The organism is Paraburkholderia sp. CNPSo 3272 (genome assembly GCF_024206495.1).
Taxonomy (GTDB): Bacteria; Pseudomonadota; Gammaproteobacteria; order Burkholderiales; family Burkholderiaceae; genus Paraburkholderia.
Window position 1 is genome coordinate 228,584 of record NZ_JAMBPQ010000005.1, and the last position, 56,850, is coordinate 285,433.

51 protein-coding genes (2 of these 51 only partly in view) are annotated in these 56,850 nt (G+C 64.9%); 22 read left to right on the top strand and 29 right to left on the bottom strand.

The features are described from left to right. The 6 genes from hutI to M3I53_RS08940 form a co-directional block, all read right to left on the bottom strand. On the bottom strand, positions 1 to 377 hold the 5' end (the start) of the coding sequence (hutI, locus tag M3I53_RS08915; protein ID WP_254315578.1) for an imidazolonepropionase. Its footprint begins 856 nt before the window's first position; 377 of the gene's 1,233 nt are visible here — the first part of the coding sequence; its start codon is at positions 375 to 377; the stop codon falls past the left edge of the window. Continuing rightward, positions 377 to 1,066: a HutD family protein gene (locus tag M3I53_RS08920; RefSeq protein ID WP_254315579.1), complete on the bottom strand. Its 690-nt coding sequence runs from the start codon at positions 1,064 to 1,066 to the stop codon at positions 377 to 379. Before M3I53_RS08920 ends, hutI begins: the two co-directional genes overlap by 1 nt. Next, positions 1,063 to 2,751, bottom strand: coding sequence for a urocanate hydratase (gene hutU, locus M3I53_RS08925; protein WP_254315580.1), 1,689 nt, complete (start codon positions 2,749 to 2,751; stop codon positions 1,063 to 1,065). Before hutU ends, M3I53_RS08920 begins: the two co-directional genes overlap by 4 nt. Before the next feature lie 415 nt (positions 2,752 to 3,166). After that, complete coding sequence (hutC, locus tag M3I53_RS08930) at positions 3,167 to 3,880, bottom strand: histidine utilization repressor (RefSeq protein ID WP_254315581.1); 714 nt, start codon at positions 3,878 to 3,880, stop codon at positions 3,167 to 3,169. A gap of 107 nt (positions 3,881 to 3,987) precedes the next feature. Beyond that, positions 3,988 to 5,397, bottom strand: a complete 1,410-nt coding sequence (locus M3I53_RS08935; protein ID WP_254315582.1) for a sensor histidine kinase — start codon at positions 5,395 to 5,397, stop codon at positions 3,988 to 3,990. An 18-nt stretch (positions 5,398 to 5,415) separates the two neighbouring features. After that, on the bottom strand, positions 5,416 to 6,093 hold the full coding sequence (locus M3I53_RS08940) for a response regulator (RefSeq protein ID WP_254315583.1): 678 nt from the start codon (positions 6,091 to 6,093) through the stop codon (positions 5,416 to 5,418). Positions 6,094 to 6,289: 196 nt separating this feature from the next. On the opposite strand from M3I53_RS08940, the gene M3I53_RS08945 reads away from it, so the two are divergent. The 3 genes from M3I53_RS08945 to M3I53_RS08955 are packed head-to-tail and all read left to right on the top strand — an operon-like array spanning position 6,290 to position 9,022. Further along, positions 6,290 to 7,309, top strand: coding sequence for an ABC transporter substrate-binding protein (locus M3I53_RS08945; protein ID WP_254315584.1), 1,020 nt, complete (start codon positions 6,290 to 6,292; stop codon positions 7,307 to 7,309). 37 nt (positions 7,310 to 7,346) lie between these two features. After that, positions 7,347 to 8,141 (top strand): ABC transporter ATP-binding protein, encoded by a 795-nt coding sequence (locus M3I53_RS08950; protein ID WP_254315585.1) that lies wholly within the window; start codon positions 7,347 to 7,349, stop codon positions 8,139 to 8,141. Positions 8,142 to 8,158: 17 nt separating this feature from the next. Further along, complete coding sequence (locus M3I53_RS08955) at positions 8,159 to 9,022, top strand: ABC transporter permease (RefSeq protein ID WP_254315586.1); 864 nt, start codon at positions 8,159 to 8,161, stop codon at positions 9,020 to 9,022. A 112-nt stretch (positions 9,023 to 9,134) separates the two neighbouring features. Here M3I53_RS08955 and M3I53_RS08960 read toward each other — a convergent pair whose 3' ends face one another. After that, complete coding sequence (locus M3I53_RS08960) at positions 9,135 to 9,791, bottom strand: peroxiredoxin (RefSeq protein WP_254315587.1); 657 nt, start codon at positions 9,789 to 9,791, stop codon at positions 9,135 to 9,137. A gap of 497 nt (positions 9,792 to 10,288) precedes the next feature. Between M3I53_RS08960 and M3I53_RS08965 the strand changes: the two genes are divergently transcribed. The 4 genes from M3I53_RS08965 to M3I53_RS08980 all read left to right on the top strand — a co-directional run bounded on the left by M3I53_RS08965 (position 10,289) and on the right by M3I53_RS08980 (position 13,442). Next, positions 10,289 to 11,680, top strand: coding sequence for a short-chain fatty acid transporter (locus M3I53_RS08965; RefSeq protein ID WP_254315588.1), 1,392 nt, complete (start codon positions 10,289 to 10,291; stop codon positions 11,678 to 11,680). A gap of 191 nt (positions 11,681 to 11,871) precedes the next feature. Beyond that, complete coding sequence (locus tag M3I53_RS08970) at positions 11,872 to 12,447, top strand: ankyrin repeat domain-containing protein (protein ID WP_254315589.1); 576 nt, start codon at positions 11,872 to 11,874, stop codon at positions 12,445 to 12,447. A gap of 254 nt (positions 12,448 to 12,701) precedes the next feature. Then, positions 12,702 to 13,067, top strand: coding sequence for a hypothetical protein (locus M3I53_RS08975; protein WP_028205078.1), 366 nt, complete (start codon positions 12,702 to 12,704; stop codon positions 13,065 to 13,067). A gap of 150 nt (positions 13,068 to 13,217) precedes the next feature. After that, positions 13,218 to 13,442 (top strand): hypothetical protein, encoded by a 225-nt coding sequence (locus tag M3I53_RS08980; RefSeq protein ID WP_254315590.1) that lies wholly within the window; start codon positions 13,218 to 13,220, stop codon positions 13,440 to 13,442. A 67-nt stretch (positions 13,443 to 13,509) separates the two neighbouring features. Here the strand turns inward: M3I53_RS08980 and M3I53_RS08985 are convergent, their stop codons facing one another. From M3I53_RS08985 to M3I53_RS09015, 6 genes are all read right to left on the bottom strand, one after another. Then, complete coding sequence (locus M3I53_RS08985; protein WP_254315591.1) at positions 13,510 to 14,961, bottom strand: efflux transporter outer membrane subunit; 1,452 nt, start codon at positions 14,959 to 14,961, stop codon at positions 13,510 to 13,512. 3 nt (positions 14,962 to 14,964) lie between these two features. Further along, on the bottom strand, positions 14,965 to 18,129 hold the full coding sequence (locus tag M3I53_RS08990) for an efflux RND transporter permease subunit (protein WP_254315592.1): 3,165 nt from the start codon (positions 18,127 to 18,129) through the stop codon (positions 14,965 to 14,967). A gap of 3 nt (positions 18,130 to 18,132) precedes the next feature. Then, positions 18,133 to 19,671, bottom strand: a complete 1,539-nt coding sequence (locus M3I53_RS38420) for an efflux RND transporter periplasmic adaptor subunit (RefSeq protein ID WP_309249493.1) — start codon at positions 19,669 to 19,671, stop codon at positions 18,133 to 18,135. 522 nt (positions 19,672 to 20,193) lie between these two features. Further along, complete coding sequence (locus M3I53_RS09005; protein ID WP_254315593.1) at positions 20,194 to 20,418, bottom strand: sugar ABC transporter permease; 225 nt, start codon at positions 20,416 to 20,418, stop codon at positions 20,194 to 20,196. A 273-nt stretch (positions 20,419 to 20,691) separates the two neighbouring features. Next, positions 20,692 to 22,017, bottom strand: coding sequence for an MFS transporter (locus tag M3I53_RS09010; RefSeq protein ID WP_254315594.1), 1,326 nt, complete (start codon positions 22,015 to 22,017; stop codon positions 20,692 to 20,694). A gap of 63 nt (positions 22,018 to 22,080) precedes the next feature. Next, positions 22,081 to 23,256 (bottom strand): M20 aminoacylase family protein, encoded by a 1,176-nt coding sequence (locus M3I53_RS09015; protein WP_254315595.1) that lies wholly within the window; start codon positions 23,254 to 23,256, stop codon positions 22,081 to 22,083. 121 nt (positions 23,257 to 23,377) lie between these two features. Between M3I53_RS09015 and M3I53_RS09020 the strand changes: the two genes are divergently transcribed. Continuing rightward, a complete protein-coding gene (locus M3I53_RS09020; protein ID WP_254315596.1) occupies positions 23,378 to 24,328 on the top strand; it encodes a LysR substrate-binding domain-containing protein in 951 nt (316 codons plus the stop codon). A gap of 139 nt (positions 24,329 to 24,467) precedes the next feature. Here M3I53_RS09020 and bamA read toward each other — a convergent pair whose 3' ends face one another. From bamA to M3I53_RS09035, 3 genes are all read right to left on the bottom strand, one after another. Further along, positions 24,468 to 26,783 (bottom strand): outer membrane protein assembly factor BamA, encoded by a 2,316-nt coding sequence (gene bamA / locus M3I53_RS09025; RefSeq protein WP_254315597.1) that lies wholly within the window; start codon positions 26,781 to 26,783, stop codon positions 24,468 to 24,470. A gap of 136 nt (positions 26,784 to 26,919) precedes the next feature. Beyond that, entirely contained in the window at positions 26,920 to 27,318 is a 399-nt protein-coding gene (locus tag M3I53_RS09030; protein WP_254315598.1) for a hypothetical protein, read from the bottom strand. 175 nt (positions 27,319 to 27,493) lie between these two features. After that, complete coding sequence (locus M3I53_RS09035; RefSeq protein ID WP_254315599.1) at positions 27,494 to 28,294, bottom strand: hypothetical protein; 801 nt, start codon at positions 28,292 to 28,294, stop codon at positions 27,494 to 27,496. A gap of 71 nt (positions 28,295 to 28,365) precedes the next feature. Here M3I53_RS09035 and M3I53_RS09040 point away from each other — a divergent pair, with 71 nt between their 5' ends. Continuing rightward, entirely contained in the window at positions 28,366 to 29,421 is a 1,056-nt protein-coding gene (locus tag M3I53_RS09040) for a phytoene/squalene synthase family protein (protein ID WP_254315600.1), read from the top strand. Positions 29,422 to 29,482: 61 nt separating this feature from the next. On the opposite strand, the gene mmsB is transcribed toward M3I53_RS09040, so the two are convergent. Together mmsB and M3I53_RS09050 are read right to left on the bottom strand one after the other, a co-directional pair. Then, complete coding sequence (gene mmsB, locus M3I53_RS09045; RefSeq protein WP_254315601.1) at positions 29,483 to 30,373, bottom strand: 3-hydroxyisobutyrate dehydrogenase; 891 nt, start codon at positions 30,371 to 30,373, stop codon at positions 29,483 to 29,485. A 52-nt stretch (positions 30,374 to 30,425) separates the two neighbouring features. Next, the gene (locus M3I53_RS09050) at positions 30,426 to 31,952 is read right to left on the bottom strand and encodes a CoA-acylating methylmalonate-semialdehyde dehydrogenase (RefSeq protein WP_254315602.1); all 1,527 of its coding nucleotides are present in this window, start codon (positions 31,950 to 31,952) and stop codon (positions 30,426 to 30,428) included. 343 nt (positions 31,953 to 32,295) lie between these two features. Between M3I53_RS09050 and M3I53_RS09055 the strand changes: the two genes are divergently transcribed. Then, positions 32,296 to 33,249, top strand: coding sequence for a LysR family transcriptional regulator (locus M3I53_RS09055; protein ID WP_254315603.1), 954 nt, complete (start codon positions 32,296 to 32,298; stop codon positions 33,247 to 33,249). Between the two features lie 176 nt (positions 33,250 to 33,425). On the opposite strand, the gene M3I53_RS09060 is transcribed toward M3I53_RS09055, so the two are convergent. Further along, a complete protein-coding gene (locus M3I53_RS09060; RefSeq protein WP_254315604.1) occupies positions 33,426 to 33,824 on the bottom strand; it encodes a BON domain-containing protein in 399 nt (132 codons plus the stop codon). Here M3I53_RS09060 and M3I53_RS09065 point away from each other — a divergent pair. Then, positions 33,823 to 34,119, top strand: coding sequence for a hypothetical protein (locus M3I53_RS09065; protein ID WP_254315605.1), 297 nt, complete (start codon positions 33,823 to 33,825; stop codon positions 34,117 to 34,119). The two genes, M3I53_RS09060 and M3I53_RS09065, sit on opposite strands and share 2 nt — an antisense overlap. 192 nt (positions 34,120 to 34,311) lie before the next feature. Here M3I53_RS09065 and M3I53_RS09070 read toward each other — a convergent pair whose 3' ends face one another. After that, positions 34,312 to 35,193, bottom strand: a complete 882-nt coding sequence (locus M3I53_RS09070; RefSeq protein WP_254315606.1) for a LysR substrate-binding domain-containing protein — start codon at positions 35,191 to 35,193, stop codon at positions 34,312 to 34,314. A 106-nt stretch (positions 35,194 to 35,299) separates the two neighbouring features. Between M3I53_RS09070 and M3I53_RS09075 the strand changes: the two genes are divergently transcribed. From M3I53_RS09075 to M3I53_RS09105, 7 genes are all read left to right on the top strand, one after another. After that, entirely contained in the window at positions 35,300 to 36,547 is a 1,248-nt protein-coding gene (locus tag M3I53_RS09075; RefSeq protein WP_254315607.1) for an MFS transporter, read from the top strand. Between the two features lie 287 nt (positions 36,548 to 36,834). Beyond that, positions 36,835 to 37,911: an ABC transporter substrate-binding protein gene (locus tag M3I53_RS09080; protein ID WP_254315608.1), complete on the top strand. Its 1,077-nt coding sequence runs from the start codon at positions 36,835 to 36,837 to the stop codon at positions 37,909 to 37,911. A gap of 21 nt (positions 37,912 to 37,932) precedes the next feature. Next, the gene (locus M3I53_RS09085) at positions 37,933 to 38,796 is read left to right on the top strand and encodes an ABC transporter permease (RefSeq protein ID WP_254315609.1); all 864 of its coding nucleotides are present in this window, start codon (positions 37,933 to 37,935) and stop codon (positions 38,794 to 38,796) included. A 53-nt stretch (positions 38,797 to 38,849) separates the two neighbouring features. Continuing rightward, positions 38,850 to 39,683, top strand: coding sequence for an ABC transporter permease (locus M3I53_RS09090; RefSeq protein ID WP_254315610.1), 834 nt, complete (start codon positions 38,850 to 38,852; stop codon positions 39,681 to 39,683). 38 nt (positions 39,684 to 39,721) lie between these two features. Next, positions 39,722 to 40,555, top strand: a complete 834-nt coding sequence (locus M3I53_RS09095; protein ID WP_254315611.1) for an ABC transporter ATP-binding protein — start codon at positions 39,722 to 39,724, stop codon at positions 40,553 to 40,555. Positions 40,556 to 40,892: 337 nt separating this feature from the next. Then, on the top strand, positions 40,893 to 41,594 hold the full coding sequence (locus M3I53_RS09100; RefSeq protein ID WP_254315612.1) for a carbonic anhydrase: 702 nt from the start codon (positions 40,893 to 40,895) through the stop codon (positions 41,592 to 41,594). Positions 41,595 to 42,159: 565 nt separating this feature from the next. Next, positions 42,160 to 42,336, top strand: coding sequence for a hypothetical protein (locus M3I53_RS09105; protein ID WP_154677984.1), 177 nt, complete (start codon positions 42,160 to 42,162; stop codon positions 42,334 to 42,336). A 27-nt stretch (positions 42,337 to 42,363) separates the two neighbouring features. Here M3I53_RS09105 and M3I53_RS09110 read toward each other — a convergent pair whose 3' ends face one another. Next, on the bottom strand, positions 42,364 to 43,389 hold the full coding sequence (locus M3I53_RS09110) for an aldo/keto reductase (protein WP_254315613.1): 1,026 nt from the start codon (positions 43,387 to 43,389) through the stop codon (positions 42,364 to 42,366). Positions 43,390 to 43,676: 287 nt separating this feature from the next. Here M3I53_RS09110 and M3I53_RS09115 point away from each other — a divergent pair, with 287 nt between their 5' ends. Continuing rightward, positions 43,677 to 45,104, top strand: a complete 1,428-nt coding sequence (locus M3I53_RS09115) for a DHA2 family efflux MFS transporter permease subunit (protein WP_254315614.1) — start codon at positions 43,677 to 43,679, stop codon at positions 45,102 to 45,104. Positions 45,105 to 45,147: 43 nt separating this feature from the next. On the opposite strand, the gene M3I53_RS09120 is transcribed toward M3I53_RS09115, so the two are convergent. Continuing rightward, on the bottom strand, positions 45,148 to 46,170 hold the full coding sequence (locus M3I53_RS09120; protein ID WP_254315615.1) for a VTT domain-containing protein: 1,023 nt from the start codon (positions 46,168 to 46,170) through the stop codon (positions 45,148 to 45,150). A gap of 230 nt (positions 46,171 to 46,400) precedes the next feature. Between M3I53_RS09120 and M3I53_RS09125 the strand changes: the two genes are divergently transcribed. The 3 genes from M3I53_RS09125 (at position 46,401) to M3I53_RS09135 (ending at position 49,318) form a co-directional block, all read left to right on the top strand. Next, complete coding sequence (locus M3I53_RS09125) at positions 46,401 to 47,219, top strand: helix-turn-helix transcriptional regulator (protein WP_254315616.1); 819 nt, start codon at positions 46,401 to 46,403, stop codon at positions 47,217 to 47,219. 169 nt (positions 47,220 to 47,388) lie between these two features. Continuing rightward, the gene (locus tag M3I53_RS09130; RefSeq protein WP_254315617.1) at positions 47,389 to 49,092 is read left to right on the top strand and encodes an FAD-dependent oxidoreductase; all 1,704 of its coding nucleotides are present in this window, start codon (positions 47,389 to 47,391) and stop codon (positions 49,090 to 49,092) included. A 34-nt stretch (positions 49,093 to 49,126) separates the two neighbouring features. Further along, positions 49,127 to 49,318, top strand: coding sequence for a hypothetical protein (locus M3I53_RS09135; protein WP_254315618.1), 192 nt, complete (start codon positions 49,127 to 49,129; stop codon positions 49,316 to 49,318). An 18-nt stretch (positions 49,319 to 49,336) separates the two neighbouring features. On the opposite strand, the gene M3I53_RS38160 is transcribed toward M3I53_RS09135, so the two are convergent. From M3I53_RS38160 to M3I53_RS09170, 7 genes are all read right to left on the bottom strand, one after another. Then, positions 49,337 to 49,879 carry a LuxR C-terminal-related transcriptional regulator gene (locus M3I53_RS38160; protein WP_302057615.1) on the bottom strand — a complete coding sequence of 181 codons (543 nt, stop codon included), beginning with the start codon at positions 49,877 to 49,879 and terminating at the stop codon, positions 49,337 to 49,339. A 344-nt stretch (positions 49,880 to 50,223) separates the two neighbouring features. Next, positions 50,224 to 51,954 (bottom strand): gamma-glutamyltransferase, encoded by a 1,731-nt coding sequence (gene ggt, locus M3I53_RS09145; RefSeq protein WP_254315619.1) that lies wholly within the window; start codon positions 51,952 to 51,954, stop codon positions 50,224 to 50,226. A gap of 134 nt (positions 51,955 to 52,088) precedes the next feature. After that, positions 52,089 to 53,492, bottom strand: coding sequence for an MFS transporter (locus M3I53_RS09150; RefSeq protein WP_254315620.1), 1,404 nt, complete (start codon positions 53,490 to 53,492; stop codon positions 52,089 to 52,091). Between the two features lie 229 nt (positions 53,493 to 53,721). Beyond that, positions 53,722 to 54,501 carry an NTP transferase domain-containing protein gene (locus tag M3I53_RS09155; RefSeq protein WP_254315621.1) on the bottom strand — a complete coding sequence of 260 codons (780 nt, stop codon included), beginning with the start codon at positions 54,499 to 54,501 and terminating at the stop codon, positions 53,722 to 53,724. Between the two features lie 28 nt (positions 54,502 to 54,529). After that, a complete protein-coding gene (locus tag M3I53_RS09160; protein WP_254315622.1) occupies positions 54,530 to 55,540 on the bottom strand; it encodes a flippase-like domain-containing protein in 1,011 nt (336 codons plus the stop codon). Beyond that, positions 55,537 to 56,346 (bottom strand): 2OG-Fe(II) oxygenase, encoded by an 810-nt coding sequence (locus tag M3I53_RS09165; protein WP_254315623.1) that lies wholly within the window; start codon positions 56,344 to 56,346, stop codon positions 55,537 to 55,539. Before M3I53_RS09165 ends, M3I53_RS09160 begins: the two co-directional genes overlap by 4 nt. Further along, positions 56,343 to 56,850 carry the 3' portion of a CDP-alcohol phosphatidyltransferase family protein gene (locus M3I53_RS09170; RefSeq protein ID WP_254315687.1) on the bottom strand. Its footprint extends 194 nt past the window's final position, so only the last 508 of its 702 coding nucleotides appear in the window; its start codon lies beyond the right edge, outside the window; it ends in the stop codon at positions 56,343 to 56,345. Before M3I53_RS09170 ends, M3I53_RS09165 begins: the two co-directional genes overlap by 4 nt.

A 56,850-nucleotide genomic window follows, 5' to 3' on the forward strand; every position in this document is an offset into this window, starting at 1 on the left:
AGCAACGCTTCGAGGCGCGTTGCCGACTGCGCGAACAGCGCGGCTTCGTCCGCCGCGCGCGTGGCGCGCACCGTCGAGACGATGCCGCCACCCTGCCGCGCGATTTCTTCATAGCTCACGCCCGCAAGACGCTGAGCGAATTCATCGGCGCGCTGTCCGCCGTAGACGAGGTGCGTATGGCAATCGACGAGACCGGGCGTAACCCAAGCGCCGCCCAGATCGTCGCACGGCCACTCGGTGAACGGCGCGGGCAATTCCGCAGCGGCGCCGAGCCACGCGATCTTGCCGTCTTCCACGGCAATCGCCGCGTTCTCGACGACCTGGACCGGATCGCCATGCGGGCACAGGTTGAGGTTCTTCCAGAGAGTGCGTTTCATCAGGTATGCAAAGCATCGCGCGATGCCGTTTCCGTAGTGTCTTGCCGCGGCGCGTCCAGCACATCGAGCGCCACCGCGAGCAAGGCGCCCGCGCCGCGCGTGTCGATGTGCAAGGGGCGTTGCGCGTCGAGCGTATCGATGCGCAGCGTGTCGCCTGCTTCGAGGCGCACGTGCCGTTCGTTATCCACGTGCACGTCGTGCCGGCCTTGCGCACAGTAGAGCAACACCGTTTGCGCATGCATGCTGCGCGGCTCGTTTGCGCGCCACACTTCGAGCGTGCCGCGCGCCGCATCGCGGCGCACCATCAGGTTGAAGTCGCGCGTGGCGCCGTTCACGAGGCGCGCATCGATCGCGGCTTCGCCCGCGAAATGCGCAACGTCGAGAGGCTGCGTGAGCACATGCGTGTGACCCGCGTCGTCGAGCAGCATGCCCGCGCCTTCGAGCAGCACGAGCGTCCGGTCGACGCCCTCGAAACGCGAGAATGGCCCCGCCTGCGCGACATCGGCCACGCTCACGCGCCAGGCAAACGCGTCCTGTGACGCGCCAGCCCGCGATGCAGCGTGCGCCACCGCGATTTCGCGCGTGACGCCGCCGCCGTTCTTCCACGGCGACGCCACGAGCGCCGCGCCACGCAGCAGCGTGAGCCTGGCGGCCTGCACCGCGCCGCCTACCGGTTCGGCGCCGCTCATCGGCCGAGCATCGGCAGCTTGAGACCCGCCTCGCGTGCGGTTTGCTGTGCGAGTTCGTAGCCGGCATCCGCGTGACGCATCACGCCCGTGGCCGGATCGTTGTGCAGCACGCGGCCCAGACGCTCGTGCGCCGCCTGGGTGCCGTCCGCCACGATCACCACCCCCGAGTGCTGCGAGAAGCCCATGCCCACGCCGCCGCCGTGATGCAGCGAGACCCACGACGCGCCGCCCGCCGTGTTCAGCAGCGCATTGAGCAGCGGCCAGTCGCTCACCGCGTCCGAGCCGTCCTTCATCGATTCCGTTTCACGGTTCGGGCTCGCCACCGAGCCGGTGTCGAGGTGGTCGCGGCCGATCACGACCGGCGCCTTCAGCTCGCCGTTCTTGACCATTTCGTTGAACGCCTGGCCGAGACGATAGCGATCCTTCACGCCCACCCAGCAGATACGCGCGGGCAAGCCCTGGAACGCAATGCGCTCGCGCGCCATGTCGAGCCAGTTGTGCAGGTGCGGATCGTCCGGGATCAGTTCCTTGACCTTGGCATCCGTCTTGTAGATGTCCTCAGGATCGCCCGAGAGCGCCACCCAGCGGAACGGGCCCTTGCCCTCGCAGAACAGCGGGCGGATATACGCCGGCACGAAGCCCGGGAAATCGAAGGCGTTTTCCACGCCCATTTCGAGCGCCATCTGGCGGATGTTGTTGCCGTAGTCGAGCGTGGCCGCGCCGCGCTCCTGCAGCGTGAGCATCGCGCGCACCTGGTGGGCCATCGATTCCTTCGCCACCTTCACGATGCTTTCCGGCGCGACCTTCTGCGCCTCGCGCCACTGCTCCACGGTCCAGCCCTGCGGCAGGTAACCGTTGATCGGGTCGTGCGCGCTCGTCTGGTCCGTCACGCAGTCGGGCGTGATGCCGCGCTTCACGAATTCGGCGAACACGTCGGCGGCGTTGCCGAGCAGGCCCACCGAAACCGGCTTGCCCGTTTTCTTCGCGTCCTCGACGATGGCCAGCGCCTCGTCGATGGTCTTGGCCTTGCGGTCCACGTAGCGCGTCTTCAGGCGGAAGTCGATGCGCGTCTCGTCGCATTCCACCGCGATCATCGAGAAGCCCGCCATCGTCGCCGCGAGCGGCTGTGCGCCGCCCATGCCGCCGAGGCCGCCCGTGAGGATCCAGCGGCCCTTCGGGTCGCCGTTGAAGTGCTGGTTCGCGACCGAATAGAACGTCTCGTAGGTGCCCTGCACGATGCCCTGCGAGCCGATATAGATCCAGCTGCCCGCCGTCATCTGGCCGTACATCATGAGGCCCTTGCGGTCCAGTTCGTGGAAATGTTCCCACGTGGCCCAGTGCGGCACGAGGTTCGAGTTCGCGAGCAGCACGCGCGGGGCGTCGGCATGGGTGCGGAACACGCCCACGGGCTTGCCCGACTGGATCAGCAGCGTCTCGTCCTCGTTCAGGTCCTTGAGCGACGCGAGGATCTGGTCGAAGCACTCCCAGTTGCGCGCGGCGCGGCCGATGCCGCCGTACACCACGAGCGCATGCGGATGCTCGGCGACTTCGGGGTCCAGATTATTCTGGATCATCCGGTAGGCGGCTTCCGCCAGCCAGGTCTTGCAGACCTTCTCGCTGCCGCGCGGCGCGCGGATCGTGCGGGTCGGGTCGAGGCGCGGGTCGGTGAAGTTCGGTTGGTTCATTTGTTCGGGTCCGTCGAGTCTGGATAGCAAGCTGGAGGGCCGCGCCTGCGGATGTGCAATGAGCGCTGCAACGTGGGCTAAGTCTACCGCCGCAAAGTTGTATATACAACTCGTTTCAAAAAAACGTGGGTTAGTAGTTACCCTGGCGTAAACGCCGGGCGTCGGCAACGGTAGCGAAGACCGCACGGAAGATCCTGGTGAGATCTTTGTCTAGACAAGACGTCTGCAAACAGACTGGCACGATGAATGGCGTGCGGAGGCGGCCAGACCGCTCGCGCAAGCCAAAAATGCGGGAAGCAGGTAGGGGTCAGGGGGACGGAGCGCTGGGAATCAGGCGGCAAGGCGCGCTTGAGCGTTCTGTGGAGCGCGGTTCAGAAAGACAACAGCGGGAAACGAGCGGGCTCGCAGCCCCTGCTCAAACGGTGCCCGCCAGATGAAACCGCGAAGCGGGATGCCACAGGCGCACGGAAGTCGCCACGTGACGCCCCACCCATGTGCGCCGCAGCAACAGCAGGCAAGGCTCGCCGACTTCCATCTCGAGATACTGCCTCACGCGCGCATCGGGCTTCTGCGCGTAGATGCGAAACTCGGCGCGCTGGATCGGCGCGAGGCGCACCATGTAATGATTCGGCGTTTCGACGGTGAAGTCCTGGGCGAGGTAGTCGGGGAACACCTCGGGGTTCACGTAGCGGTCCTCGTACTGGATCGGCTCGCCCTCCTCGCTGTGCACGATGCGCGAGTGGAACACCGGCCCGGCGTCGAGTTCGAGCGCGGCGATCGCATTCGGATCGTCGCTCGACTCCAGCCCCAGCACGCGCGCTGCATGCCGATGACCGCGCGCCGCAATTTCGTCGGCGATATTGCGGATCTGCAGCACTGTCGATTCGTACTGGCGCGGCGCCACGTACGTGCCCGAGCCGCGCACGCGGTTCAGAACGCCCTCGGCCATCAGCTCGCGCAGCGCGCGCGACACCGTCATGCGCGCCACACCAAACTCTTTCACCAGTTCCGTTTCGGAAGGCACCACGTCGCCGGGCCCCAAGGCGCCGCTTTCGATCTGCGCGAGCACATGGCGCTTGATCTGCTCATAGGCGGGCAACGGGGCACTGCGGACCGTCTTTTTTTGCATGGTCTCGATCTTCGAATGAACGGGTGGTCGCCGCAGCGATGGCCGCCAGGCGCGGCGCCGGCTTGCAGCCTCAGGCGGCCACATTGTACCGCCCCTTAAAGCGGCTCCTACGCCGGCTCGGCGAGGAGCGCGGGCTGCCAGCGCGCGAGCAACACGCAGGCGCGCACGCCCCGCCCGTCCGCGCCCGGACTCAGGCTCACCGCGCCGCGATGCGACTGCGCGATCTCGCGCACGATCGCAAGACCCAGGCCGGTGCCTTCCGTCCCGACGGCGGCGCGGAAGAAAGGCTCGAAAACGCGCGCACGCGCTTCCGCGGGAATGCCCCGGCCGTCGTCGAGCACTTCGAGCGCGACCGTCTCGCCGCTTGCCCGCACCGACACCGTGACGTGCCCGCCAGCCGGCGTATAGCGCAGCGCGTTATCCACGAGATTGCTGACCATCGCGCGCAACAGTTCTCGATGCCCCTGCACCACCGCCTCGCCCGTCTCGCGCGGCAGCTCCGCGCCCAGATCGATGCCGCGCGTCTGCGCGAGCAGCGCGAGCGCCTCGACCACTTCGCGCGCGAGCTGCGCCATGTCGACGGGCGCGGCCGGCAATTGCGCGGGGTCGAGCGCCTCGGCCTGCGCGAGCAGGAGCAACTGGTTCGTGAGCGCGACCATGGAGCGGTTGCTCACGTGCATGGCCGCCAGCACTTCATCGAGCGCGGGATCGACCGCTTTTTGCTGGCGCGCGTATTGCAACTGCGTGCCGAGCAGCGTGAGCGGCGTGCGCAGCTGGTGCGCGGCATCGGCGATGAAGCGGCGCTGCGCCGCCGTCTGCGCCGAAAGGCGCGCAATGCATTGATTGATGGCATCCACGACGGGCCGCAGTTCGGCATGCAGCCCTTCGGCGCGAATGGGTTCGAGATGCGAAGGATCGCGGTCCGCCACATCGTTCTTGAGCTTCATGAGCGGACGCAGCTCGAACGTGAGACCGATGCAGGCGAGCGCCACGGCCAGCATCACCATGCCGATCTGGCGATAGAGCTGGGGACGCCACAGCGCCTCCACCATCGCGTCGCGCGAGCGCTCGGTCTTGCCGACCGAGATGCGCACGCGCCAGATGTGGCCGTTGTCGTACATGGAGCGCACCACGCTCACGGCGCGCACAGCCTGGCCGCGTAGATCCGCGTCGTACGCCACGGGCGAATCGACGGCCGGCGACGAGGCCGCATGCGGAAAGTCGGGCATGCCCGCGAGCAGCGAGCCGCCCTCCACGTGGACGTTGTAGAACACCTGATCCTGCTGCGGCGAGGCGAAGAGTTCGAGCGCGGCGGGCGGCACGTCGGCGCGCAGCGCGCCGTCGGCCCATTGCACGGAACCCGCGATCATGCGCGCGGACGACAGCAGCCTGCCGTCCTGCACGAGATCTGCAGTATTGCGCGCAGCGCGATACTCGGAGGTCGCCGTGAAACTCACGTAGAGCGCGAGCGGCACGAGCATCCACCACAGCAGGCGAACGCGCAGGCTACCCGTCATGTCGGCACGCGCAAGTCGTCATAGTGTTTCATCCTTCCTGCGCAGCAAATAGCCGAGACCGCGCAGTGTCACGATCACGGCCGAGCTGCCTTCGAGCTTCTTGCGCAGCCGTGAGACGTAGATTTCGATGGCGTCCTCGCTGGGTTCGTCGGCGAGCGTGAAGATCGCATCGACGAGCGCGGCCTTCGAAACGGTCTGCCCGAGGCGCAGCGCCAGCGTTTCGAGCACCGTGCGCTCGCGCGGCGTGACGTTCAGCGGCGCGCCCTTCAGCGTGAACTGGCGTGTGTTGAGATCGAACACGAGATCGCCGCAGGCGATTTCGTTCGCGCGCGCGGGCGTTTGCCGGCGAATCAGCACCTTGATGCGCGCCACCAGTTCGCGCACCTCGAACGGCTTGACGAGATAGTCGTCGGCGCCGGCGCCGAGCAGCTCCACCTTTTCGTCGATCGAGCCGCTTGCCGTAAGCACCATCACGGGCGTCGCGTCGCCACGCTGGCGCAGACGCCGCAGCACGTTCTTGCCCGAGAGCTTCGGCAAATTGAGGTCGAGCAGCACCACATCGTAGTGATTGGACCGCAGCAACTGGTCGGCGGCTTCGCCGTCCTGCACGGCGTCGAAGGCGAACGCCTGCTCCTCCAGCGTCTTGACGAGCCAGTGCGCAAGCGTCGGATTGTCTTCGATCAGCAGCAACTTCATGGGCGGGTACGGGCAAAGGCGAAGGCCGTTTCGGGGGAATCGATTGTGCCGTTGACGGCGCGCCGCCGCCCTGCGGGTTAACACGGACGGTTTTGCACGGCGCCCGAAGGCTGGCAGAAGGCTTACGGTTTTTATAATCGGCTCCATCCGCCAAAAAGCGCCGCATGCACGGCGCACACCTTCAGGAGACTCCACGATGCCCACCTTGCGCCAGATCGCCGCCGTATCGAGTGTCGCGCTTGCCCTCGCCGCCGGCTCCACGGCTGCTCACGCGGAAAAGATCACGATCATGGTTGGCGGCGCAACCAAGATCATCTATCTGCCCGCCAAACTGACCGAGCAGCTCGGCTACTTCAAGGACGAAGGCCTCGACGTCGAACTGCAGTCGCAGCCGGCCGGCGTGGACGCCGAGAACGAACTGCTCGCGGGGGCGGTGCAAGGCGTGGTGGGCTTCTACGATCACACCATCGACCTGCAGAGCAAGGGCAAGGAAGTACAGACGCTCGTGGTGTTCGGCCAGGTGCCGGGCGAAGTGGAAATGGTGTCGAACGCGGCGGCCGGCACGGTCAAGAGCATGGCCGACGTGAAGGGCAAGACGCTCGGCGTGACGGGCCTTGGCTCCTCCACGAGCTTCCTCACGCAGTACCTCGCGCAGCGCTCGGGCGTGCCCTCCAACCAGTACACGCTGCTGCCGGTGGGCGCGGACAACACCTTCGTCGCCGCGATCAAGCAGAACCGCATCGACGCGGGCATGACCACGGAGCCCACGGTCTCGCGCCTGCTGCAAACCGGCGACGCCAAGGTGCTCGTCGACATGCGCACGCTCGAAGGCACGCGCGCGGCGCTCGGCGGCACCTACCCCGCTTCGAGCTTCTACGTGCAGCGCGCCTGGGCGCAGTCGCACAAGGACGATGCGACGAAGCTCGCGCACGCGTTCTCGCGCACGCTCAACTTCATCGCCACGCATAGCGCCGACGAAATCGCCGCGAAGATGCCGAAGGACTACTACGGCAACAACAAGGATCTCTACGTGGCCGCGCTGAAGTCCTCGCTGCCGATGTTCACCAAGGACGGACGCATGCCCGCGGACGGCCCCGATACGGTGCTCAAGGTGCTCTCGGCGTTCAATCCTTCGGTGAAGGGCAAGCACATCGACCTCGCGAAGACTTACTCGAACGACTATCTGCCGGCTACGACCGCCACGGCGTCGAAGTGAACAACGCAATCGGCCCCACGTTCAGCCCACTGAAATAATGACTTCCTCCCATTCCCAAGGCACGCCGGCCATCGAGCTGAGCCACGTTTCGTGCCGCTTCATTTCACCGGACGGCAAGGCGACCGTCGCCCTGCGCGACTTCAGCATGTCGGTCGCGCGCGGCGAGTTCGTCGCGATCGTCGGGCCCACGGGCTGCGGCAAGTCCACCACGCTCAGCATGATCACGGGCCTGCTCAAACCCACCACGGGCGAAGTGCGCGTGATGGGCGCGCCGGTGAACGGCATCGATCCGCGCATCGGCTTCGTGTTCCAGGCCGACGCCGTGTTCCCGTGGCGCTCGGTGCTCGACAACGTGGCGGCCGGTCCGATTTATCGCGGCCGCTCGAAATCGGCGGCTTACGACGAAGCCAACGAATGGCTGCGCCGCGTGGGCCTCGCCAACTTCGGCAAGCACTATCCGCATCAGCTTTCGGGCGGCATGCGCAAGCGCGTGGCGCTTGCGCAGACGTTCATCAACAAGCCCGAAATCCTGCTGATGGACGAGCCGTTCTCGGCACTCGACATGCAAACCCGCACGCTCATGCAGGACGAACTGCTGCAACTGTGGGGCGGCACGGGCTCGGTGGTGTTCGTCACGCACGATCTCGAAGAAGCCATTGCGCTCGCCGACCGCGTGTTCGTGCTTACCGCGCGCCCGGCCACGCTCAAGAAGGTCTACGAGATCGACCTGCCCCGCCCGCGCGTGACATCCGAAATCCGCTACGCGCCGCACTTCGTCGAACTGTCGCGCCAGATCTGGCACGACCTGCGCGAAGAAGTGCAGATCGCTTAACACCGGAGCCGTTCACTATGTCCACCCCGCAACAAACCCTGCAGCAAGGCCTCGATACCGCCTCGCTCGACGCCGTCGAGCGCGCCGCGCAAAAGCGCATTCGTCAGCGCAATCTGCTAGTCATTTCCCTGCGTATTCTCGTGCTCGTCGTCGTGCTCGGCGGCTGGGAACTCGCCGCGCGCCTCAAATGGATCGACCCGTTCTTCTTCTCGATGCCCACGGCCATCTTCGACCAGATCATCGACTGGTTCGTGAACGGCACCTCGCAGGGGCCGCTGCTCACGCAGGTCTGGGTCACGCTGGAGGAAACGGGCCTCGGCTTTATCATCGGCTCGGTGGCCGGCGTGTTCTGCGGCATTGTGCTTGGCCGCAACAAGCTGCTCTCCGATGTGTTCAGCCTCTACATCAAGATCGCCAACTCGATCCCGCGTGTGGTGCTCGGCTCGGTGTTCGTCATCGCGCTGGGGCTCGGCATGGCGTCGAAAGTGGCGCTCGCCGTGGTGATGGTGTTCTTCGTCGTGTTCGCCAATGCATTCCAGGGCGTGCGTGAGGCGGACCGCTACATGATCGCCAATGCGCAGATTCTCGGCGCGTCGCGCCGCCAGGTGACGACCTCGGTCGTGATTCCCTCGGCGCTTTCGTGGATTCTCGCGAGCCTGCACGTGAGCTTCGGCTTCGCGCTGGTCGGCGCCGTGGTGGGCGAGTTCCTCGGCTCGAAGCAAGGCATCGGTTTGCTGATCTCGACGGCGCAGGGCGCGTTCAACGCAAGCGGCGTGTTCGCCGCGATGATCGTGCTCGCCGTGGTCGCGCTGGCCGCCGACTATGTGCTTACCGCGCTCGAGCATCGTTTGCTCAAGTGGCGGCCCACGCCTTCGAACTGATTCAAACCGGTTCCCCTGTCCGGGCCGTGTGAGGCGCAAGTCTCCTCGCCCGTGGTCCGCGGCGCACTGCCAGGTGCGCCGCGTTTTTTTATGGGCGTCGTGACGCGCAGCGTTACTTAGGCTGCGCAACCGTACGCAGATACGGCTTGAGCGTCTTGAAGCCCTGCGGATATTTCTGCTTCGCTGCATCGTCGGAAACCGAAGTCGGGATGATGACGTCGTCGCCCGGCTTCCAGTTCACCGGCGTCGCCACCGAATGCTTCGCGGTGAGCTGCAGCGAATCGAGCAGGCGCAGCACCTCGTCGAAATTGCGGCCCGAACTCATCGGGTAGACGAACATCGCCTTCACTTTCTTGTCCGGCCCGATGAGAAACACTGCGCGTATCGTGGCGTTGTCGGCCGCCGTGCGCGGGCTGACGCCGCTCGCGTTCGGGTGGATCATGTCGTAGAGCTTCGCGACGTGCAGATCCGGGTCGCCGATCATCGGATAATTGACGGCGCTCCCCTGCGTTTCCTCGATGTCCTTCGCCCACTTCGCATGGTCGCCCACCGGGTCGATGCTCAGACCGATGATCTTCGTATTGCGCTTGTCGAACTCCGGCTTGAGCTTCGCCATATAGCCGAGTTCCGTCGTGCAAACGGGCGTGAAGTCTTTCGGATGCGAAAACAGAATGGCCCATTGGTCGCCGATCCATTCGTGGAAATGGATCGTTCCTTCGGTGGTCTCCGCGGTGAAATCGGGTGCATCTTCTCCAAGACGAATCGTCATCTTCTGTCTCCTGAATGCAGTGATTTACAGCTCGTGAGGGTCTGTGCGCGCGCGAAAGTGATTCCCGCTTCTGCATTTTAGGTAGTCCGCGTGACGCTTATGAAAATCTTTATGATTTCATTGTTATTACAATACCCATACATTTAGCCATCTTTTAGCGTCAAAAACCTGCATCGGCACGCTAGCGCAGCCTTGACATCCACTCGGCATCAAGCGAATAATGCGTCGTTCGATAATCGAAACCATGTTCGAATCTCGAACATCGAGAATAACAATAACGGGCTGGCCGTCTTGCCGTGCAAATGCGCGCGTGCAAGGCGTGATATGAACCCGCTGCGCCGGGGCGGCATCGCCTCTCGCTGATGGAGGAGCCGCACCTGCCTCCCCGCCCACCGTGCGCCTGGCCCGCCAGCCGCACGGTGCCGGGACCGCCTGCAAGTCACGCCGATCCTGTCCGCTCCGGCCAGCCAGTAGCTACACGCTATAGCGCAAAGAGCATGAAAAGAGACCTCCAGACTGAAACGCGCGATTCCCGCCAGGGTGTCGTCGCCGCCCTCGTGTATGTTTTCGAGCGGGTCATGCCCGACCCCTTCGTTCTGTCCATCTGCCTCACCTTCTTCGTTGCGGTGCTGGCGCTCGTCATCGCGCCGCACGGCGATCTCCCCACGCTGCTCAGCTCCTGGTACGAAGGCACGTTCGGCATTCTCGGCTTCGCGCTGCAGATGATCCTGATCCTCGCCACGGGCTACGCCATTGCCGAAGCGCCCGTGATCCAGCGCGTCCTGCGCGCGCTCGCCGCCAAGGCGCAAACGCCGGCGCGCGCCGCGCTGCTGGTGTTTCCGGTGGTCGCCATCGCCGCGTGGCTCAACTGGGGCCTGGGCCTGATCGTGGGCGCGCTGCTCTCGCGTGAAATCGCGAAGCGCGTGAACGTAGACTTCGCGTGGCTCGTGGCCGGCAGCTATTCGGCATGGTCGATCTGCAATAGCGGGCTCTCCAGCTCGATTGCCCTTTCGCAGGCCTCGCACGGCAACGCGCTCAACCTCGTGGAAAAGGCGACGGGCCACGTGATTCCGCTCAGCCAGACCGTCTTCGCGCCGTTCGTCTTCATCCCCACCGTGCTCGTGGTGGTCGTGATGACGTTCATCTTCATCCGCATGCATCCGAAGCCCGAGCACGTGGCGCCGTTCAGCCAGGCGGCCGAAGCCGAGGCGAACGACGCCGGCGCCAGCGACGACCCGCACGCGCGCGTCGGCAACGGCACGCCTTCGTTCGCGTCGCGCCTCGAGCAGTCGATGCTCGGCACGCTGCTGCTGATCATGCTCGGCGCAGGCTATCTGGCGATGGAATGGAGCGAAAAAGGTTTCGATCTCGACATCAACACCACGATCCTGATCTTCCTGCTGATCGGCCTCGCACTGCAGCGCACGCCTATCGCCTACGCAAACGCCATTCGCCGCGCGGCGCGCCAGACCGGCTCCATGCTGCTGCAGTACCCCGTGTACGGCGGCATCATGGGCGTGATGAAGGGCACGGGCCTCGCCTCGATGATCGCCAAGGCCTTCGTCACGATCGCCACGCCGCTCTCGCTGCCGCTCTGGAGCTATCTGAGCTCGCTCATCATCACGCTGCTCGTGCCGAGCGCGGGCGGCCACTGGGCCGTGCAAGGGCCGTTCGTGCTGCCCGCCGCGCTGAGCCTGCACGCCTCGGTGCCGCGTACCGCCATGGGCGTGGCGATGGCCGAGAACGTCTCGAACATGCTGCAGCCGTTCTGGGCCGTGCCGATCGTCGCGATCGCGGGCATCCGCATCCAGCGCGTGATGGGGTATACCGCCGTGACGTTCGCCGTGTCGCTCGTGATCTACGCCGTCGCGCTCTGGCTCGTGCCCTGAGCGTCACGCGGTTGCGCCACGAAGGAAGGCGCTGCGCCGGCTGCTTTTAAGCGGTTCGGGCAGCGCCTTTCTTTATGCGGCGCGCGCGAGCCGCGCTGGCCTCGCGGCTCGCGAAGATCGGCGACAATGGACAAGCCTCGACGGCGGCACGCCGCCCCGAATCGATCTGCGATCCGCACCAGGAGACTGCCATGACCGCCAGCGCGCCGCCCTCCCCGGCCTCATCGTCTTCGTCAGGCTCCGGCGAAGACGGCGGCGAGCTCGATCCGCGTTTCGTCGAGTTCGCGCGCCAGGTGTTCGACACCGCGCGCCGCGGCGAATCCAACACGCTCGCCACGCTCATCGAACAGGGCCTGCCGCCGAATCTGCGCAACGAAAAAGGCGACAGCCTCGTGATGCTCGCGAGCTATCACGGCCACGCCGCCGCCGTCCGCACGCTCGTGCAGCACGGCGCCGACCCCAACCTGCGCAACGACAACGGCCAAACGCCGATCGCGGGCGCGGCCTTCAAGGGCTTTGCCGACGTGATCAGCGCCCTGCTGGAAAACGGCGCCGACGTGGAAGGCGCCTCGCCCGACGGCCGCACGGCGCTGATGATCGCCGCCATGTTCAACCGCTCCGATATCGTCGACCTGCTGCTGGCGCGCGGCGCGAACCCGGCGGCGCACGACGCCGCGGGCAACACCGCGCTCGACGCTGCGAACGCGATGGGCGCCGTGGACACGGCCGCCCGGCTCGCCGGGAGAGGCGGCGGCAAGAGCGCGTGAAAAGAACGTGAATCAAGGGGCGCGATGGGCAGGCACGCGAAACGCTGCAAAGCGCATAACGGCACGCAGCGCCCTGGTGTCACTCCTGGTTTGCATACAACGCGCCGCCAGGCGACGCTATCCATGTAACACCCGTGCGTGCAGCGCCAGTGCGGGGCAGGCGATTTTCCACGAGCCGTGATATCGTTTTGTCATCGGATTCGAAGTCTGCACGCACCCGTCAATCGAACTCTGTTACTTTCGCGAGCGTCGCCATGAGTGATGTACGCCACCATCTGAGTCCGCGCGATCGCGTGGAGCTGCTCTGCTGGCTCACCTGCGGGAGCCTCGGGGCCTACTATCTCAACGAATCCTGGCCCAATGCGGCCTTTCATGTCCAGGCGGCGCACAAGTGGCTCGACCGTCACGCGCGCGAGGCCGACTGGCTCGCGATTGCCCGCCTCGCCGCCATGGCGCAGGACATCGCGCAGCAGCACGCGTGGTTCGTGGATGCGGTCTGGGCGCGCGACGCCGTCGAGGAAATTCTCGACACCGACGACCTGAACTACCAGGCCAAGCTCGTCCTGCAAGTGCTCAAGGACTGCGAACGAGCGCTGGCCGACCGCCGCCCCGCCGACTAGGCCGGAACCCGATAAGCGGGGTTCCGCACACAGGCCCCGCGTTTCTCCATCAATTGATGGACGCGTGGCGGTTATCCTCAGAACATACTTCCGCTTGCAGCGCCGGCCCTTTTCCCTTTGCCGGCTGCTTGCCCACGCGGGAGAACCCAGATGACTCGCCCCCTCGCCCTGACGGTCGCCGCCGCGCTACTCGCGTTGGCGTCGGCGAGCCCCGCGGCGCTCGCGCAAACCGGCGGCCATGCAACCGCCCTCAACGCCGCCCGGCCCATCCAGCTGCAAAAAGTCGCGAAGCCGGCCCCCAAAGCCCAGCAGACCGCGAAAGCCCCCAAGGCTGCTCCGCAATCGCTGCGCTGGCTGATGTCGGAATCTCCATGAAACGAATCGGCGCGCCCGCGCCAGGTTCGCCCTTCGCCACCCCGCCTCGAAGCGCGGCCGTCGCGGCTCAGGACTGCGACGGCTTCGCGCTGTCTGCCGCCGGGGGCGGCGCTGCCGGCGTCCAGCCATAACCGAGCGCCTTGTACAGACTCACGATCTGCGCGAGCTCCTGATCCTGCAGCGACGACTGCTGCAACTGCGCATTGAAGAGACTGCGTTCGGCGTCGAGCACCTCCAGATAGCTCGTATAGCCTCCTTCGTACAGATCGCGCGCGACTGACGTGTATTCCGTGAGCGCAGCCACCTGGCGCGTCGTCGAATCCAGCTGATCGCGCGTGCGCGCCACGCCCACGAGTGCATTCTCGACATCGGCGAACGCCTGCTGGATCGTCTGCTCGTACGTGAAGAGCGCCTCCTGCTGCACGGCTTCGGCCTGATGCACGCCACCCGCGATCGCGCCGCCCTCGAAAATCGGCTGCGTGACCGCGCCCGCGAACGACCATACGCGCGCGGGGCCGGTCCAGAGCCCCGAGAGCGCCGTGCTCGCCGCGCCGAACAATCCCGTGAGCGAAATCTGCGGGAAATACAGCGCGCGCGCTGCGCCGATCGACGCATTCGCGGAAATGAGCGTTTGTTCGGCCTGCAAAATATCGGGCCGGCGCTCGAGCAGCGTCGACGGCAGGCCGGCGGGAACGGCGGGCGCGGCGAGCTCGGTGATCGACTTGCCGCGCGGAATCGGCCCCGGATTCTGGCCCAGCAGCAGCGAAATGGCGTCTTCCTGCGTCGCGATCTGCTGCTGGATCGAGTACACGGAGGTTTGTGCGGATTGGTACTCCGACTGCGCCTGGCTCACCTGCAACCTCGAAACGACACCGCCCGCATAGCGCTCGTTGAAGAGATCGAGCGCGCCCTTGCGGCTTTCGAGCGTGTCCTGCGCGATGACGAGCTGGTTGTCGAAGTCGCGCAACTGCAGATACGACGTGGCCACGTTCGCGATGATGGCGATGCGCGTGGCCTGCTGCGCGGATTGCGTGCTCAGATAATCGGCGCGCGCGGCTTCGGTGAGCCTGCGCAAGTGGCCGAACAAGTCGAGCTCCCAGGACACCGCGCCGTTCAGTTCCACCTGGTTGCCCACTACGGGCGGGAAGCCGGGTGCCGGCACGCCACGGCTGCGCGACCCACCGAAGTTCGCCGAAACCTGCGGAAACAGGCCCGCGCGCGTCACGACGTAGCGTCCGTAGAATTCCTCGACGCGTGCCGCCGCAATCAGCAGATCCTTGTTCTGGGTAAGCGCCCTCGCGACGAGGTCGTTGAGCACAGGGTCGTTGAACTGCGTCCACCAGTCGAGCGTGGTATCGACGGCTTCCGCCTGCGGCGACGCGTATCGAAACGTCGAGGGCGTCTCGACCGCCGGACGATGATAGTCGGGCCCGACCGCGCAGGCGCCAAGGCAAACCGTCGCGACGGCCAGCCCGAGCGGACGCAGCGCGCGATTCGTCAGATTCGAACGTGTCTTCATCGCTCAGCCCTCCTGCGAAGGCGGCGCCACGGGGGGCGTGCCGGCATGCGGCGTGGCATTCGCTTTCTTGCGCGACGATAGCGTTTCCAGTCCCCAGAAGAACATCGGAATGAAGAACAGCGCGATCACCGTGGCGCCGAGCATACCCGCGATCACGCCGGTGCCGAGCGAGCGCCGGCTCGCGGCCGATGCGCCGCTGGCGATGGCGAGCGGCACGCAGCCCAGGATGAAGGCGAGCGAGGTCATGATGATCGGCCGCAGACGCAGCTTGGCGGCGTGCAGCGCGGCCTCGTACGGCGACATGTTTTCCTTCTCGCGCATCTCGACGGCGAACTCGAAGATCAGAATGGCGTTCTTCGCCGCGAGCGCGATCAGCACGGTCAAGCCGATCTGGAAGTACACGTCGTTTTCCATGCCGCGCAGCAAGATGCCCACCAGCGCCCCAAAAATCGCGAACGGCACGGCCAGCAGCACGCCAACCGGCAGCGACCACTTCTCGTACTGCGCCGCGAGAATGAGGAACACCATCAGCAGTGCGAAGCCGAACACGAGCGCCGCCGTCGACCCGGCCTTCTTCTCTTCGTACGCCTGGCCGCTCCATTCGTAGCTGTAGCCGTCGCCCAGCACTTCGTTGGCGATCTGCTCCATCGCCGCGATCGCCTCGCCCGAGCTGCGGCCCGGCGCCGCGTCGCCGGTGATCTTCGCCGCCGGGAAGTTGTTGAAGCGGTTGACGATGTCAGGTCCAGGCACGAAACGCGAAGTCGTCACGGCCTTGATCGGCACCATGTCGTTGTTGCGGTTGCGCACATAGAGCTGCTGGATATCGTCCGGGCTCAAGCGGTACTGCGGCTCGGCCTGGATGATGACCTGGAACAGACGGCTGCCCTTCGGGAACTGGCTCACGTACAAGGAACCGAACATCGTCTGGAGTGCAGAATAGATGTCCTGAACCGGGACGCCGAGCGTTTCCGCCCGCTCGCGGTCCACTTCCACGAGCAACTGGCGAGAATTCGTGTTGATGGTCGAATTCACGCCTCGCAGAGCCGGGTTCTGGCGCGCCTTCGCAATCACCTGGCGCACCTTTTCTTCGAGCTGCTGATAGCTGCCGTCGCCGGTGCTCTGCAGCCAGAACTCGAAGCCGCCCGTTGTACCGAGGCCCGGAATCGACGGTGGATTGAGCGGCACGACCACGCCATCCTTGAACGTTGAGAAGGCCTTGGTGGCGTCGCGGATCAAGTCCTGCGCCGCGCCGTTTTCGCCGCGATCCTTGAAGCCCTTGAGCGTCACGAACAGCGTGCCAGCGTTCGACTTGTACTGCGAGTCGATCAGGCTGTAGCCGATCGGCGCCGCCACCGAACTTACGGCGGGCTGTTTCGCGAACCAGTCCTCCGCTTTCTTCGAAAGGTCGCCGGTGCGGTCCAGACTCGCCGCGTCGGGCATCACGACCGCGCCGAACAGATACCCCTGATCCTCCACGGGCAGGAACGACGATGGAATATGCCTGAACAGGCCGACGGTTGCGATCAGCATCACGACGATCAGGCCGATGGAGAGGATCACGCGGCGTATCGCGGTCTGCACCCAGCTGCCATAGCCCTCGGTCAGGCGCTCGAACTTCTCGTTGAACCAGCGGAAAAAGCGGTTCTTCTTGTGCTCGCCCGGCTTGAGCAGAATGGCTGCGAGCGCGGGCGAAAGCGTGAGCGCGACGATACCCGAAAGCACAACCGAGACCGCGATCGTCACCGCGAACTGCTTGTAGAGCTGTCCCGTGATGCCCGACAGAAACGCCACCGGTATGAACACCGCGAGCAGCACCAGCACGATCGCCACCACCGGGCCGCTCACTTCGTCCATCGCGCGCTTTGCTGCTTCCTTTGGAGGCAGCTTGAACTCGCTCATGTTGCGCTCGACGTTTTCGATCACCACGATCGCGTCGTCCACCACGATACCGATGGCCAGCACCATGCCGAACAACGTGAGCATGTTGATCGAGAAGCCGAACGCCTCCATGCCGATGAACGCGCCGATGATCGACACGGGCACCGCGAGCAGCGGCACGAGCGTCGCCCGGAAACTCTGCAGGAAGATGTACACCACGATGATCACGAGAATCACCGCATCGCGCAGCGTATGGACCACTTCGTTGATCGACTCGTGCACGAACTCGGTCGTATCGAGCGCGATTTCATACTTGAGGCCGGGCGGAAAGCTCTTGTTCAACTGCTCGAGTGTCTGACGCACCTGCTTGGCCACCTGCAGTGCATTCGCGCCCGGCTGCTGATACACGGCCAGCAGGGTGGCCGTTTTACCGTTGTAGCGGCCGCGCAGCGAATAGTCCTTGGCGCCCAGATCTGCGTGGCCGATGTCCTTGAGGCGCACGATCGCCGCATCGCCTGACGCCGCGCGCAGGATGATGTTGTCGAAGTCGGCGGGCTCCGTGAGGCGGCCCTTCGTCGTCACCGGGAAGGTCTGATTCACCGGTTTGGTGGTCGGCGCCTGGCCGAGTCGTCCCGCGGAGAACTGCTGATTCTGCTGCGCAATCGCGTTCTGCACGTCGGCCACGGTAATGCCGAGCTTGGCCATGCGGTCGGGCTTGAGCCACACGCGCATCGCATAGTCAGCAGAACCGAAGATCGACGCCTGGTTCGCGCCCGGAATACGCTTGAGCGCGTCGAGCACGTAGACGTTCGCGTAATTCGCCACATAGGCCGCATCGTAGGCGTTATCGGGCGAATAGATTGCAATCACCATCATGAACGCCGACGAGCGCTTCTGCACCGACACGCCCTGGGCCGTCACCGAGTCGGGCAGGAAAGGCAGCGCGAGATTCACGCGGTTTTGCACGTCCACCTGGGCGAGCGACGGATCGGTGCCGATATTGAAGTACACCGTGAGCGTCATGTTGCCCGTCGAGGAACTCGACGAGTTCATGTACATCATGTTGTCCGCGCCGTTCACCTGCTGTTCGATCGGCGCGGCCACGTTCTGCGCGACGATGTCGGCGCTCGCGCCAGGATACGTGGCGCTCACCGTAATGGTAGGCGGCGCGATGTCCGGAAACTGCGCGATCGGCAGGTTGAACATCGACACCAAACCGGCGACGACGAGCACGATCGAGAGGACCGACGCGAAAATTGGCCGGTCAATAAAGAAGTGAGAGAACTTCATCGTTCAGCCTCCCGCGGCGGGCGAGAACGTGACGTCCACGCGGCGGGATTTGTCGGGCGGATCGTTGGCGACGATCCGCGCCGGTTTGCGCATCTCGATGCGCTCGGTTTTCACGCCGGCCACGACCAGCGCGGCGCGCACCGTGCCTGCGCGGGCGGCCGCGAGACGCTGGTTCGCGGCTTGCGAGCCGCTCGAATCGGTATAGCCGGAAATCACCACGCGCATACCGGGCTCGGCCACCAGCCGGCGCGCCACGGCCGCAAGCGCGTCGGCCGACTGGGCGTCGAGGCTCGAACTGCCCGAAGCGAAATAAAGCGCGGTGCGTTCGCCCAGCACATCGGCAGCGCCGGATGCAGCGGTCGGTTGAGCGGCGCTCGTGCCCGCGTTGGCCTGAGCGTTGGCGTTGGCGTTGGCGTTGGCGTTGGCGTTGGCGTTAGCAGCCGCCGGGCCGGAAGCCCCGGCCGCACCCGCCTGCGCCCCGCCGCCTGCGCCGGCGTCGGGGCCGCCAATATTGACGGTTGCGGGCGGCGTGGCCACGAGATTCGCCTTGACCGGCGTACCTGGCATGAGCCGCAGCGTGTTGTCGATGACGACTTGATCGCCCGGACGCAAACCCGACTTGATCACCCAGTCGTTGCCGTTCCATTCACCCGTTTCCACCACGCGCTGCTGCGCCTTGCCGTCCTTGTCGACGGTCCACACATATGCGCCGCGCGGCCCTTGCTGCACCGCCGCCTGCGGCACGGCCACCGCGGAAGTCCGCAGCGCGCCCAGCAGCTTGATGCGCACGAACTGACCGGGCCGCAGCGACCCCGTGGGGTTAGGCATGGCGGCGCGAATCAGGTAGGTGCCGGTTTCCGAGCTGAGCGAGGCGTCGGTAAACGCGATGTGGCCGCGTTCCGGATAGATGGCGCCGTCCGCGAGCACGATCACCGCTTCGAGCTTGCCGACGGGCGGCAGCTTGAGCGTGCCGTTCTGCGTTTGCGTGCGCAGATTGAGCATCTCGTTCTCGGAGAGCGAGAAGTTGATCCACATGGGATCGAGCTTCGCCACGTAGGTGAGCAGGCTGTTGGTCGCATCGATATACGAACCGTCCTGCTTCTTCGCGAAGCTCGAAAGACCGGTAACGGGCGCGACGATCTTCGTATAGCCGAGGTTGAGCGTCGCGCTAGTGACATTCGCCCGCGCGCCTTCGACCGCGGCGGCCGCTGCCTGCTCCTGGCCGACCGAGTCGTCGAGATCCTTCTGGCTCAACGCGTTCTTCGCGGCGAGCGGACGCACCCGGTTGAGGTTGGCCTGCGCGGTGACGAGCCGCGCCTTCTGCTGCGCAAGCTCGGCCTGCGCGGCATCGAGTGCGGCCTCGAAGGGTTTGCGGTCCATGACGAACATCACGTCGCCCGCGTGGACCAGCGAGCCTTCGGTATAGACGCGCTTTTCGAGGAAGCCGTTCACGCGCGCGCGAATTTCGACCTGCTGGGAGCTTTCTGTCTGCCCTACATATTCGAAGACCACCGGCACGTCGCGCAGCGCAACGTTGATCACGTCGACGTTTGCGGCAGGTCGTGTTTCAGCAGCAGGTTTGTTGTCATGACATGCAACAACGCTTACCAGCAATCCCAGCGACAGGCACAAGCTGGCCACCCGAAATCCGTGAGTCATGCGGTTCTCCGTTGTTATCGACGATCTGCGCTGGACCGACGAACCCCCAGGCGCGCGCGGGCGATCGATTCGAATCAGATCGCCAAACTGGCTTTGGTGCTCGAGCGAATACTACTGTTTTTCGGGAGAACGCAGAATCAGGACGGCCAAAAAGTCGCACGCGATGACAAGATCAGCACTCACGGAGCAATAGTGATCGGATTCATTTCGAAATGCGAAATGAAGGTAGGCTAATAGTTTGGTAACTTTCGCATGAATGTGCGCAACGCTTGCGTAGGGACAAAGGGAGAGCGCAAAAAAGCGGAGATTGCGGACGCACCGAACGTGCGTCGCGCGAAGGGCGAGCGGCAGAACAGCCAGGCGCGTCGCAGCCGTCGCAGCGGCGGTTGCGACACGCGTTGTGAATCAGGCGGCGCGATCGAGCCGGCGCACCGAGCCGAACTCCGCACACGAAAGCGTGCGCATCAGCAGCGCCATGGCCTCGGCCACGCGGCGGCGATCGAGCTCGACGTGCAGGCAAGCGAGATCGCTGCGGCGATCGATATCGATTGTATGCACGCCGAGCGCGCTGCCAACCAGACCATGCAGCGTGCAACGAGCGAGTTGCGCTTCGCTCGTGGGCACGCGCACGACCAGCTGCACTGTCGGGCGATGGGTTGTCGGATGAACGGGCTTGCGCGAATTGTGCAGCGAGCGAACAGGCCGCGGCGTGGCGGCGGAGCGGGAACCTCGGGAAATCGGGCCCGGCGAGACGATAGACGGCATAGGGGTTGTGCGCACGCCGCCGTTCGGGGCGGCGCGCTTGAGTTGAACACGAACCGATTCTAGGCAGCGCGCCGTAAACGTCGGGTAAATAAGCCCTGCACAGCCGCTAAAAGTGCGTAGCGGCGGAATAGAAAAGCCCTAATCGAGCGGACGGCCCGCCGGCTCGCGAATGAGCGGCAGCGCGAGCAGCGAGACCGCGCCGCAGCCGATCAGATACCACGCGGGCGCGAGCGGATTGTCGAGCAGCTTGATGAGCCAGGTCGCGAAGAACTGCGCGAAGCCGCCGAAGATCGACACGCCCACGCAATAGACCACCGACATGCCCGTCACGCGAATCGACTGAGGAAAGAGTTCGGGCAGCATCACGATATTGGGGACCGCCGTGAACGCGACGATCGCCCCCAGCACGGCCACGACCGCGAGCACGGTTGGGATGGTTGGCACGGCGTGAATGACCATGAAGGCCGGATAGATCACGGCGATCAGCAGCACGCGCGAGACCCCCATCACCCACTTGCGGCCCAGGCGGTCGGAGAGCGAACCGGCGAACGGCGAGCAAATCGCCGTGACGAGCGCCGCAACGAGCGCCGCGCTCATGCCGACCGACATCGGCAGGCCGAGAATCTTGATCGCATAGGTCGACATGTAGAACAGCACGATATAGTTCGCCGCCGTGCCGCCGATGGTTGTGACGACGCCCGCTACGAGCGCCGTGCGATGACGCCCGAAAATCTCGCGCAGCGGCCGCGCCACGTCGGCCATGGGTTCGGCGTCTTCGACTTCGACCGGGTTCGCGAGCGTCTCGTCGAGATGACGGCGGATATACACGCCCACGGGCACGACCAGCATGCCGATCACGAACGGCACGCGCCAGCCCCAGCTTTCGAGCGCCGCCTGCGAGAGCAGGGTGGACAGCGCCACGCCGATGAGCGCGCCGCACACGGTGTTCAGCCCCTGGCTCACGAACTGCCAGCTGCCGTAAAAGCCGCGCGAGCGGTCGTCGGCGTATTCGAGCAGGAGCGACGTCGAGGCGCCCACTTCGCCGCCTACCGCGAAGCCTTGCACGAGACGCGCGAGCAGGATCAGTGCGGGCGCCGCGAGCCCGATCTGCGCATAGGTGGGCGCGAACGCGATCAGCGCGGAGCCGAGCGCCATGAGCCAAAGCGTGAGCGTCATGGCGGCCTTGCGGCCCACGCGGTCGGCAAACGCACCGATCACGATGCCGCCGATCGGACGCACGACGAAACCTACGCCGAAGCTGCCCACGGCGAGCATCAACTGATTCAGCGAGCCATGCACCGGGAAGTACAGTGAGCCGATGATCGAGGCAAAGAAGCTGTAGACCGTGAAGTCGAAGAACTCGAGCCCGTTGCCGAGCGTGATCGCGAAGATGGCCTTCGCGCGCGAGCGGCGCGTGGAAGCCGGGGCGGCAGCGGCCGGCGCCTGAATCGACGTGGCGTTCATCGGGTGTCTCCTCGTATGTCTCGTGTCTCGTATCGTGGTGCGTTTGGCCGCCGGCTTCGGGCTTCAGCCGCGCAGGAAGCGTTCGGCTAGCTGCACCCAGTATGCCGCGCCGGTGGCGAGGCAGTCGTCGTTGAAGTCGTAGCCGGGGTTGTGCACCATGCAGCCGCCCTCCCCGTCGCCGTTGCCGATGATGAGATAGCTGCCCGCGCAGCGCTCGAGCAGGAACGAGAAGTCCTCGCTGCCGGTGAGTGGCGCCATGTCGTGAATGAGCCCTCCTTCGCCGAGCCAGTCGCGCGCCACGTCCTGCGCGAACGCGGTCATCGCCGCGTCGTTCACGAGCACCGGGTAGCGGCGCTGGTAGTCGATGCGCGCCGTCGCGCCGTAGGCGCTCGCGTGCGCGTGCACGAGCGCGGTGATGCGCTCCTGCAGCAGGTCGCGCACTTCGGGGCGCAGCGCGCGCACCGAGAGGCGCATCTGCGCGGTTTGCGGAATCACGTTGGGGGCGTCGCCCGAATGGATCGCGCCCACGGTGACGATCGCCATGTCGAGCGGCGGCACGTTGCGCGACACGATGGTCTGCAGCGCGAGCACGACGTTGGCGCACACCACCACCGGGTCGATCGCCTTATGCGGCACCGCGCCATGACCGCCGCGCCCGTCGATGTCGATGATGACCGTGTCCGACGAAGCCATGAACGGCCCCGCGCGAAAGCCGAGCTTGCCCGTGGGGAAGCCCGGCATGTTGTGCATGGCGAACACGGCGTCGCACGGAAAACGCTCGAAAAGGCCTTCGTCGAGCATACGCTTGGCGCCGCCGAGGCCTTCTTCGGCGGGCTGGAAAATGAGGTGCAGCGTGCCGCTGAAGTTGCGCGACTGCGCGAGATGTTTCGCCGCCGCGAGCAGCATGGCCGTATGGCCGTCGTGGCCGCACGCGTGCATCTTGCCCGGAATGCGGCTCGCGTAGTCGAGGCCGGTGTTTTCGTGGATGGGGAGCGCGTCCATGTCGGCGCGCAGGCCGAGGCGTTGCTTGCCGTCGCCCACCTTGAGCGTGCCCACGACACCGGTGCCGCCCAGCCCCCGATGCACCGCGTAGCCCCACTCAGTCAGGCGCTGCGCAACGAGGTCGCTCGTGACGAACTCTTCGAAGCCCAGTTCGGGATGCGCGTGGATCTCGTGGCGCAGCGCGATCATCTCTTCTTCGATCGCGGCGATTGCGGCCGGGATAGCCATCGTGTTCATACGAATTCTCTCCAGGGCGAGCATGAGTGTGAATTCGCTTGAGAATAATGACGTCTCTTTTTGGCCGACAGCCCTAAAATAGTTGGCCCGCCAACCAGAAGTGCGCACTCGGGTTATCCCTATGAAGTTCCACCAGTTCCGCGCGCTCGTCGCCATGGCCGATACCGGCAGCATTCGTGCGGCCGCGCGCGCGCTTGGCATCTCGCCGGCGGCGGCAACGAAAGCGGTACGCGAGCTCGAAGCCGAGCAGCAAATCGCGCTCGTCACGCGCAATGCGAACGGCATCGCCTTCACGGAAGCGGGCCAGGCGCTGCTCGTTCATGCGCGGCTGGTCGTGCATCAGATGTCCCGCGCTCAGGACGAACTCGATGCGCGGCGCGGGCGCGGCGGCGGCAAGCTCGCGATCGGCGTGACGCCGTGGCTCGCCCTCTCCTTTCTGCCGGACGCCGTCACGCTGTTTCGAGAGCGCATGCCCGGCATGCAGCTGGAGTTCTACGAAGGCCTGCTCAATATCGTGATGCCGCGGCTGCGCGACGGCTCGCTCGACTTCTCGCTAGGCAAGCCCGGGCCCGCTTCGCTGCATGCAGAATTCACGCAGACGCCGATCTTCGCCACGGAGTCGGCCGTGGTGGTGCGCAAGGACCATCCGCTCTCGCATGCGCAATCGCTGAAAGAACTTCAGGATTGCGAATGGTTGCTCAACTGGGACCCGGCCAGCAAGGAGATGATCGCCGACGACGTCTTCCTGCGTCACGGCCTGCCGATGCCGAACAATGTGCACCTGGCACACTCGTTCGTGGTGGCGATGGGGCTTATCATGAACACGGATATGGTGAGTATCTTTCCGTGGCCGCTGGTGGAAACGCGGTTTGCGCGCGACAATTTGCGTGCGCTCGCGCTTCAGGAGGAGGTGGATCGCACGGTGGTGAGCGTGGTTGCCCGGCGCGGTGTGCCGCTTTCCGCTGCCGCTGAATGCTTTCTGGAATGCCTCAAGGTCGCGATTCATGCGGGGGAGGCTTCGGCTAATCCTGAGCGCAGGCGGCTTTATCACTCGCTTGAGTTGCTGATTTGATTGGTTGCTTTTTTGTCTTTGTTCTGGGTTTTTTGGCCTTTCCTTGATCTCGCGTCGGTGCGCATGCGTTGCCCCCGCACAGGGGCAACGCATGCATACCGCCACGAAAACACGGAAAGGCCAAAGCCGCAAAAAAAGCTCAAAACGAAGTCCCAATCTGAAACTGAAACTTCTGATACTGATCACCTGCGTGCTTGACGATCGGGAAACCCAGATCAAGCTTGAGCGGCCCGATCGGCGAGATCCATTCAAGCCCGGCGCCATAGCTGTACCGCAAGCCATTCGCCCCAGTGCTGCTGCCCTCCGTGCCCCACACATTACCGCCATCCACGAAAGTGAATACACGCAGCGTGCGGTCATAACCCGTGCCGGGCAACGGGAACGTCAACTCGATATTACCCACCACCATCTTCGAGCCGCCGATAGGATCGTTCGTCGTAGTGTCGCGCGGCCCGAGCGAGCCGGACTCATAGCCGCGCACAGACCCAATACCGCCCGCATAGTAGTTCTTGAAGATCGGATACGGCTTGCCGCCCAAACCATTGCCGTAGCCGCCCTGGAAGTTCAGCCCCAGTACGAAGCCGCGCGCGAATGAGTAGTAATACTGCATTTGCGCATCGCCCTTGTAGTACTGCGTGCCAGCCGGCGTACCGTATTCGGCGTTGGCCTGCGCATAGTAGCCGCGGCTCGGCACCAGCGCGCTGTCGCGGTTGTCGCGCGACCAGCCCACGGTGAGCGGCACCGTGTTCGAGACGCGCCCGAAATCGTTCACGTAGTCCTTATAGGTCTGTGGCGTGTTGGCGTCGACGTCGAGACGGTCCTGCTCGATGCCGAGGCCGAAATACACCATGTCGGTCTCGGAGAACGGAATGCCGAACTTCATGTCCGCGCCATACGAAATGATGCGAAAGCTCGTGTCGTTCGTGCTCGAGTAGTAAAGCGGCTCGGTCGTGCGGTAATAAACGTCGGTAATGCGTTTGATGCCGTCCACCGTGAAATACGGATCGACTTGCGTGACCGAGAGCGTGCGGTACGTCGTGGCAGTATTCACGTTCAGCGAAAGGCTGTTGCCGGACCCGAACACGTTGTCCTGCGAAATGCCGGCCGAAATGATCGGCCCTTCGCCCGAACCGTAGCCGAGGCCCAGCGAAAGCGTGCCGGTGGGCTTCTCGGTCACTTTCACGTTCACGTCCACCTCGTCCGGCGTGCCTTCCACCGGCACCGTGGTCACGTCCACATCGGTGAAGTAGCCAAGACGGTTGATGCGGTCCTTCGAGAGTGCGAGGCGGTTAGAATCGAACCACGAGCTTTCGAGCTGGCGCATTTCGCGGCGCACGACTTCGTCGCGCGTGCGGGTATTGCCAGTGACATTCACGCGGCGCACGTACACGCGTCGGCTCGGATCGACCTGTAGCGTAAGCGCAACCGTGTGGTCCTTCTGGTCGATTTCCGGCAGCGCGTTCACGGTCGCGAATGCGTAGCCGTGTTCGCCGAGCTTGTCGACGATTGCCTTGGTCGTGTCCTTGAGCTTTTGCGCCGAAAAACGCTGCCCCGCCTTGATGCCCACGAGTTTCTTCAACTCCGCCTCGCGGTCAAGCAGATTACCGGCCATCTTCACGCTCGAGATCGTATAGGGCTCGCCCTCGTGAATCCCGATCGTCAGATACATGTCCTTCTTGTCGGGCGACAGCGAAACCTGCGTCGAATCGATATTGAACTCCAGATAGCCGCGGTCGAGATAGTACGAGCGCACGTTGTCGAGGTCGCCAGTGAGCTTTTCCTTCGAGTACAGGTCGTTCTTCGTGTACCACGAGAACCAGTTCGGCGTGGAGAGCTGCATTTCATCGAGCAGCGTGCCCTCGCTGAACGTGCTGTTGCCGATGAAATTGATCTGGCGGATCTTCGCGCTCGGCCCTTCGACCACGGAGAACAGCAGCCCGACGCGGTTGCGGTCGATCGGCGTGACCGTGGTCGTGACTTCTGCCGCGTAGTAGCCGCGCGTGAGGTACTGGCGCTTGAGCTCCTGCTCCGCCTTGTCGACGAGCGCCTTGTCGTAGCTCTGGCCCGGCGAGAGTCCGACCGACTTGAGCGCCTTCGTCAAGTTATCCTTATCGAATTCCTTGATGCCTGCGAAGTCGATCGTGCCGATGGCGGGCCGCTCCTGCAACTGCACGACCACCGTGTGGCCCTGCGTGAAAATCCGCACGTCGCTGAACAGGCTCGTCGCGTAGAGCGCGCGGATGGCGTCGGAGGCCTTGTCGTCGGTAAAGGTCTCGCCCTGCTTGATCGGCAGATAGGCGAACACGGTGCCCGGCTCGATGCGCGTCAGCCCGTCGATGCGGATATCCTGGACCACGAAGGGCTCGGTGGCGTGCGCCGCAGCGGTCACGCCGATGCCGAAGCCGGCGAGAGTCAGTGCGCGTGCATAGCGCGCCGTGGTAGTTGATGCCGTCATGCGGGAGGTCGAATGTGAAGCCAACGAAGGAGCCGTGAAAGTGCCAATGCGCCACAACCGGCGCGAGACGCGCCGGCCGGCATTCACGGATGCGGGGTGTACAACGGGTGCGCCAGGCGAGGCCGGCGCGCCACGCCTATTGCATGCTCGCGCGGCCAGGCAGGCGCATCTTCGCGAGCCCCGTTGCGAGCGAGAGCACCTCGGTCATGTGCACGGCTTGCGCAGGCTGCAGACGGAACGACAGTTCGGCGCCGCCGGGCAGACGAAAACTCACCACCAGATGCTGCACGTCGCCCGGTTCGCGGCCGATCTCCCAGGCCTCGCAAGGCATGGTGAATTTCACGCTCGCGGTCTTGTGGCGAATGCGCTCGGAACGGCCGATCGCATTGGAAAGCGCGGCGAGCAGTTCATGCATCACCGAGCAATGCAGCGCGACGCTATCCGGCTGACTGCCGTTCACCATCAGGTACTGGCCGTCCGCAGTCAGCTCGAAATCGCGCAGGGAATGAATGGCAAGAGCCGGGGACGAGGACATGTGCAGCGCTCCGTTGCAAAAGCATCGGCGGAGTCTAGTGCGCTGGTCGCGCTGTGCGCGTTACCTCTGCATTACAGGGATTACTTTCATCAATATTGTGCGGTGACCGAGTCGGGTCGTTTCGCACGCAGCCATTTCTGCGTAACGCCAATACCCTGCGTGCATGCAGCGGCTTTCAATCTCCTCTCTCTCGCACGCTGTTACAGTTGCCTCGAAAATCTTTGGTAACCGTACCGGTTCGCTTTCTATCGGCAAACACCTCGACGCTCGCCTGTACCGCGAGCGCCTGTAAGGGAAAGCAAGACAAGAGATCGGCGAAGGCACTTGCGCGTTCGATGCGCGCGAGTAGCATCGCGGCTGCGTCGTTGCGCACGCAGCCGTTGCGGCCGAGAAATTGGCCCCAAAGCGAAAGCGCACGCAGGCGGGCGACAGGCTGCGCGCTCGCAATGTAGGCACTGGGAAAGAGCCGCCGATAGGCGGGCACGTTGTAGAGCCAGGAAGTGCCGTGGACGCACACGTCGCTCGACGCATGACCGCTTGCGCGCAATTGCGCGCGCAGTTGGTCAATCAACGTCCGCAACTCGTCTTGCCGCGCGGCAAGCTGCCGGGAATCGAGCGGCGACATGCCGTTATCGGTTCGGGCATTGAAATGCAGGCGCACCCCCCCATGCGGTTCCTGAGCGTAAGAGAAGCAGCCAACCGTAACGGCGACCGCAGGCGCCGACTGGTGCGTTGGGCAGTCCTGCAAGTAACGCCACGTCCACTCACATTGCTCCACGACGCTTGCGTGCTCATCGAGACCATCGACATAGGCGGCCCAGAGCGGGTGCGTGCGATCGAAGTTGCGCCCCGCGCCGAAGCGCACATAAAGATTCGTGCAGTCGAGCAACGCCGCCGCGAGCGGGATGTCAGCGAGGCGCGCCGCCGCGCGCGCAAAGCGCAACTGGAGGTCGTAAAACGCGCGTTCGGGTTTCAACGGACCTTGTCTCCTTCGTCCACGATACAATGCGGCTGCGTCCGATCCGTCCCCCGCTGCCCCTATCCGACATGCAGAATACTACCCGGGCCTTCCTGTTGGGCCCGTTGCTCAAAGGCGTTTCCCGTTCGTTCTATCTCACGATGCGCGTGCTGCCCGCCCGCATGCGCGACCCAGTGGGCGAAGCCTATCTGCTCGCGCGCGCCGCCGACACCATTGCCGACACCGCGCTGATTCCGCCCGAACGGCGGCTCGCCCTGCTGCTCGCGCTGCGCGAGCGCGTGAACGGCGCGACGAATCATGACACCCTGCTCGCCGATCTCGCGGGCGAGGTTGCGGGCCAGCAAACACAATCGGACGAGAAGCTGCTGCTCGAATCGCTGGGCGGCGCGCTCGACGTGCTCGCGCAACTCGACCAAGCCGACCGCAACGCCGTGCGCGGGATCGTCACGACGCTCACCGAAGGCATGGAGTTCGATCTCCGCACGTTCCCCGACGAGCGCTCGGGCCAGGTGGCCGCGCTCAGCACGTGGGACGAACTCGACCGCTACACGTATCTCGTGGCGGGCTGCGTGGGCGAGTTCTGGACGAAGATGACCTACATGCACTTGCCGGGCACGCTCGCGCCCTCGCTGGAACAAACCATGTACACGCGCGGCATCCGCTTCGGCAAGGCTTTGCAGATGGTGAACGTGCTGCGGGACTGCGGCAAGGATCTGCGTATTGGCCGCTGCTATCTGCCCACTTCGATGCTGGCCCAGGCGGGGCTCACCGCGCAGGACCTGCTGCAGCCCGGCGCCTCGGCGCGCGCACGGCCGCTCATGCTCGAACTCGTGCGTATCGCGCTCGATCATTTCCGCGCGGCCATCGACTATGCGTTCGCGCTGCCGCGCCTTTCGGTGCGCCTGCGGCTCGCATGCCTGTGGCCCATTCTCATCGGCCTCGAAACACTCGAACGCCTCGTCGACAACGACGACTGGCTCGATCCCGCGAAGAGCTCGAAAGTCACGCGCAACGATGTCTATCGCATTCTTGCCTGTTCCACCGCGCTCGCGCCGTCGAATGCGTTGCTCGGTGTCTGGTTCAAGCGGCTCTTCGCGCGTGTCGAGGCGCGTATCAAGGCCTAATAAATATGGTTGAAAAAAGCGCGCTTCGCAGCGCGCCTTTCGTGACTCGAAACAACACGCCTCAACTTTTCTCTGCGCGATACAGCTTGATGATCGCCGAGAAGTCGAGCTTGCCGTCGCCGTTGCTGCTCATCGCCTGATAGAGCTGCTGCGCAAGCGCCCCCATGTACGCAGGCTGATGCACGCCCTTGGCCGCGTCAGTGGCGAGGCCCATATCCTTGAGCATGAGGTCCGTGCCGAAGCCGCCCGTGTAGCCGCGCGAAGAAGGCGCCGTCTCGATCACGCCCGGATACGGGTTGTACGTATCCGAACTCCAGCAGCGCCCCGTGGACGTGTTCATGATGCCGCCGAGCACTTTCGGGTCGATGCCGAGCGCCTCGCCCAGCGCCATCGCTTCGGCCACGCCGGCCATCGTGATGCCAAGCACGAGGTTGTTGCAGATCTTCGCCACCTGCCCCGTGCCCGTCTCGCCGCAATGGACGATGTTCTTGCCCATGCCCGAGAGCACCGGCTTCACGCTCTCGTAGTGCGCGGCGCTGCCGCCCACCATGAAGGTGAGCGTGCCCGCCGCCGCGCCGCCCGTGCCGCCCGACACCGGCGCATCGACAAACGCGTTACCCTGCGCCTCGGCCAGCTTCGCGAACTCCTTGACGCTCGCGGGATCGATCGTGCTCGAATCGATGATCGTCACGCCCTTCCCAATGCCCGCCAGCACGCCGTCCTCCGCAGTGAGCACGCTGCGCACGTGCGCCGCGGCGGGCAGCATCGTGATGACCCACTCCGCGCCGCTGGCCGCCGCCTTCGCCGATACGGCCTTCTGCGCGCCGGCTTCGGCGAGCGTTTGCATCGCGCTCGTGCTCAGGTCGAACACCGTCACCGCGTGTCCGGCCTTGAGCAGGTTGAGCGCCATCGGCGCGCCCATGTGGCCCAGCCCGACAAATCCGATTTTCATGAGCCGTTCTCCGTTATTGTTCAGTACTCCATGGTTATGCCGCGGCGGCGCATCAGCGCAGGCTGATCGTCGTGTTTACGCCGTCGCTCACGGTCGCGTCGTCGAACCAGCGCGCGGTGACCGTCTTGGTCTGCGTGTAGAACTGCACGACCTGCTTGCCGTAAGGTCCCAGGTCGCCGAGCTTCGAGCCGCGCGAACCCGTGAAGCTGAAATACGGCACCGGCACCGGAATCGGAATGTTGATGCCGACCTGGCCAATGTCGATCTCGCTCTGGAACTTGCGCGCCGCCGCGCCGCTCTGCGTGAAGAGGCCCACGCCGTTGCCGAACGGATTCGCGTTGACGATGGCGATCGCTTCATCGAGCGTCCTGGCCGTGAGCACCACGAGCACCGGACCGAAGATCTCGTTCGTGTAGATGTCCATATCGGTCTTCACGTTCGTGAACACCGTGGGGCCGACGAAGTTGCCGCTCTCGTAGCCGGGCACCTCCACGTCGCGGCCATCCAGCGCGAGCGTTGCGCCCTGCTTCACGCCCGAGTCGATCAGGCCGAGAATGCGCGCTTTGGCGGTGCGCGAAACGACCGGTCCGACGTCGGTCTTCGCCTCATGGCCCGCATTGACCTTGAGCGTCTTCGCCTTTTCCACCAGCTCGTCTACCCATTGTTGCGCGGCGCCCACGAACACGGCCACCGAAGTCGCCATGCAGCGCTGACCGGCCGCGCCGAACGCCGCGCCGACCAGCGCATTGAGCGCCTGCTCGCGATTCGCATCGGGCAGCACGACAGCGTGATTCTTCGCGCCCATCATCGACTGCACGCGCTTGCCGTGTTCGCTGCCCAGACGGTACACATGCGTGCCCACGGCCGTCGAGCCGACGAACGAAATCGCCTTCACGAGTTCGTGCGTGCAGATCGCATCGACGACTTCCTTGCCGCCGTGCACGACGTTGAGCACGCCTTGCGGAATACCCGCTTCGATGGCGAGCTCGACGAGCTGCATGGTCGAGAGCGGGTCCTGCTCCGAAGGCTTGAGCACGAACGTATTGCCGCAAACGATCGCCATCGGGAACATCCACAGCGGAATCATCGCGGGGAAGTTGAACGGCGTGATGCCGGCGCACACGCCTAGCGGCTGCTGCAGCGTATAGGTGTCCACGCCGCCCGCCACGTTCTCGGCGAAACCGCCTTGCTGCAGCGTGCCGATCGAGCAGGCGTGCTCGACCACTTCGAGGCCGCGGAAAATGTCGCCCTCGGCATCGGGCAGCGTCTTGCCCTGCTCGGCGGTGAGCGTCTGCGCGATGCGCGGCATATGCTCACGAATCAAGGCCTGCAGCTTGAGCATGATGCGCAAGCGCGCGCCGAGCGGCGTGTTCTTCCACGTGGCGAACGCGGCGTGTGCGGCCTTAACGGCCCGATCCACTTCCTCGACGGTCGCGAACGGCACGCGCGCGAGCACTTCCTGCGTGGCCGGATTGACGATGTCGCGCCATTCCTTCGTTTTCGATTCGACGAACTCGCCGTCGATGAGCAGCTTGACGGTCGAAACTTGCGCGTTGGATGCCTGGGTCACTGCGTTCATCGTGAACTCTCCCTGATGGATTCGAACGGGCCGGCCGTGGCCGGATATAGCGAAAGGTGCGGAACCAGCGAATTTTCAATCGCAGCACGCGCGCAAGCACGCAGTGCAAATGCGTGCGGTCATGTCGAGCGTGCCGGGAATGGAGCTGGGCGAGGTAAAGGAGAGTCCTGCTGAACACGGGCGCGCCTGTGTGCATGCCTGAGGCGCCCGCGCGGGGAACACTGCAATTGCATCGTCTGTCTCCATCCTTGTTGTCGGGCGACCGTAGCTGTTTCAGTCGCGTTGTTCAACGAGTATAGTTATTCGAATATCCACGGCATAGAGATGAAAAAGCCCATCCGATATGCAAAAAAACACAACGAGCAGCATGGAGACACTGAACTGGGACGATCTGCGCTACTTCCTGGAAGTCGCGCGCACGCAACGTGCGAGCGGCGCCGCGAAGCGCCTGGGCGTCGACCACACCACGGTTGCACGCCGGGTGCGTGAGCTGGAGGCAGCGCTAGGCACCGTCCTGTTCGATAAATCGCGTTCGGGCGGCTTCGTGCTGACGGCCGAAGGCCAGCGCCTGCTGGCCTACGCGGATGCCGTGGAAACCACGGTGCAATCGGCCAGCGAGCAGTTCGCGATCGGCGCGCAGTCGCTGTCGGGCCATGTGCGCGTGGGTTCGACGGAGGGTTTCGGCTGCTTCTTTCTTGCACCGCAGTTGGCGCGCTTCACGGGCCAGCATCCCGACATGTCGATCGACCTGTTGCCGGTGCCGCATTTCGTGAGTCTTTCAAAGCGCGAGGCCGACCTTGCGATCATGCTGGAGCGCCCCGAGCGCGGACAGTACGTCTACACGAAGCTATGCGACTACCGGCTGCGCCTGTACGGCACGCCGGCGTATCTCGAGCGCCACGCCCGCATACGCACGCCCGCCGACCTGCGCAATCACGCCTTCATCAGCTATGTCGCCGATCTGGCGTTCAGCCACGAGCTGCTCTACCTCGAACGCACGGCCCCGAACGTGACCGCGAATCTGTGCAGCACCAGCGTGATCGCGCAATACCATGCTGCGCTGCAGGGCAGCGCGCTTGCCATCCTGCCTTGCTTCATGGCCGAGCCCGACCCGCGCCTCGTGCCGATCCTGCCCGACGAAGTCGTGGTGACGCGGCGCTTCTGGTTGTGTAGTCGCGACGACCTGCGCAAGCTGCGGCGCATCACGTCGCTCTGGGATTATCTGCGCGCGGCTGCCGACGCGAATCGCCCGCTGCTGATGGGCGAATCGCCGGAAATGCATTACGTCGAACCGTGAGTGCAACGCGCTTTGCAGCATTGAGCTTCACAGTTTGCCAGGCAATAAGAAAGCCGCACATGCAGTCCACGAGTGGGACTGCATGTGCGGCCTTCAGCAAGAACGCGAAAGACAACCGCTCCGGCGTCGCCGCCCGCACCTCGAAGGGCGATGGGCGCGCGCCGGCTAGCCGATGCTCAGGTCCCAACCGGGCGGATGGTCAGCGCGTTGCGCACCGACGTCACGCCTTCGACGCCCTTGGCAACATCGCCAGCGCGCTGGATCTGCGACTGCTCGGGCACGGTGCCCTGCAGAATGACAGCGCCGTCTTTCGCACGCACGGTGATGTTAGAAACGCTGATGTTCCGGTCGCGTGCGAGCGCCGCGCGGACCTTACGGCCGAGCGCACGGTTCGCAGCGCGTGCCTGGCGCAATGCTGCCTTCGATTGATTGACGTTGTGCTGGGCTGAGGCCGTCGGACCGCTGGTAGGGGCTTCTGCGGCTGCCGGTGCCGAAGCGTCCTGCGCGTAGACCTGGAACGAGGCCGCCACGAGTGCCGTGGCCGCGGCAAGCTTGAACATCTGAATAGCCTTCATGCAGTTTCTCCTGTTGTCAGTCTTATTGCTGGCCCAGGAATGGGCCGTTAACTACACCATTGACTACGAAACATTCACGCGCCTAACGGCGATGGGGAGTAACAATACCGCAACTATTTCATTCTTGACACGAAGCGCGCCTAAATCTGTGATTCCGCGCCACACTTCCTGCCGCTTTCCGCAGACGAATACAGTTGATTGTCCAAATAGTGAAGTCATGGTGCAAGAGCGCAATTCAATCGCTTCACGCGCCAGCACTACGGCTCATTTACCGGCGTTTCGCTGCCGTTATTAAACGTTCGGTGCGATGCCTTCAGCCATGATCCGACCTGGTGCATGCGATATGAATACAATGACTAATCGCGTAATCCAGAGCGGGATTGAGCCGCTTTATTCAAACAGCAACGCGCATCACACAAACAGCGTTGACAATACGGACAGCGGTTAACCCGAACACCCATTGCGAAATACGAGAGGCCGGCCGGCATCAATTGGCCAATTGCGCCTTTATCCATCGATAGAACTGCTGGATCGCCGCCTCGCGCGGATGCCCTTCGCGCCACGTGAAGTAATAGTCGAGCGAGGCCGGGATGCGGACCTGTCCCAACTGCACCAGCTCGCCGCGGTCGATGAATCCGCGCGCGAGCTGCAGACGTGCCGTAGCCACTCCTTGCCCGGCCACCGTTGCCTGCAGCAGCAGGCCCGCGTCGTCGAACACCGGTCCGCGCTCCGGTTCGTCGCCGGCCACGCCCGCGGCTTCGAAGAAGTCGCGCCACGAACGGCGCGAAAAACGCAGCAGCGGCATGCTCGCGAGATCTTCCATGCGAAAGTCGGGATGGCGTGCGAGCAAGGCCGGACTGCACACCGCAACGACCTGGTCGTCCAGCAGCTTGCGGATCTGGAAGCCGGGCTCGTCGACCCGCCGATGCCAGATGCCGATGTCGAAGGGATAGGGGTCGGGCGGCGTCACATCGGCGTGCATGCGCAGCGAGAGGTCGACCATGGGATGGCGGTCGTAGAAGTCACCCAGGCGCGGAATCAGCCAGACGGAGGCAAAATCGGACATCACGCTCAGTTCCAGCCGCGTGACGCCGCTCACGCCGGGGCGCGTGGCGTCGAGCGCACCGCGCAGGTCGTCGAGACTGCGGCGCACGCGCTCGGCCAGTTGTGCGCCCGCCGCCGTGGGGATCATGCGGCTGCCCGCGCGGCGGAAAAGCTCGACGCCCAGTTCTGTTTCGAGCGCGCGCAGATGATGACTCACGGCGCTGTGCGTCAAATGCAATTCTTCCGCGGCACGGCTGAAACTGCGCCGCCGCGCAGCGGCTTCAAGGGCGCGCAGCGCCTGCAAAGGAGGGAGAGGTCGGGCCATGACGTCAAATTCTACTCACAATGCCGTCTGAAATCTCTCGCTGGCCTCACACACGGCAATCGCCAATAATCGACAGCCAGGCATTGAATCCGCTTTCACCCCCAACATGACCTCACTCAGACTGCGCGTCCTTGCCGTATTCGCGCTCGGCTACTTCATTTCGTACCTGTTTCGCGGCGTCAATCTCGGCTTCGCGCCGTTTCTCTCGCGTGAAATGGGCTTCACGGCGACCGATCTTGGCACGCTCACGAGCCTTTATTTCCTCGGCTTCGCGGGCGCGCAGATTCCGGGCGGCGTGCTGCTCGACCATTACGGCCCGCGCCGCGTCACCGCCTGCGTCATGCTCGTGGCGGCGGCAGGCGCTTTGATTTTCGGCATCTCGCACAACATGGCCGCGATGATGGTGGGCCGGCTGCTGATCGGCGTGGGCGTGTCGGTGTGCCTCGGCGGCGCGTTCAAGGCCACGGCGCAGCACTTTCCCGTCGCGCAGCTCACGCTCGTGAACGGCCTCGTGATGGCCGTGGGCGGCCTGGGCGGCGTAGCCGTGGGGGCCCCGCTCTCGTGGCTGCTCTCGATCGCACCTTGGCGCGCGGTGAGCCTCGGACTGGCGGCGCTCACCGTACTCGTGGCCGCCATCATCTGGACTGGCGGGCCGCGCACGCGCGACACCCACCATCAGGCGAGCGTGCTCGAACAGTTCAAGGGCACCGCGCACATCCTGTGCAGCCATGCATTCTGGAAGACCGCGACGTTCTCGGGCCTCACCCAGGCCGTGTTCTACGCCATGCAGTCGCTGTGGGTCGGCGCGTTTCTGCGCGACGTCGTACCGGCCGGCACCGCCGATGCCGGTGCGCGCGCGGCCTCGCTCGTTTCCGTGCTGGGCGGCGCATTCATTGTCGGCAACATCGGCTTTGGCGCGCTCGCACGCAGCTTCGAGAGGCGCGGCGTGAGCGTCCAGCTCTTTTCCGGCGTCACGATGCTTGTGTTCGTGCTCGTGCAAGCCTTACTCGCCGCGCGTGTGCCGCTTCCCGCGTCCCTACTCTGGGCGGCTTACGGCTCGTTCGGCGGCACCGGCATCCTCACGTATGCCGTGCTCGCGGAATATTTCCCGCCGCGCCTGATCGGCCGCGTGAATACCACGTTCACGCTCGTCATCTTCATCGGCATCTTCCTTCTGCAGATCGCGATCGGCGCCGCGCTCGCACACTGGCCCGCGCTCGACGGCCACTACCCGGCAGTCGCGCATCAGACCGTGTGGACTGTCCTCGTCGGGCTGCAAGCGCTCTGCGCCGTGTGGTACTTCATGCCGTCACGGCGTGCCGCTGCGCCGCGCCAGGCGGTCGAAACCCATTAAGGCGCGTTTTCGCCCACCGCACCGCGCCGGGCGCGGTGCCGCTTTGCGTTCCTGCTCACATCGATAGCACGATTTCTTCCTTCGGCGCGGGCGCCGCTCCCCTATCATGAACGCGCCGTGCCGTTCATCTTCCCCATAAAACACAGCGCCTTTGTCGAGAAATGCAAATCTCGATTCATTGGTTGTCCTGATCGGCATACCCGGAAAAGAATGACCCAACGGCAACGACGGCGACGCAAGCTCGCCGGTCCGCGCACCCCGTTTCGTCACCTGGATCCGACCTGCCCATGCGTTCACATCGCGTTCTGCAGTACTTGCCGCAGTTTCTGATTTATGCCGCGCTTTCGTTCATCTCGCTGCATGCCGCGGCCGAGAAGCCAGCCGTGATCCGCATCGGCGTCGCGCAGCAGGGCGCGGGCGACCCGCCCACTTTCGGCGGTTCGACCGCTGCCACGGTGCAGGGCCAGCAGTTGCTCGAAAAGGAATTCGCCGCCGACGGCATCAAGGTCGAATGGCTCTTCTTCAAGGGTGCGGGCCCCGCAGTGAACGAGGCTATTGCCAACAATGCACTCGACTTCGCGTATCAAGGCGACCTGCCCTCGGTGCTCGCGCGCGCCAATGGTCTGAAGACCCGCATCCTGCTGGAGTCGGGCGTGCGCTCCGGTGTGAAGGTGGGTGTGCCTGCCGATTCCGACATCAAATCGATCAAGGACCTCAAGGACCGGCGCGTCGCCATTTTTCGCGGCACGAATCTGCAACTCGTGGCCGACAACGCGCTCGCGGAGAACCAGCTCGACGAGCGCGCGCTACGGGTGATCAACCTCGACAACGCAAGTTCTCTCGCGGCGCTCGCATCGAAAGGCATCGACGCCTCGGTGAACGACTATCACCTTTACCGGCTTCGCGATCAGGGGCTCGTTCGCATCGTCTACGAATCGCAGCATGACGGCCCGCAATTGACGCGCCAGGCGCATTTGCTCGTGCTCGACGGCTTCGAGAAGGCGCACCCCGACATCGTGCAACGCGTGGTGAATGTCTTCGTGAAAGCGGCGCAATGGTCGTCCGATGAAGCAAACCGGGACGCGCTCTTCAAACGCTGGGCGAAGAGCGGCGTGAGCTATTCGTCCTGGCAAGCCGAATTCGGCGACCAGCCGCTGAGGTACCGCAATTCGCCGCTGATCGATCCGTTCATCGTGGCGCGCTACAAAGCCGTTGCGCAGGATGCGCTGCGCCTGAAACTGATTCGCCAGCCCGTCGAGGTCGATTCGTGGTTCGAGCCGCGCTATCTCGACAACGCGCTGCGCGAGCAAAAGCTCGAACACTACTGGACCCGCTACGACGCTGCCGGCAAGCCGCTGGGCTGAGCACGCGAGAGGAGCCGCATCATGACGGAAACCGCGATCACGATTGCCTCGGACACGCCGCGTGCAGCAGCACCACGTATCCACACGACAAGCGCGCACGTGCGCTGGCGCAGCGTACTGCGCGCTTGCGCGTGGCAGCTCGCGCCCTGGCTGCTGCCTGCGATGCTTTATTTGCTATGGAGCGTCGGCTGCGCGCGTGGCTGGATCGCGCCGCAAATCCTGCCTGCGCCGCAGCGCGTTTATGAAACCTTCGTCGACCTCGCCCAGAGCGGCGAACTCGCGCGCAATACGCTGATCAGCCTGCAACGCGTGCTGCTGGGCTTCGCAGCCGGCACCGTGCTCGGCTTCGTGATCGGCGGCGCGCTCGGGCTCTCTCGCACGCTCGAAGCGTGGGTGCTGTCCAGCTTCAACGCGATCGTGCAGATTCCCGTGCTCGGCTGGCTGCCGTTCCTGCTGTTGCTCGTCGGCGTCGGCGAGCCGCTCAAGTATTTGCTGATCGCTCATGCTGCGCTCGTGCCCGTTACGCTCAGCACCATGCAGGGCTTTCGGCAAACACCCGCCGAACTCGATGAAGTCGCGCGCGTGTTCGCCTACACCCGCTGGCAACGCATCGTACGCCTCGTGCTGCCCGCGGCGGTTCCGACGCTCGCAACCGGCGTGCGCCTGGCCTTCACTAAGGCGTGGCTCGCGCTTGTCGTCGTCGAACTCGTGGCGTCCTCGGAAGGGCTCGGCTATCTGATCGTGTATGGACGCCAGCTCTTTCAGCTCGATCTCGTGATGGCGTCAGTGATCGTGGTGGGGGCGGTCGGACTCGTCATCAATCGTCTGCTCGATGTGCTCGAGCGACGTTTGCGGCGCGGCACGCCTTCGGCGTTTCGCGGCTGACGCTGACGCTGACGATGCCTGGCTACCGCCATTGAGGACAAGGGAAAATCGCCATGAAGATATCGTTTGCAAGAGCATCCGCGCGTCCCGATTGCGCTTGTGACGCGGCCACCGAAGCGAGGCCGCGCCGCACTATCGATTTGCGGGGCGCTGCCCTGCCGCTCGTCGCTATCGCGCTATGGTGGGCCTTGAGCGCCTCGCATCTAGTGAAAAGCGGCTTGCTCGTAAGTCCCGGCGATGTGATTCGCACCGCTTACGAACAGATCGAAAGCGGCGCGTTGTTCCGCGCGCTTTCGGCCTCGCTTGCCCGCGAGGCCTGCGGCTTTGCCATCGGCGCAACGGCGGGGTTCCTGCTGGGCGGCGCGCTGGGTCTTTCGCGCATCGCCGCACGCGTCGTTGGGCCGAGCTTCGACACCTTCAAGCAGATCTCCCTGTTCGCGTGGATTCCGCTCATTTCCGTATGGTTCGGGCTCGGCGACGCTGCCAAGGTGGTCTTCCTTTCGCTCGCGGCGCTGCTCCCGGTTGCCGCCCATACGTGCGACGGCATTCACGCCGTGCCGCGCCAATACGTCGAACTCGCGCAGGCATTGCGCTATTCGCGCCTGCAGCTTGTCTGCTACGTCCTGTTGCCGGCCGCGATGCCCTCTATTTTTACAGGCCTCTATCTCGCGCTCATCTATTCGTGGCTGGCCACGCTCGGCGCGGAGTATCTGCTCGTTGCTGGCAGCGGCATCGGCAATCTACTGATCGACGGCAGCGAGCAGTTCCGCATGGACCTCGTGCTGTTCGGCATCGTCGTCGTGGGCGCGGTTGGTTGGGCGCTCAATGCGCTCGCACGGCGCGTGGAGCGAACGGTGCTGGCGCGGTTGCACATCAGCGTCCAATGATCCGGACTACCAATCAATACAATCTGGGAGAGAAACCGATGAACGCCACTGAACCCGCCGGACTCGACATTCTGCACGTGAGCAAGCGCTATGGCGCGGGCGAGTCCACGCTCGTCGTGCTCGACGACGTGACGCTGCATGTACATCCCGGCGAATTCGTGAGCGTGCTCGGCGCGAGCGGATGCGGAAAATCCACGCTGCTACGCCTGATCGCCGGGCTCGACGCGGGCTATAGCGGCGCCATCATGATGCGCGGCGAACGTGTCGGCGACACCTCGCTCGAACGCGGCATCGTATTCCAGGATCATCGGCTGTTTCCCTGGCTCACGGCGGAACAGAACATCCTGGCGGCGCTGCGCAACGCTCCACTTTCGGCACGCGAAAAACGCGCAGCGGTGGCCGAGCACATCGCACTCGTGGGCCTGACGGGCTTCGAGCGGGCCTATCCGCATCAGCTCTCGGGCGGCATGGCGCAGCGCGTGGCGATCGCGCGCGGCCTCGTCAATCGCCCGCGCGTGCTGCTGCTCGACGAACCCTTCGGCGCGCTCGACGCCCTCACGCGCAGCCGTCTGCAAAACGAACTGCTGCGCATCTGGGAGCGCGAACGCATCACGATGATCCTCGTCACGCACGATGTCGACGAGGCGATCTACCTGGGCGACCGTGTCGTGACGATGGCGCCGCGCCCCGGCCGCATTCGTCGCATCGTCGACGTGGCATTGCCGCGCCCGCGCGATCGAGCGGATTCGCGCTTCGTGCGGCTGCGCGACGAGATTCTCTCCGACTTCTCCGACGCCACGACACCGCCCGGCGCCACGCTGTTGCCCGACACTCTTGCCCAATCTCCAGGCCAATGGCGCATGGCGTGGTAGGCGCGCCGACCGACTGGCCGGTCACGCCTCACCCCTCCTCATGATCCCGACACCACCGGCGGCCCGGCTGTGCCAATTGCGCCCGGCGTGAGAAAATCTCTTTTCGAACGGAACGCACGCCGCGTCAGCGCCTTTGCAGCAGCCCGCTTTCCCGTAGTTAGCGGTCTTTTCTGCCGGTTTATCGACATATCTCGCCGGTTCGACGATTGAGCACCGGGAAAACGGTTGGCCTGGGCAACGTGACGCGAAGTTTTCCGATCCGCAAGGGGTCGGCTCAGCGTAAACTCCCGCTGTTGCCATTCGATAGTGTCGATTCATGATCAAGAGAGAAACATCCATGCCAGACAACACCCACTCGCACGACGATCACTCCGATTCGTGCGGCTGCGATCTGTTACACCTGCTCGACGGCGTGGACGAATTCACTCATCACGTGTTCCCGGGCAACAAGGAGCTGTTCCACAGCCTCGCCCACAGCCAGGCGCCGCACACGCTCTTCATCACCTGCGCCGACTCGCGCGTCTCGCCGGAAATGATCACCCAGGCCAAGCCCGGTGATCTGTTCGTTTGCCGCAACATCGGCAATATCGTGCCGGCATATGGCGAAATGCTCGGCGGCGTTTCCGCCGTCGTGGAGTTCGCGGTGCTCGCGCTCAACGTCAAGCAGATCGTGCTGTGCGGCCATACCGATTGCGGCGCGATGAAGGGGCTCGCCTCGGGCGCGGAAGCCACGGCCGACATGCCCACCGTGCACGCGTGGCTGCGCAACGCGGAAGCCGCGCGCAGCGTGGTCAAGACCCGCGGTCTGGACGACGACCAGGTCGTTCAGGCGCTCGTGGAAGAAAACGTCCGCCTGCAACTCACGCACCTGCGCACGCACCCCGCAGTGGCGGCGCGCGTCGCCCAGGGCCAGCTCGAACTGCAAGGCTGGGTCTACGACATCGGCCACGGCAAGGTCACCGTGCTGGACGAAGCACACGGCAAGTTCCTGTCGCTCGGCGAAGCGCGTGCGCGCTTGCGCAAGCGCGTCGAGGAATAATGGCCGGGCGCCGACGCGCCCGCGCCTTCACGCTGGCTGCCAGGTTCAGTCCAGCGCCGGGGCGGCGGTTCACGCCGCCCCATCGCTCTCCCCTTATGCATTCCGCATGAACTGAGGTGCGTCCACAGCGCATTTCAGGTCTTGTCGCGCAATTTTCTCAATCTGCGTAATAATTCTTTGCGAATTAGGGGTTTACCCTAGGACAAAACCCGACTACACTCTCGGCCGTACTACCTGCGGCGCCCTGTCGCACAAGAAGAAGAATTCCGGAGGTTGGTCGCTATGCAGCACGTTCCCCCGCCGTCGCATCACCTGTCTCATCCCGGCTTCAACCGCACTACCGGCGCATTGCGCCGTCCCACGCTTCGCTAGTTCAGCGCGCGTGTCCTGCCGTCGCGCACGCGCCGCGGCAGGCGAACTTGAAAGGCCCACTCCGCGTCATCGCCGTTTCACTCCGTCGCTCCCATGGCGGCAAACGGCGCGCGCCCTTGCGCGTATGGACGCCCGGTAATGGGCTTCGCACCCGTCACGGGCCGAGCGCCCGGTTACCGAAGGAGAAGCATCCATGGAGTCTGCGCAGAACCGTCAGTCGAAAGTCGAAGTGAAGTTGTTCCTGCACCCGGAAGATCATTACCGCGCGATGGCCGCCGCGAAGACGCTCAATCTCGCGGAGCGCGAGTTCTTCGCGCTGGCGCTGCATCTGGGCGCGACCCAGATCCTGCGCCAGACGGAAGCGGCTTGATAAGGCCTCACCGGAAGAAGCGCCTCGTCACACCGGTGACGGATTGCGCTCGGCAAAACCCTCCTGGTGCCAGTAGGGGTAGACAGGCCGCACAGCACTCGCGGCGTCGAGCTTCGCCACCTGCTCGGGCGTAAGGTTCCAGCCGACCGCGCCGAGGTTCTGGCGCAACTGTGCCTCGTCGCGCGCGCCGATCAGCACCGTCGCGACCGTCGGCCGCTGCAGCAGCCAGTTCAGCGCGATTTGCGGCACGGTCTTGCCGGTTTCCTGCGCGATCTCGTCGACGGCGTCGAGCACGCGAAAGAGGTACTCGTCCGGCACCGGCGGACCCTGCTCCGCCGTCTTGTGCAGACGGCTCTTCTCCGGCAGCGGCTGGCCGCGCCGGATCTTGCCCGTCAAACGCCCCCAGCCCAGCGGGCTCCACACCACCGCGCCCACGCCCTGGTCGAGCCCGAGCGGCATCAGTTCCCACTCGTAGTCGCGGCCGATCAGCGAGTAGTACGTCTGGTTCGCGACATAACGCGGATAGCCGTAGCGATCGGCCACGGCCAGAGATTTCATCAGGTGCCAGCCCGAGAAGTTCGACACCCCCGTGTAGAGAATCTTGCCTGCACGCACGAGTTCGTCGAGCGTGGACAGCACCTCCTCGGCCGGTGTGCGCGCATCGAAACCATGCAACTGGAACAGGTCGATATGGTCGGTCTGCAGACGCTTGAGCGCCGCGTCGACCGCGCGCTTCAGATGGAAGCGCGACGAGCCCACGTTGTTGGGTTCGTCGTCGAAGCGGAAGGTCGCCTTGGTCGAGATGATCGCCTTGTCGCGGCGCCCCTTGAGCGCCTCGCCGAGCACCGACTCCGACGCGCCGCTCGAATAGATATCGGCCGTGTCGAACATCGTCACGCCGGCGTCGAGGCAAATGTCGATGAGCTTGCGCGCTTCAGCGACATCGGTTGCGCCCCAGGCCTCGAAGAACTCGCCTTTGCCGCCGAACGTGCCGGTGCCTAAGCTCAGCACCGGCACCTTCATTCCGGACGCACCCAGAAAACGGTATTCCATTTCCGACTCTCCATTAATCAACGGGTTGACGATGTGATGCCGACAGCGGACGAGTCTACGCGCTTCGATTCGGGCTTGCCGCGCGGGTCACACGGCGAACGGCTCGCCGCGCCGCGGACCCCCGCGCGGCTGTACAGATGCTTTTGCCTGATGGAAACTGTCGCCTTTCACCGCGGGCTTTCGGCTTCACTATCCGGTCCGCACTGTTCCGATCGGCACTCACTCCGCTTCCCGCCCATGCTCCGTACCAGGACCAGATTGATTCGCCTCTGCCGCGTGGAGGCGCAATGACCGCTCCCGCACAACGTTCCCCCGGCGTCGGCTGGCTGCCGTACCTCGTCGCCGCCACGTTCTTCATGGAGTACCTCGACACGACCGTGATCGCCACGGCGCTCCCGCAGATGGCGCGCTCGTTCGGCATCGGCCCGAATAGCCTGAGTCTTGGCGTGACCGCCTACATGCTCGCGCTCGCCATCTTCATTCCGGCCAGCGGATGGGTGGCTGATCGCTGCGGCGCGCGCACCGTGTTCTTCAGCGCCGTGGTCACGTTCACGGTGGCGTCCGTGCTGTGCGGGATCTCGCAGAACGTCGACGAGTTCGTCGCCGCGCGTATTCTGCAGGGCATAGGCGGCGCGATGATGGTGCCGGTCGGGCGCATGATCGTCGTGCGCAGCACCGAGAAAAGCAAGCTCATGCAGGCGATCTCGACGATCACCTGGCCTGCCATCGCCGCGCCCGTGGTGGGACCGCCCATCGGCGGCTTCATCACGACGTACGCGTCGTGGCGCTGGATCTTTCTGCTGAACGTGCCGTTCGGCATCGCGGTGCTCGCGGCCATCGCCGCCATCGTGCCGAATCTGCGCGGCGAACAGCGCCGGCCGCTCGACGTGGCGGGGCTCGTGCTGAGCGGCGCCGCGCTCACCGCCATCCTTTACGGCGCGGAACTCGCAAGCCAGGCGGGCCAGAATCCGTGGCGCGCGGTGGCGGTCGTTGCGGCGGGCGTCGCGATCGGGGTCGTCGCGTTCGTGCACGCGAAACGGCATCCGCACCCGCTCGTCGATGTTTCCACGCTGAAAGTGCCGACCTTTTCCGTCACGATCGTGACCGGTTCGATCACGCGTATCGGCATCGGCGCGGCGCCGTATCTGATGCCGCTGATGTTCCAGATCGGCTTCGGTCTCTCGGCGTTCAAGTCCGGCCTGCTGCTGCTCGCGAGCGCGCTCGGCAATCTCGGCATGAAGGCGCTCACGACGCGCATTCTCGAGCGCTGGGGCTTCCGGCTCGTTTCCGTCGTCGACGTCAGCGTCGCGGGCGTCTCGTTGATCGCGTGCGGCCTGCTCACGCCCGGCACGCCGCTCGCCATCGTGCTGGTCGTCGTGTTCGTCTACGGCATGGCGCGCTCGATGCAGTTCTCGACCCTCGCCACGCTGGCCTACGCCGACGTCGCGCAGCCGCAGATGAGCGCGGCCAGCACGCTCTGGAGCGCCGCGGCGCAGATGACGATCGGCCTTGGCATTGCATTCGGCGCGCTCGCGCTGCGCGTGGCCGCGAACCTGAACGGCGAAACCACGGGCCATGTGTTCACGCTCGACGACTTCCGGCTCGCCTTTCTCGCGGCCGGCGTGCTCACGCTGATTTCGGTGTGGGGTTATGCGCAGATGGCGCGCGATGCGGGAAGGAACGTGGGCGGCGGCTCGCGCAGGCAGCGCGCGTAGGTCCCCGCCGCGCGCCTGGCAACGCGCGGCGCAAGGACTACCGTTATTTGGAAAGGCTTGCCCGCACGGTGTATTCGGCTTCCTCGCCCGCCTCAAGCTCATCGGCATGGGCATGCGCCGCGTGGAACTCGTTGGACAGCGGCTCGACCGGATAACCGTGGCGCTCCCAGGCGTCGAGGCCGCCCTTGAGCGCGCGCGCATGATAGATGTGCTTGTTGCGCAACTGATCGACGATGCGCTTGGCCGTCGCCTCGTTCGGGCACACGCAGTACACGACGATCGGACGCCCGATCAGCTCGGGCGAGAGTTCTTCGCTCGATTCGAGATTCAGCGGCCGCGCACCGGGAATCCGGTAGGCCTCCTTCTGGCGCACGGCTTGTGGACGCGCGTCGAGCACGATGGGCGGCGCGCTCGACTTCATCATCTCGTCGAGTTGATCGGGCGAAATGCGGTGCGTCGCCAGCCAGTGGCGGAACTGCATGCGCCGCAGGCAGCGCCACGCGAGGAACAGCACGCTCGCCACGGCGAGCACGTCGAAAATCGTCATGCCGTTCGCGCGCACGAACGCCGCGAATCGCACGATTTCCGCATGGAGCGCCGCGCCGCCGAGCAGCCATGTGCCCGCCCACAACGCCGCGCCGACCGTGTCCCACAGCAGGAAGACGTGGACCGCCACCGTTGTCGTGCCGAGCAGCGGCGCGGAAATCAGGCCGAGCCCCGGCACGAACTTCGCCACCGCGAGAATGGGCGCGCCGTAGCGCTCGAATACGTTGCGCGCGATGCGGATCGTCGTGTCCAGCGACAGCGAAAAACGCACGAGGCCATTGAGCAGGCGCCGCCCGCGCTTGCGGCCCGCGGCGAACCACAGCGAGTCCGCGAGCAGCGTGGCGATCACGGCCGCCGCCAGCAGGCTCCCGTAGGACGTCTCGCCGCTCGCCGCCATCGTGCCCGCGAGAATCAACACCGGCGCGGCCGGCACGGGCACGCCCAGTTGCGTGACGAGTACGCTGAGAAAGACCGCTCCGGCGCCGAAATCGGGTGGAATCGCGGTGGGGAGCGTCAACATTTCGAGATAACCTGCGCGCAGGGATATTCAGGTAAGGAAACGTGGCGCGCATACCGCGCCGGCCGAGGGTGGAGATTACCCCAACGTGCCATTCCTTGCTCTCGTTGACGCAGGCTTCGCGGCGGCATCGCAGACGGGGATCCGGCCCCGCTGCTGTCGCTTTCGCGCCGATGCGAAACGATGCTAATCTCATAAGAGTTGCTTTTTCCAGCCGTTTTCCGTCAAGAAACATGCGTTACTGGCATCTCGATAGACCGAGGCACGGAGGTCAATTCGACCTCTCGCGCGTCACCAGCCTCGTTTCGGCCATCGGCCGCGACGACGCCAATGCGCTCGCCGCCGAAGTGCTGAACATGCTCGGCCCGGCGACGTCGGTCACGCAGTGCACCGTGTTCGCTTACGAATTCGGCAACCGGCCGCGCACGGTTTCCGTGGCCGATCATCGAGGCGGGCGCTTTCTGCGCGACGTCGCCGACACCTACGCGCGCCTCTTCTACGCGCTCGACGGCAATCAGCAGATCGTCAGCGGCGGTTCGACCGACAAGCCCGGTTCGTCGCTCGTGCTGCACTGGCAAAGCAGCGCGGACATCGCGCACGACGGTTACCGCACCGCGTGTTACGCGACGCCCAATGTGTCCGACCGGCTCTCACTGCTGCTGCAGCCGGCCGCCGACATCTGGCTCTCCGTGAACTTGTACCGCGAAAGCGACGCCGGTAATTTTCAGCCGGGTGCAGTGGAACTGGTGGAATCGCTCGCCCCGCTGATCGGCGAGTCGGCACGGCATCACTACACGATTCGCGGCCAGAGCCAGCTCGGCATTCCTCAGATGATGCTCGCGCGCCTGCGCGGACTCTGCCCCACGCTTTCCAAACGCGAACTCGACGCCCTGCGCGGCGTGCTCGAAGGACGAAGCGCGGTCGAAATCGCCGAGTGCATGGGCGTGAAGCCCAGCAGTGTGGTGACGTATCAAAAACGCGCGTATCAGCGGCTGGGCATTTCTAGCCAGCGGCAGCTTTTTGCGCTTTGTCTGGCGACGGATCAGGGCTAACGACCCGCCGCACGCGCGCAGAGCAGAACGCCTGCGCACCTCCCGGTATGCCCCTGTACCCAAATTGAGGACAGCGGCCCGCGCCTCGCGCTCCATACTGCCTTCATCGCCAGCGCCCCCGCGGGGCAAGCCGGCAGCACAAGACTTATGTATCGGAGACGCAATCCCCATGAGCGCCGGATTCAAACCCTATCCGTTCGAGGCCAGGCAGTACGCCGCCCGCTTGCCCGAACTCGAAGGCGGCCGTGAAGCGCAGCGCCACGCCGTGACCATCGTCGGCGGCGGTCCAGTCGGCCTCGCCATCGCGCTCGGCCTCGCGAAGCACGGCGTGCGCTCGGTGCTGATCGAAGCCGACGCATCGGTCTGCTACGGCAGCCGCGCGATCTGCATTTCGCGCCGCAGCCTTGAAATCGTCGAGCGACTCGGCGCGCTCGACGGCTTCCTCGCCAAGGGCCTGCCGTGGACCGGCGGGCGCAGCTTCTATCGCAACGACGAAGTGCTGCACTTCACGATGCCGCAGGACGAAAACCAGAAGCTGCCGCCGATGGTCAACCTCGCGCAGTACCACATCGAGCAGTTCCTGCTCGACGCGGCAGAGCGGCAGGCCGATCTCATCGACATTCGCTGGTGCACGAAACTGACGGCCGTGCAGGACGACGCGCATGGCGCGACGCTCTCGCTCTCCACGCCCGCGGGCGACTACACCGCGCAGACTGACTGGCTCATCGCCGCGGACGGCGGCCGCAGCACGGTGCGCGAGTCGCTCGGCCTGAAGCTTCAGGGCACGAGCTATGAGGGCCGTTATGTGATCGTCGACATCCTGCTCGACAGCGCGCGGCCCACGGAACGGCTCGCATATTTCGACCCGGCGTCGAATCCCGGCTCGACCGTGCTCGTCCACAAGCAGCCCGACAACGTCTGGCGCATCGACTATCAGCTGCGCGACGGCGAAGACGCCGACGAAGCGATCAAGCCCGAAAACGTCATGCCGCGCGTGCAGAGCCTGCTCGACATGATGGGCGAGAAAGCATCGTGGTCGCCCGTCTGGATCACGATCTACAAGGCCAATGCGCTCACGCTCGAGCGCTATCGCCACGGCCGGGTGCTGTTCGCGGGCGACGCGGCGCACCTCGTGCCGATCTTCGGCGTGCGCGGCGCGAACTCGGGCATCGACGACGCCGACAACCTGGCGTGGAAGCTCGCCTATGTCGTGAAGGGCCTCGCGAGCGACGCGTTGCTCGACAGCTACTCCGACGAGCGCGTCTACGCTGCGCACGAAAACTTGAGCTACGGCACGAAGAGCACGGAGTTCATGGCGCCGCCGTCGTTCGCCTTCGATCTGATGCGCACCGCCGTGCTGAGCCTCGCGCGCGAGCACGCCGCCGTGCGCTCGCTGATCAATCCGCGCCAGACTTCGGCTATCGCCTACGCGGCCTCGCCGCTCAACGCGGCTTCCGACGCGTTCGCGAACGGCCCGGCGCCGGGCACGGTGCTGCCCGAATGCCCGCTCACGATCGTCGATCAAACAGGCGCGCGCGACGGCCACCTGACCGACTTGATCGCGCCATGCTTTACGGCGTTTTACTTCAGCGAGGATGGCACAACGCCCGCCCCGATCGCCGCGCTCGAAACGACGCTGGCCGCGCGCGCACTGCCGTTCGCGCTGGCGCCGCTCGCGCAGCGCCAGCCCGGCGACGCATCACGCCGCAGCGGCTGGGATCGAACCGGACGCCTGTTCCCGATGTACGGCGCCAAGCCCGGCACGCTCTACCTCGTGCGCCCGGACGGCCATGTGCTCGGCCGCTGGCACGGCGAGTCCGGCTCCGTCGCCACGCAGGCGCTTGCCGCCCTCGACCACGCGCTGTGCGCCTGAGCGCTGGCGGATACACGTAAAGATGGAGAAAGCCATGACCGACAGCGAACTCGACGCCGTCTACACGCAGCTGTGCAAGACCATGACCAATCTGGGCGAAGCCAACGGCCCGCTCTTTCTCGCGCGTTTCGCGCTGCTCGCGATCGAACGGATCGGCAACCCGCAAACCTGCCTCGGGTTGATCGATGCCGCAGGCAAGAACGTTTCGGCGGCGGTGGCGGAATAACGGGAAGGTCGGCGCGCCTCAGCGCTGCGTCGACTGCACGAGCCGCGCGAGGCGCGAGCGGTTGCTGACACCGAGTTTCTGAAATGATCGATCGAGATGGGTGCGCACGGTCGTATAGGAAATGCCTAGCCGTTCGGCGATCTCCTTGTCGAGCAGCCCCTCCACCACGAGCGCGACCACATCGCGCTCGCGTCGCGTCAGGCGGCTGATCGCTTCGTTATCCGCAGTGGATGGCTCGGCCGGCGGCGGCTGAACGTGCCCCGTCTGCGCGCGCGAGCGCGCCAGCGCAGCGATGAAAGCCGGGCGCACCAGATCGAAAAACACCAGCTCCCGATCGGAAAAATGCTCGCGCCGCTTGCCGCGCCCAACGCGCAGATGATCGAGATGCTCTTCGCCCGACCAGACGAACAGGTCCGCGCCCGCATGCAGGCCGTCGGCGCGCAGCAGCTCGAGCAGGCGCCGCCCCACCTCGAGACGCAAGGCGCCCTCGGGCAAGATATGGTCGGCCAGCAGCTTGAAGACGTCGGCGATCAACGCGAGTTCGCGGCTCGTCAGGTCCATGCTCGGGTGCGATGAGAAGTGGGCGCGCGCCCCTGCTTGCATGGCGGCGCAAACGTCAGAGCTTAGTGCCTGACGGATTCAATATGCAGTGCGACTTGTGAAGCGTGAAGCGGGCATGCCGAAAAGAAAATGGGGCGGCAAACGCCGCCCCAAGAAAAACACACGCCGGCAAAGGGCTGTCTTCCGCCGGAGGTTGCATAGTACGCGATGAACCACGGAGCGGCATCCCCAAATTTGAGGACAAACGCTCATGTCATGCAAACTTCCTCCACCCCATGCCAGGTTGCCGATGCGAAATGGTTTGCTTTCATGCACGGCGCATCGTTTCGCATCGGCGTTGGGTTTTACTGGATCAGGCGCGAGACGCCGCGGCCGCGCGGATCGGAAACCGCGTCGGGCGTATCGCCGTTGATCCGGATCGCCTGAATATCACCGTTGAAGTCCTGCGCCTTCAGCACATAGCCTTTCGCCTCGACCTGCCTGGCGAGATCGCCGTCGATCGGCGCATACGGCTCCCAGAAAATCGTGTTGGGCGGCAGCAACTGATGATGGAAGCGCATCGCCGCCACCGCGTCCTTCAACGGCATGTCGAAGTCGTAGTTGTTGTTGATGACCTGGAACACCGACGTGAAGATGCGCGACCCGCCCGGCGTACCGATCACGAGGGCCACCTTGCCGTCCTTCGTGAGGATGGTCGGCGTCATCGACGAAAGCGGGCGCTTCTTCGGCGCAATCGCGTTCGCGTCGCTGCCCACCACGCCGAACATGTTCGGCACGCCGGGCTTGGACGCAAAATCGTCCATCTCGTCGTTGAGCACGATGCCGGCGCCCGGCACGACCACGCCTGAACCGAAGTAGCCGTTGATCGTGTACGTGTTCGAAACGGCGTTGCCCCACTTGTCGACCACCGAGAAGTGCGTCGTTTCCGCCTTCTCAGGCATCGAGGTGCCGAGGCCCGGTTGCACGCCCTTCGTGTCGGACGGCTTGTCGGGATCGACTTCGGCGGCGCGCTTCGCGAGGTACGCGTCGTCGGTGAGCTGCGCAACCGGCACCTTGTAGAAGTCGGGGTCGCCGAGATACTGCGCGCGATCCGCGAACACGCGTTTCTCGATCTCCGCGATCAGATGGATGTACTGCGGCGAATTGAGCGGCACGTCCTTGAATTGCGGCGCCAGCATCGCCTTCATCTTGAGCAGCTGCACGAGGCCCACGCCACCCGAACTCGGTGGCGGCGCGGTGATGATCTCGTAGCCGTTCCACTTCGCCTCCACGGGCTGGCGCCACACTGCCTTGTACTCCTGCAGGTCGCGCTTCGTGATGAGGCCGTGGCCCTTCATCGAGGCGGCGATCAGGTCCGCGGTCTTGCCGTCGTAAAAGTCCTTCGCGCCCTGGTTCGCAATGCGTGTGAGCACGTTGGCGAGATCGGGCTGCTTGAACGTCACGCCCTCCTTAAGGTTGCCGAAGTAGTCGTCGAAATTGGTCTTGTCGCCGAAGTCCTTTTCCGCGGCCTCGCGGCGCTTCGCGAGCTGCTCGTCCACGACGAAGCCGTCGCGCGCATATTTGATCGCCGGCGCGAGCACCTGCTTCCATTGCAGCTTGCCGAAGCGTTTCTGCGCTTCCCACATGCCCTCGACCGTTCCCGGCACGCCCACGGCGTCGTAGCCGTAGAGGCTCTTGCCCGGGATCACGTTGCCCTTGTCGTCGAGGTACATCGTGCGCGTGGCGGCGAGCGGCGCGCGCTCGCGATAGTCGAGGAAGTACGGCTTGCCGTTCACGTAGAGCGTCATGAACCCGCCGCCGCCGATGTTGCCGGCTTCGGGGTATGTGACGGCGAGCGAGAAGGCGATGGCGACCGCCGCGTCGACGGCGTTGCCGCCCTCCTTGAAGATCTGCTCGGCGGCGTCGGCCGCGTACTTGTCGGCAACGGCCACGGCCGATGCATTGAGGACCGCAGGGCGTTGCTGCGTATCCTTGGCAAAGGCCGGCGTGGCTTCGAGGAAGCCCGTGGACAAGGCGGATAGCGAAAGCAGTGCGAGAGCGGCAGCGGAAATTTTCGTTTTTTCAACCAGCTTCATCGAGTTCACCCCATGATTCGGTTTGTTGGCCTACCGGAAACCTGCCTTGGCCTTATAGCACGCCAGGAAAACGATTGCGATCCGGCGATCCGCTGATTCCCCTGCCGTGCAAGACGGCGTCCTCCTGGCACGGATCAGGCCTTGCCGCGCCGGCCGCGCGCAATTTCTTCTCCGGCATCTGCGGGCAATCGCATCGTCACCGGAATGGACGCTACCGAAAAGAGCCCGACCACCAGAAACGCGGGCCAGAAGTCGGACCAGACGATGGCCGAATGCCCTTGCACCCGGTGCGAAATCAGCAGCACGAGGCCCGCGATCGTCACACCGAGGCCGAGCGACACCTGCTGGATCACGCTCGCCACGCTCGTGGCGCGGCCGATGTCGCGCGTCGGAATATCGGCGTAGGCGAGCGAATTGAGGCCGGTGAATTGCAGCGAAGGAAAGATCCCGCCCGCGAGCACGATGACCCAGATGAGCCACACGGGCATGCCAGGCGAGAACGAGCCGCATATCGCGATGGCCGTGCCCGCGAGCACTGCGTTGACCATCAGCGTGCGGCGAAAACCAAAGCGCCCGAGCACGCGCGAGACGATCGCTTTCATGAAGATCGAGCCGAACGCCGAAGCGCAAGTGATGGCGCCTGAAGCGAACGCCGTCATGCCGAGCCCTTCCTGCAGCGTGAGCGGTAACAAAAATGGCACGGCGCCAAGTCCGATGCGAAACAGCGACCCGCCCGCCACGCTCGCATTGAACGTGGGGATGCGCAGAAATTTCAGATCGAGCACGGGTCGCTCGACACGTTGCGCATACAACCAATAGGCCGCCAGCAGCAACGCGCCGATCACGCACATCGTCACCGCGGTGCCGGTGGCCACGATCTCGCCGCCCACGAGCGAGAGGCCGAGCATGAACAGCGACGCCCCACCCGCGGAGAGCACGAAGCCGGCCCAGTCGAGCCTCCCAGGATGCTCCTCGTGCATGTTCTCGATATGCCGGTTCGCGAGCCAGATGCCGAGCAAGCCGATCGGAATGTTGATGAAGAAAATCAGCCGCCAGTGCAGATACGTGGTGATGAACCCGCCGAGCGGCGGCCCCACGACCGGCCCGAGCAGCGCGGGCACCGTAAGATAGTTGACCGCGCGAATGAAGTCCGATTTGGGCAGCGAGCGGAAGATGATGATCCGGCCCACCGGCACCATCATCGCGCCGCCGATGCCCTGCACGAAGCGTGCGGCCACGAACATCTCGAGCGAGCGCGAAGCCGCGCACAACAGCGACCCCGCCATGAAGATGCCGATGGCAGTGCGAAACACATTGCGCGAGCCGAAGCGATCGGCCACCCAGCCGCAGATCGGGATGAACACGCCAAGGCCAATCACGTAGCTCGTGACGGCCAGCTTGAGTGTGATGGGGTCCTGGCCGAGATCGCGGGCCAGCGCGGGGAGCGCGGTGACGATGACCGTCCCGTCCACGTTCTCCATGAACATCGAGCACGCGACAATGAGCGGAACGATGAATGTGCCGAGGGCTAATGGCATGGGCAGGAACGACGATCAGCGTGGCTGATGGCGTAAAGCTGCCATTATGGCCCTTGTTGCGGGAAACGGGAACCCGGCAACAGATGAAGCGGTGCTCCTCGTGTGTGCGCCACGCAGCAAACGCGCGCGCAAAGGTAAAAGCCGCGAAGCCCGCCTCCACGTTCAAGCGGAGACAGACCTCGCGGCCTGATTCAAACAGTCAGCGTCGGGCAATCCGCGCAGATGCGCTTTACATAGCGGCCTGCTTCACGCGGCTCACCACGGGACGCAGCTGCGGCAGCACCTGCTCCGCGGCGCGCGTCACGTCATTGGGGAAGTCGATCTCGATCCACGGCGCGCCGGTCACGTCCGCGGTTTCGAACTCGCTGCCGCGTTCGAGCAGCAGGTCGCGCAGCGCTTCTTCGTGGGGCAGGTTCGCGCGGCCCGTATCGACGTAGCCTTCGACGATCTGCGCAAAGCGGCGCGCCGTCGCTTCGTTCAGGCGGAAGAAGCCCACCGACTCGCCGATCGCGTCGTATTGCAGACCGACCGCCAGCTGCTTGCGCAGTTCGACGGGCACGCCGTTGCGCAGACACAGCTTCACGGGCTCGTCACCGGCTTCGAAGTCGCGGTCGATCAACAGACGGTTGGCCGGCGCCGCGCCCGCCACGAGCGGCGCGAACACGCGCTCGTCGTAGAGCACGTCGGCGTCCATCAACAGCACGTCGCCGCCGCGCGTGAGCGCCTCTGCCGTGCGATGCACCGTGAGCACGCTGCCCAGGTCGAAGCGCGGATTCATCACGACCTCGACCTTATGCGGCCAGCCGATGCGCTTGAGTTCGGCCTCGACCAACTCAGGCTGGAAGCCGAGCGCGAGCACGACTTCCGTCACGCCCGCCTCTTCCAGCAATTGCAGATGGCGTTCGAGCAGCGTCACGCCCTCGAACTGCAGCAGACATTTCGGAAACTGTTCTCCAGCTTGTTGCTGAAGGCGCAGGCCGAGGCCTGCCGCGAGAATGATGGCGCGCATGCGCAAACGTTCCTTGGGAGAGAAAAGGTCAATCGGCGACTTCGACAGCGGGGACGCGCAAGGCGCGCCGGCGTTGCCAGCTACGTTCGCTGAAATGCAGATACAGAAGGCCCGGCAAGCCGAGCAGGATTTCTCTCGCGCGCTTGGCAAGCGAGAGCGCGAGCGCCGCCTCGGGCGGCAGGCCGACGAGCGGCGCGAGCAGCAGATAACCGCCCTCTTGCACGCCCAGCGAGCCAGGAATGGCGAAGGCCGCACCGCGAATCGCCTGGCCGATACTCTCGAGCAGCAGCGCATCGATCCAGCCTGTGGGATGGCCGAGAAAGCGCAGCGCGAGCCACACTTCCACCGTGCCCACGAGCCAGCCCGCCAGGCTCAGCGCGAAGCTGGCGGCCACGTGGCCACGCCGCGCGTAAAGCGACTTCACGGCTTCGTCGATGGCGTCGGCGCGCGTGGCGAGCGCCGACCAGTCGCGCTTGCCGAACACTTTCGATGCGAGACGCAGCAGGCGGCCGAACAGACCGCGGCGCTGCGCGACATAGAACAGCGCGATCAGGCCGCCGAGCACGGCGGTCGCGATCAGCGCGGCGACGCCGAGATCGCGCGGCGCGCCATTCGCGGCGTAGGCCGAAAAAAGCGCGATGCCGAATACGGCGAAGACGATCTGCGCGACGGCTTGCAGCGTCGTGCTCACGGTGATGGCCGCAGCCGCGTTGCGCATTTGCATGCCGCGTTGCCCGAGTTGGCGCACCATCGCCACGGGGCCGCCGATCTGGCCCGCGGGCAACAGGCTGTTGACCGATTCTCCGGTCCACCGCGCGAGCAGTGCATCGCGCTGATCGACACGCTCGTCCTTGCCGAAGAGCACAGCGATCGCACCCGCGTCGAGTGCGAGCGGCACGACGTGGAACGCCGCGACGAGGACAAGCCCCCAGCCGGCAGCCGCGAGTGCACCCGTTACCGACCCGAGTCCCTGCCAGGCGAGCAGCGCGATGAAGAGCGCCGTGCCGATCGACAGCAGCAGGATGGCGGCACGGCTCACGCCTTGCCTCCGAATGCCTTGCGGAACACCTGGCGGAAACCGAAGTACGCGATCGCGTCCTTCATGTTCGAAATGAAACGCCGCCACGGGCGCATGTGCGGGTTCGTCACGTATTCGAGCGTGAGCGAGACGCGCACTTCGCCTTCGAGGCTCGGCGTGACGCGATGGCGAAGCTTGTCGCCGTCGAACACGATGAGCGCACCCGGCGGGTATTGCACCGAACCCGGTTCATCCGCCTTGCTCGGGTCTTTCGTGTGCAGTTCGTAGTCGAGCTTGCACGAAGACTCGTCGATTACGCCGAGCAGCACCGTATAGCGGCGGCCGTCGTAATACGAGGTGTCGTAATGCCAGCCGATATGATCGCCGGCGCGCGTGTAGTAATAGAGCGCGTAAGCGTGCGGGTCCTCTTCGGGCGACAACTGCAGGCGGTCGCCCGTGATCTTTTCGAGCCACGCGATGAGTTGCGGCGAGCGGTAAAGCTCGGCGATGTACGGCGCGAGGCGGTCGATGGTATGACGGCTCACGCTGCCGCCCGCCTTGTGGCCCGGCAGATAGTTGCGGTTGACTTCGGGAAGCAGCGCGTTGGCCGCGTCGATCAACTGTTGCGTGGCGTCGGCGGGCAGAAAATCGGAGAGATACAGGAACGAGCCCTGGCTCTCGTAGTCGTCGCGCAGGCGCGCGGTGTTCAGCGGTTGCAGCGCGCGGCCGATCGCGCCGTCCGGCTCGCCGGCCGCCGGGAGTACGGCGCGGGCTGGCGCGGGGACGTGCAGCGCCACGACCGGTTCTTGTTCTGCTTGCAAGCTCATCGGCTGCTCCACACCTGGCTGGTTTCCTTGGCGGGGCGCAGGCGGCGCGTCACGCGCACATAGTCGAGCACCACCCAGATGGCGAACAACGGCGCCCCGATCGAAGCCGCGATAATGAATTGCGACACGACGCCCGTCAGCGTGACAAGGGGTAGCAGATACAGCACGTCCTCAGTCTCGAAGCCGCCGGCGAACGCCTGCCGGGTGCCCGCCTTGCCGGCCATTTCCTCGATGCGCATGCGCAGGAAAAAAATCACGGCGACCGCGACGCCCGCGATGCCGCCGAGCACGGCCGGCGGCACGCGCCATTCGGCGCCGGAATGGGCGGCCACGACGCCGAGGCCGTAACCCATGCCGAGGAACAGCAAGACGGTGACGAGCGCGTCCGCCGCGAGATCGTAGAGATGCCCGATGCGGCTGGTCTTGCCGCTGATACGCGCCAGTTCGCCGTCGGTATGATCAACAAAATTCGACAGTACGATTAGAAACGCGCCAATATTGACG

Coding starts and splice junctions, on each gene's coding strand:
- M3I53_RS08920 (WP_254315579.1), bottom strand. CDS start 1,066: ATGAGCGGCGCCGAACCGGTAGGCGGCGCGGTGCAGGCCGCCAGGCTC.
- hutU (WP_254315580.1), bottom strand. CDS start 2,751: ATGAACCAACCGAACTTCACCGACCCGCGCCTCGACCCGACCCGCACG.
- hutC (WP_254315581.1), bottom strand. CDS start 3,880: ATGCAAAAAAAGACGGTCCGCAGTGCCCCGTTGCCCGCCTATGAGCAG.
- M3I53_RS08935 (WP_254315582.1), bottom strand. CDS start 5,397: ATGACGGGTAGCCTGCGCGTTCGCCTGCTGTGGTGGATGCTCGTGCCG.
- M3I53_RS08940 (WP_254315583.1), bottom strand. CDS start 6,093: ATGAAGTTGCTGCTGATCGAAGACAATCCGACGCTTGCGCACTGGCTC.
- M3I53_RS08945 (WP_254315584.1), top strand. CDS start 6,290: ATGCCCACCTTGCGCCAGATCGCCGCCGTATCGAGTGTCGCGCTTGCC.
- M3I53_RS08950 (WP_254315585.1), top strand. CDS start 7,347: ATGACTTCCTCCCATTCCCAAGGCACGCCGGCCATCGAGCTGAGCCAC.
- M3I53_RS08955 (WP_254315586.1), top strand. CDS start 8,159: ATGTCCACCCCGCAACAAACCCTGCAGCAAGGCCTCGATACCGCCTCG.
- M3I53_RS08960 (WP_254315587.1), bottom strand. CDS start 9,791: ATGACGATTCGTCTTGGAGAAGATGCACCCGATTTCACCGCGGAGACC.
- M3I53_RS08965 (WP_254315588.1), top strand. CDS start 10,289: ATGAAAAGAGACCTCCAGACTGAAACGCGCGATTCCCGCCAGGGTGTC.
- M3I53_RS08970 (WP_254315589.1), top strand. CDS start 11,872: ATGACCGCCAGCGCGCCGCCCTCCCCGGCCTCATCGTCTTCGTCAGGC.
- M3I53_RS08975 (WP_028205078.1), top strand. CDS start 12,702: ATGAGTGATGTACGCCACCATCTGAGTCCGCGCGATCGCGTGGAGCTG.
- M3I53_RS08980 (WP_254315590.1), top strand. CDS start 13,218: ATGACTCGCCCCCTCGCCCTGACGGTCGCCGCCGCGCTACTCGCGTTG.
- M3I53_RS08985 (WP_254315591.1), bottom strand. CDS start 14,961: ATGAAGACACGTTCGAATCTGACGAATCGCGCGCTGCGTCCGCTCGGG.
- M3I53_RS08990 (WP_254315592.1), bottom strand. CDS start 18,129: ATGAAGTTCTCTCACTTCTTTATTGACCGGCCAATTTTCGCGTCGGTC.
- M3I53_RS09010 (WP_254315594.1), bottom strand. CDS start 22,017: ATGAACGCCACGTCGATTCAGGCGCCGGCCGCTGCCGCCCCGGCTTCC.
- M3I53_RS09015 (WP_254315595.1), bottom strand. CDS start 23,256: ATGAACACGATGGCTATCCCGGCCGCAATCGCCGCGATCGAAGAAGAG.
- M3I53_RS09020 (WP_254315596.1), top strand. CDS start 23,378: ATGAAGTTCCACCAGTTCCGCGCGCTCGTCGCCATGGCCGATACCGGC.
- bamA (WP_254315597.1), bottom strand. CDS start 26,783: ATGACGGCATCAACTACCACGGCGCGCTATGCACGCGCACTGACTCTC.
- M3I53_RS09030 (WP_254315598.1), bottom strand. CDS start 27,318: ATGTCCTCGTCCCCGGCTCTTGCCATTCATTCCCTGCGCGATTTCGAG.
- M3I53_RS09040 (WP_254315600.1), top strand. CDS start 28,366: ATGCAGAATACTACCCGGGCCTTCCTGTTGGGCCCGTTGCTCAAAGGC.
- mmsB (WP_254315601.1), bottom strand. CDS start 30,373: ATGAAAATCGGATTTGTCGGGCTGGGCCACATGGGCGCGCCGATGGCG.
- M3I53_RS09050 (WP_254315602.1), bottom strand. CDS start 31,952: ATGAACGCAGTGACCCAGGCATCCAACGCGCAAGTTTCGACCGTCAAG.
- M3I53_RS09055 (WP_254315603.1), top strand. CDS start 32,296: ATGCAAAAAAACACAACGAGCAGCATGGAGACACTGAACTGGGACGAT.
- M3I53_RS09065 (WP_254315605.1), top strand. CDS start 33,823: ATGCAGTTTCTCCTGTTGTCAGTCTTATTGCTGGCCCAGGAATGGGCC.
- M3I53_RS09060 (WP_254315604.1), bottom strand. CDS start 33,824: ATGAAGGCTATTCAGATGTTCAAGCTTGCCGCGGCCACGGCACTCGTG.
- M3I53_RS09070 (WP_254315606.1), bottom strand. CDS start 35,193: ATGGCCCGACCTCTCCCTCCTTTGCAGGCGCTGCGCGCCCTTGAAGCC.
- M3I53_RS09075 (WP_254315607.1), top strand. CDS start 35,300: ATGACCTCACTCAGACTGCGCGTCCTTGCCGTATTCGCGCTCGGCTAC.
- M3I53_RS09080 (WP_254315608.1), top strand. CDS start 36,835: ATGCGTTCACATCGCGTTCTGCAGTACTTGCCGCAGTTTCTGATTTAT.
- M3I53_RS09085 (WP_254315609.1), top strand. CDS start 37,933: ATGACGGAAACCGCGATCACGATTGCCTCGGACACGCCGCGTGCAGCA.
- M3I53_RS09090 (WP_254315610.1), top strand. CDS start 38,850: ATGAAGATATCGTTTGCAAGAGCATCCGCGCGTCCCGATTGCGCTTGT.
- M3I53_RS09095 (WP_254315611.1), top strand. CDS start 39,722: ATGAACGCCACTGAACCCGCCGGACTCGACATTCTGCACGTGAGCAAG.
- M3I53_RS09100 (WP_254315612.1), top strand. CDS start 40,893: ATGCCAGACAACACCCACTCGCACGACGATCACTCCGATTCGTGCGGC.
- M3I53_RS09105 (WP_154677984.1), top strand. CDS start 42,160: ATGGAGTCTGCGCAGAACCGTCAGTCGAAAGTCGAAGTGAAGTTGTTC.
- M3I53_RS09110 (WP_254315613.1), bottom strand. CDS start 43,389: ATGGAATACCGTTTTCTGGGTGCGTCCGGAATGAAGGTGCCGGTGCTG.
- M3I53_RS09115 (WP_254315614.1), top strand. CDS start 43,677: ATGACCGCTCCCGCACAACGTTCCCCCGGCGTCGGCTGGCTGCCGTAC.
- M3I53_RS09120 (WP_254315615.1), bottom strand. CDS start 46,170: ATGTTGACGCTCCCCACCGCGATTCCACCCGATTTCGGCGCCGGAGCG.
- M3I53_RS09125 (WP_254315616.1), top strand. CDS start 46,401: ATGCGTTACTGGCATCTCGATAGACCGAGGCACGGAGGTCAATTCGAC.
- M3I53_RS09130 (WP_254315617.1), top strand. CDS start 47,389: ATGAGCGCCGGATTCAAACCCTATCCGTTCGAGGCCAGGCAGTACGCC.
- M3I53_RS09135 (WP_254315618.1), top strand. CDS start 49,127: ATGACCGACAGCGAACTCGACGCCGTCTACACGCAGCTGTGCAAGACC.
- M3I53_RS38160 (WP_302057615.1), bottom strand. CDS start 49,879: ATGGACCTGACGAGCCGCGAACTCGCGTTGATCGCCGACGTCTTCAAG.
- ggt (WP_254315619.1), bottom strand. CDS start 51,954: ATGAAGCTGGTTGAAAAAACGAAAATTTCCGCTGCCGCTCTCGCACTG.
- M3I53_RS09150 (WP_254315620.1), bottom strand. CDS start 53,492: ATGCCATTAGCCCTCGGCACATTCATCGTTCCGCTCATTGTCGCGTGC.
- M3I53_RS09155 (WP_254315621.1), bottom strand. CDS start 54,501: ATGCGCGCCATCATTCTCGCGGCAGGCCTCGGCCTGCGCCTTCAGCAA.
- M3I53_RS09165 (WP_254315623.1), bottom strand. CDS start 56,346: ATGAGCTTGCAAGCAGAACAAGAACCGGTCGTGGCGCTGCACGTCCCC.